This window comes from Xenorhabdus thuongxuanensis (assembly GCF_001908095.1).
GTDB classification, from domain to species: domain Bacteria; phylum Pseudomonadota; class Gammaproteobacteria; order Enterobacterales; family Enterobacteriaceae; genus Xenorhabdus; species Xenorhabdus thuongxuanensis.
Genome location: NZ_MKGR01000022.1, coordinates 1 through 57,671, shown reverse-complemented (window position 1 = coordinate 57,671; position 57,671 = coordinate 1). Strand labels below are relative to the sequence as shown.

At 42.3% G+C, this 57,671-nt stretch carries 49 protein-coding genes (1 of these 49 running past the window's edge); 34 read left to right on the top strand and 15 right to left on the bottom strand.

Annotation, left to right across the window (positions count from 1 at the left end; genetic code table 11):
* Positions 1–1,611 carry the 5' portion of a glycerol-3-phosphate 1-O-acyltransferase PlsB gene (plsB, locus tag Xentx_RS13840; protein ID WP_074020814.1) on the bottom strand. Its footprint begins 858 nt before the window's first position, so only the first 1,611 of its 2,469 coding nucleotides appear in the window; the start codon lies at positions 1,609–1,611; its stop codon lies off the left edge, out of view.
* Between the two features lie 137 nt (positions 1,612–1,748).
* On the opposite strand from plsB, the gene Xentx_RS13835 reads away from it, so the two are divergent.
* Together Xentx_RS13835 and lexA are read left to right on the top strand one after the other, a co-directional pair.
* Complete coding sequence (locus Xentx_RS13835; protein WP_074020813.1) at positions 1,749–2,120, top strand: diacylglycerol kinase; 372 nt, start codon at positions 1,749–1,751, stop codon at positions 2,118–2,120.
* A 118-nt stretch (positions 2,121–2,238) separates the two neighbouring features.
* Entirely contained in the window at positions 2,239–2,856 is a 618-nt protein-coding gene (gene lexA / locus Xentx_RS13830) for a transcriptional repressor LexA (protein ID WP_074020812.1), read from the top strand.
* A gap of 148 nt (positions 2,857–3,004) precedes the next feature.
* Here lexA and zur read toward each other — a convergent pair whose 3' ends face one another.
* Together zur and Xentx_RS13820 are read right to left on the bottom strand one after the other, a co-directional pair.
* On the bottom strand, positions 3,005–3,517 hold the full coding sequence (gene zur / locus Xentx_RS13825) for a zinc uptake transcriptional repressor Zur (protein ID WP_074020811.1): 513 nt from the start codon (positions 3,515–3,517) through the stop codon (positions 3,005–3,007).
* A 567-nt stretch (positions 3,518–4,084) separates the two neighbouring features.
* Entirely contained in the window at positions 4,085–5,284 is a 1,200-nt protein-coding gene (locus Xentx_RS13820; RefSeq protein ID WP_415843328.1) for an MFS transporter, read from the bottom strand.
* Positions 5,285–5,601: 317 nt separating this feature from the next.
* Between Xentx_RS13820 and dusA the strand changes: the two genes are divergently transcribed.
* The gene (gene dusA, locus Xentx_RS13815) at positions 5,602–6,630 is read left to right on the top strand and encodes a tRNA dihydrouridine(20/20a) synthase DusA (protein WP_074020809.1); all 1,029 of its coding nucleotides are present in this window, start codon (positions 5,602–5,604) and stop codon (positions 6,628–6,630) included.
* Positions 6,631–6,654: 24 nt separating this feature from the next.
* Here the strand turns inward: dusA and Xentx_RS13810 are convergent, their stop codons facing one another.
* Complete coding sequence (locus Xentx_RS13810) at positions 6,655–7,638, bottom strand: quinone oxidoreductase (protein WP_074020808.1); 984 nt, start codon at positions 7,636–7,638, stop codon at positions 6,655–6,657.
* Positions 7,639–7,821: 183 nt separating this feature from the next.
* Here Xentx_RS13810 and dnaB point away from each other — a divergent pair, with 183 nt between their 5' ends.
* From dnaB to Xentx_RS13795, 3 genes are all read left to right on the top strand, one after another.
* Positions 7,822–9,231 carry a replicative DNA helicase gene (gene dnaB / locus Xentx_RS13805; RefSeq protein WP_074020807.1) on the top strand — a complete coding sequence of 470 codons (1,410 nt, stop codon included), beginning with the start codon at positions 7,822–7,824 and terminating at the stop codon, positions 9,229–9,231.
* A 102-nt stretch (positions 9,232–9,333) separates the two neighbouring features.
* Complete coding sequence (alr, locus tag Xentx_RS13800; protein ID WP_074020806.1) at positions 9,334–10,413, top strand: alanine racemase; 1,080 nt, start codon at positions 9,334–9,336, stop codon at positions 10,411–10,413.
* Between the two features lie 53 nt (positions 10,414–10,466).
* A complete protein-coding gene (locus Xentx_RS13795; RefSeq protein WP_074020805.1) occupies positions 10,467–11,663 on the top strand; it encodes an amino acid aminotransferase in 1,197 nt (398 codons plus the stop codon).
* Between the two features lie 435 nt (positions 11,664–12,098).
* Here Xentx_RS13795 and Xentx_RS13790 read toward each other — a convergent pair whose 3' ends face one another.
* From Xentx_RS13790 to uvrA, 3 genes are all read right to left on the bottom strand, one after another.
* Positions 12,099–12,665, bottom strand: coding sequence for a disulfide bond formation protein B (locus Xentx_RS13790; RefSeq protein ID WP_074020804.1), 567 nt, complete (start codon positions 12,663–12,665; stop codon positions 12,099–12,101).
* Positions 12,666–12,677: 12 nt separating this feature from the next.
* A complete protein-coding gene (locus Xentx_RS19195; RefSeq protein ID WP_167366756.1) occupies positions 12,678–12,836 on the bottom strand; it encodes a DUF5993 family protein in 159 nt (52 codons plus the stop codon).
* A gap of 256 nt (positions 12,837–13,092) precedes the next feature.
* Entirely contained in the window at positions 13,093–15,924 is a 2,832-nt protein-coding gene (gene uvrA / locus Xentx_RS13785) for an excinuclease ABC subunit UvrA (protein WP_074020803.1), read from the bottom strand.
* A gap of 250 nt (positions 15,925–16,174) precedes the next feature.
* Between uvrA and Xentx_RS13780 the strand changes: the two genes are divergently transcribed.
* Positions 16,175–16,690 carry a single-stranded DNA-binding protein gene (locus tag Xentx_RS13780; protein ID WP_074020802.1) on the top strand — a complete coding sequence of 172 codons (516 nt, stop codon included), beginning with the start codon at positions 16,175–16,177 and terminating at the stop codon, positions 16,688–16,690.
* Between the two features lie 111 nt (positions 16,691–16,801).
* Here the strand turns inward: Xentx_RS13780 and Xentx_RS13775 are convergent, their stop codons facing one another.
* The 4 genes from Xentx_RS13775 to Xentx_RS13760 form a co-directional block, all read right to left on the bottom strand.
* Positions 16,802–17,584 (bottom strand): aminoglycoside adenylyltransferase family protein, encoded by a 783-nt coding sequence (locus Xentx_RS13775; protein WP_075968102.1) that lies wholly within the window; start codon positions 17,582–17,584, stop codon positions 16,802–16,804.
* Positions 17,585–17,779: 195 nt separating this feature from the next.
* Positions 17,780–18,748 (bottom strand): glucokinase, encoded by a 969-nt coding sequence (glk, locus tag Xentx_RS13770; protein ID WP_074020800.1) that lies wholly within the window; start codon positions 18,746–18,748, stop codon positions 17,780–17,782.
* A gap of 119 nt (positions 18,749–18,867) precedes the next feature.
* Positions 18,868–19,503, bottom strand: coding sequence for an RES family NAD+ phosphorylase (locus Xentx_RS13765; RefSeq protein ID WP_074020799.1), 636 nt, complete (start codon positions 19,501–19,503; stop codon positions 18,868–18,870).
* Positions 19,496–20,251, bottom strand: a complete 756-nt coding sequence (locus Xentx_RS13760; RefSeq protein ID WP_244149867.1) for a hypothetical protein — start codon at positions 20,249–20,251, stop codon at positions 19,496–19,498. Before Xentx_RS13760 ends, Xentx_RS13765 begins: the two co-directional genes overlap by 8 nt.
* A gap of 623 nt (positions 20,252–20,874) precedes the next feature.
* On the opposite strand from Xentx_RS13760, the gene Xentx_RS13755 reads away from it, so the two are divergent.
* The 3 genes from Xentx_RS13755 (at position 20,875) to Xentx_RS13745 (ending at position 25,086) form a co-directional block, all read left to right on the top strand.
* Positions 20,875–22,221, top strand: a complete 1,347-nt coding sequence (locus tag Xentx_RS13755; protein WP_074020797.1) for an NCS2 family permease — start codon at positions 20,875–20,877, stop codon at positions 22,219–22,221.
* 294 nt (positions 22,222–22,515) lie between these two features.
* Positions 22,516–24,165: a Na+/H+ antiporter gene (locus Xentx_RS13750; protein WP_074020796.1), complete on the top strand. Its 1,650-nt coding sequence runs from the start codon at positions 22,516–22,518 to the stop codon at positions 24,163–24,165.
* A 21-nt stretch (positions 24,166–24,186) separates the two neighbouring features.
* Positions 24,187–25,086, top strand: coding sequence for a carboxylate/amino acid/amine transporter (locus Xentx_RS13745; RefSeq protein WP_074020795.1), 900 nt, complete (start codon positions 24,187–24,189; stop codon positions 25,084–25,086).
* Here Xentx_RS13745 and metR read toward each other — a convergent pair.
* On the bottom strand, positions 24,971–25,927 hold the full coding sequence (gene metR, locus Xentx_RS13740) for an HTH-type transcriptional regulator MetR (RefSeq protein ID WP_074020794.1): 957 nt from the start codon (positions 25,925–25,927) through the stop codon (positions 24,971–24,973). The genes Xentx_RS13745 and metR overlap by 116 nt on opposite strands.
* Before the next feature lie 108 nt (positions 25,928–26,035).
* Between metR and metE the strand changes: the two genes are divergently transcribed.
* From metE to hemB, 18 genes are all read left to right on the top strand, one after another.
* The gene (metE, locus tag Xentx_RS13735; protein WP_074020793.1) at positions 26,036–28,315 is read left to right on the top strand and encodes a 5-methyltetrahydropteroyltriglutamate--homocysteine S-methyltransferase; all 2,280 of its coding nucleotides are present in this window, start codon (positions 26,036–26,038) and stop codon (positions 28,313–28,315) included.
* A gap of 845 nt (positions 28,316–29,160) precedes the next feature.
* A complete protein-coding gene (gene otnK, locus Xentx_RS13730) occupies positions 29,161–30,435 on the top strand; it encodes a 3-oxo-tetronate kinase (RefSeq protein ID WP_074020825.1) in 1,275 nt (424 codons plus the stop codon).
* A gap of 587 nt (positions 30,436–31,022) precedes the next feature.
* Positions 31,023–31,802: a 2-oxo-tetronate isomerase gene (gene otnI / locus Xentx_RS13725; RefSeq protein ID WP_074020792.1), complete on the top strand. Its 780-nt coding sequence runs from the start codon at positions 31,023–31,025 to the stop codon at positions 31,800–31,802.
* 27 nt (positions 31,803–31,829) lie between these two features.
* Positions 31,830–32,597 (top strand): DeoR/GlpR family DNA-binding transcription regulator, encoded by a 768-nt coding sequence (locus tag Xentx_RS13720; protein WP_074020791.1) that lies wholly within the window; start codon positions 31,830–31,832, stop codon positions 32,595–32,597.
* Between the two features lie 65 nt (positions 32,598–32,662).
* On the top strand, positions 32,663–33,616 hold the full coding sequence (gene denD / locus Xentx_RS13715; protein WP_074020790.1) for a D-erythronate dehydrogenase: 954 nt from the start codon (positions 32,663–32,665) through the stop codon (positions 33,614–33,616).
* Between the two features lie 14 nt (positions 33,617–33,630).
* Positions 33,631–35,010 (top strand): GntP family permease, encoded by a 1,380-nt coding sequence (locus tag Xentx_RS13710; RefSeq protein WP_074020789.1) that lies wholly within the window; start codon positions 33,631–33,633, stop codon positions 35,008–35,010.
* Positions 35,011–35,282: 272 nt separating this feature from the next.
* Complete coding sequence (locus tag Xentx_RS13705) at positions 35,283–36,680, top strand: GntP family permease (RefSeq protein ID WP_074020788.1); 1,398 nt, start codon at positions 35,283–35,285, stop codon at positions 36,678–36,680.
* A gap of 187 nt (positions 36,681–36,867) precedes the next feature.
* Positions 36,868–37,623, top strand: a complete 756-nt coding sequence (gene udp / locus Xentx_RS13700) for a uridine phosphorylase (RefSeq protein ID WP_074020787.1) — start codon at positions 36,868–36,870, stop codon at positions 37,621–37,623.
* 148 nt (positions 37,624–37,771) lie between these two features.
* Entirely contained in the window at positions 37,772–38,554 is a 783-nt protein-coding gene (locus Xentx_RS13695) for a tyrosine-protein phosphatase (protein WP_074020786.1), read from the top strand.
* Positions 38,555–38,630: 76 nt separating this feature from the next.
* Entirely contained in the window at positions 38,631–39,161 is a 531-nt protein-coding gene (locus tag Xentx_RS13690) for a DedA family protein (protein ID WP_074020785.1), read from the top strand.
* A 205-nt stretch (positions 39,162–39,366) separates the two neighbouring features.
* On the top strand, positions 39,367–40,722 hold the full coding sequence (rmuC, locus tag Xentx_RS13685; protein WP_074020784.1) for a DNA recombination protein RmuC: 1,356 nt from the start codon (positions 39,367–39,369) through the stop codon (positions 40,720–40,722).
* A gap of 75 nt (positions 40,723–40,797) precedes the next feature.
* Positions 40,798–41,553 (top strand): bifunctional demethylmenaquinone methyltransferase/2-methoxy-6-polyprenyl-1,4-benzoquinol methylase UbiE, encoded by a 756-nt coding sequence (gene ubiE / locus Xentx_RS13680; RefSeq protein WP_074020783.1) that lies wholly within the window; start codon positions 40,798–40,800, stop codon positions 41,551–41,553.
* Position 41,554: 1 nt separating this feature from the next.
* Complete coding sequence (locus Xentx_RS13675; RefSeq protein ID WP_074020782.1) at positions 41,555–42,223, top strand: ubiquinone biosynthesis accessory factor UbiJ; 669 nt, start codon at positions 41,555–41,557, stop codon at positions 42,221–42,223.
* Positions 42,210–43,847 (top strand): ubiquinone biosynthesis regulatory protein kinase UbiB, encoded by a 1,638-nt coding sequence (ubiB, locus tag Xentx_RS13670; RefSeq protein WP_074020781.1) that lies wholly within the window; start codon positions 42,210–42,212, stop codon positions 43,845–43,847. The genes Xentx_RS13675 and ubiB overlap by 14 nt, the downstream gene beginning before the upstream one ends.
* A 132-nt stretch (positions 43,848–43,979) precedes the next feature.
* Complete coding sequence (gene tatA, locus Xentx_RS13665; RefSeq protein WP_074020780.1) at positions 43,980–44,246, top strand: Sec-independent protein translocase subunit TatA; 267 nt, start codon at positions 43,980–43,982, stop codon at positions 44,244–44,246.
* Positions 44,247–44,249: 3 nt separating this feature from the next.
* Positions 44,250–44,732 carry a Sec-independent protein translocase protein TatB gene (gene tatB / locus Xentx_RS13660; protein ID WP_074020779.1) on the top strand — a complete coding sequence of 161 codons (483 nt, stop codon included), beginning with the start codon at positions 44,250–44,252 and terminating at the stop codon, positions 44,730–44,732.
* Between the two features lie 3 nt (positions 44,733–44,735).
* On the top strand, positions 44,736–45,524 hold the full coding sequence (gene tatC, locus Xentx_RS13655; RefSeq protein WP_074020778.1) for a Sec-independent protein translocase subunit TatC: 789 nt from the start codon (positions 44,736–44,738) through the stop codon (positions 45,522–45,524).
* 117 nt (positions 45,525–45,641) lie between these two features.
* Complete coding sequence (gene hemB / locus Xentx_RS13650; RefSeq protein ID WP_074020777.1) at positions 45,642–46,658, top strand: porphobilinogen synthase; 1,017 nt, start codon at positions 45,642–45,644, stop codon at positions 46,656–46,658.
* A gap of 52 nt (positions 46,659–46,710) precedes the next feature.
* On the opposite strand, the gene rfaH is transcribed toward hemB, so the two are convergent.
* The gene (gene rfaH, locus Xentx_RS13645; RefSeq protein ID WP_074020776.1) at positions 46,711–47,199 is read right to left on the bottom strand and encodes a transcription/translation regulatory transformer protein RfaH; all 489 of its coding nucleotides are present in this window, start codon (positions 47,197–47,199) and stop codon (positions 46,711–46,713) included.
* Between the two features lie 255 nt (positions 47,200–47,454).
* Here rfaH and ubiD point away from each other — a divergent pair, with 255 nt between their 5' ends.
* Both ubiD and fre read left to right on the top strand, forming a co-directional pair.
* Positions 47,455–48,927, top strand: coding sequence for a 4-hydroxy-3-polyprenylbenzoate decarboxylase (gene ubiD / locus Xentx_RS13640; protein ID WP_074020775.1), 1,473 nt, complete (start codon positions 47,455–47,457; stop codon positions 48,925–48,927).
* A 10-nt stretch (positions 48,928–48,937) separates the two neighbouring features.
* Entirely contained in the window at positions 48,938–49,639 is a 702-nt protein-coding gene (gene fre, locus Xentx_RS13635) for an NAD(P)H-flavin reductase (RefSeq protein ID WP_074020774.1), read from the top strand.
* A gap of 180 nt (positions 49,640–49,819) precedes the next feature.
* Here the strand turns inward: fre and fadA are convergent, their stop codons facing one another.
* Together fadA and fadB are read right to left on the bottom strand one after the other, a co-directional pair.
* Positions 49,820–50,983: an acetyl-CoA C-acyltransferase FadA gene (gene fadA / locus Xentx_RS13630; protein ID WP_074020824.1), complete on the bottom strand. Its 1,164-nt coding sequence runs from the start codon at positions 50,981–50,983 to the stop codon at positions 49,820–49,822.
* Positions 50,984–50,994: 11 nt separating this feature from the next.
* Positions 50,995–53,181 carry a fatty acid oxidation complex subunit alpha FadB gene (fadB, locus tag Xentx_RS13625; protein ID WP_074020773.1) on the bottom strand — a complete coding sequence of 729 codons (2,187 nt, stop codon included), beginning with the start codon at positions 53,179–53,181 and terminating at the stop codon, positions 50,995–50,997.
* A gap of 273 nt (positions 53,182–53,454) precedes the next feature.
* Here fadB and pepQ point away from each other — a divergent pair, with 273 nt between their 5' ends.
* The 4 genes from pepQ to hemG are packed head-to-tail and all read left to right on the top strand — an operon-like array spanning position 53,455 to position 57,484.
* Positions 53,455–54,789: a Xaa-Pro dipeptidase gene (gene pepQ / locus Xentx_RS13620; protein ID WP_074020772.1), complete on the top strand. Its 1,335-nt coding sequence runs from the start codon at positions 53,455–53,457 to the stop codon at positions 54,787–54,789.
* Entirely contained in the window at positions 54,789–55,400 is a 612-nt protein-coding gene (locus Xentx_RS13615; RefSeq protein ID WP_074020771.1) for an IMPACT family protein, read from the top strand. The genes pepQ and Xentx_RS13615 overlap by 1 nt, the downstream gene beginning before the upstream one ends.
* A 51-nt stretch (positions 55,401–55,451) precedes the next feature.
* Positions 55,452–56,903: a Trk system potassium transporter TrkH gene (trkH, locus tag Xentx_RS13610; protein ID WP_074020770.1), complete on the top strand. Its 1,452-nt coding sequence runs from the start codon at positions 55,452–55,454 to the stop codon at positions 56,901–56,903.
* Positions 56,904–56,941: 38 nt separating this feature from the next.
* Entirely contained in the window at positions 56,942–57,484 is a 543-nt protein-coding gene (gene hemG / locus Xentx_RS13605; protein ID WP_074020769.1) for a menaquinone-dependent protoporphyrinogen IX dehydrogenase, read from the top strand.
* The last annotated feature ends 187 nt before the right edge of the window (positions 57,485–57,671 follow it).

Sequence of the window (57,671 nt, the reverse complement as noted above, 5' to 3'; positions counted from 1 at the left end):
TGATGACAACAATGCCGTAGTGCATAAATTGATAGCATTGGCTGCGGCAGCATTATTGATATTGACCATAATATTGTCAGCCAGTTTACTGACTGTTGGAGTCAGCCATGTTGGACGCTGAAATTCTATTGGGTCAATGGAGTCACGCCACTCTGGTACATGCTGGTTCAGGTATTGTATCAACGGGATCGGTTCACCAAAATTCACGTAACCTTGTCCCAGATTTCGTAATTTGCGCAACCCGCGTACCATCTGGAAAAAGCCTTCTTTTTCCTTGGTTGCACCGCGCAGCTCTTTGGCATAAGTTGCCACTTCCATCACATGTTCATAACCAATATAGATAGGCACAATCGTGATTGGACGAGATTCCCCCCTCAGCATGGCTTGCAAGGTCATGGAGAGAGTACCCGTTTTGGGATCAAGCAAACGACCGGTACGGGAACGTCCTCCTTCGACAAAATATTCAACCGAATAACCACGGGTAAACAATTCACCAAGATATTCACGAAAGAGTGTTGAATAGAGCTTATTGCCTTTAAACGTACGGCGGATAAAGAACGCACCAAGACGACGGAATATCGGGCCGGCAGGCCAGAAATTCAGGTTAATGCCCGCAGCAATGTGTGGTGGAACCAGCCCTTGATGATAGAGCACATAAGAGAGCAGAAGATAGTCCATATGGCTGCGATGGCATGGAACATAAACCAGTTCATGGCCGTCTTGTGCCAACTGGCGAACTCGTTCAGCGTTATGAACATTGATGCCTTGATACAAACGGTTCCAGGTCCAACTTAAAACTCGATCGGTCAAGCGTACGGTTTCATAGGAGAAATCCGCAGCAATCTCTTCCAGCATATTGATGGCGTTTTGCTTGGCCTTTTCGGGAGAGATTTTCTTGCTACGAGCTTCATCAGCAATCGCTTTTTCTATTGCTTTTGATGCCAGTAACTTGTTAAACAGATCCTGTCTGGCAGGCAAACGAGGCCCGACAGCCGCAAGACGCTGGCGGGAATAGTGCATCCGAGCCACACGGGCGAGCTTATTAGCGATGATATTATCTGTACCGTGCTCGTCGGCCATACGGCGTAAAGACACCGGTGTGGAGAAACGAACAAAACTATCCCGTCCAAGCCATAAGGTCGCAAAAAACTTTTGTACGCCATTTAGTAAGCGTAATTGTGGGGTGGTATGCCCTTCTTGCCCTTCGCGTCCTGGGGAACGCCCAAACATGACGGAAACTGGCACCATCTGGATATCCAGAGCGGGATTATTATGATGCAAGTCTAGATAGGAGTGGAAAATTCTCACAGATTCATGTTTTGGTGCATAACAACGGAACACACGTGGACCGTTATCGATAAATACACAACTGGGAAGCTGTGTGTCACCAATTTCCAAAGGATTCAACGGATCAGGCAAATCTTGCGCCAGACATTGTTGACGTAGAGTCAATAAGTCTGTTTTTGAGTGATACGGCAATATATATAAAATAGGCCGAGTTGTATCAAGACGCAGCTCCGCAATAGGATCCGTAGGGATTAGTTTACTTTTTACTAATAATTTTAGTGGTAAATTCAATAACTTATAATATATTTTACGCCAACCTGACATAACTGCTTTAAGCCTCTTGTTAGCAATGCATCGCAAGGATACCAGAAACAGGTTTTGAGATCTGTGTAAATAAGACAATAATAAGAGCTAAAAGTTATATATCCATATAATCATGAAGGTCATTAAAGAAAATTTTTATGGCAAATCAATCAACAGGTTTGAGCCGTATCATTAAAGCGGCTGGATATTCGGCGAAAGGAATCAAAGCCGCATGGCAAAATGAAGCGGCATTTCGGCAGGAAGCAATTGCTGCCATACTTGCGATCATCATTGCATTTTCTTTAGATTTTCGCTTACTTGAGAGACTCCTCTTGATTGGCTCTGTTATGCTGGTGGTCATTGTTGAAATCCTCAATAGTGCCATAGAAGCAGTCGTGGATCGCATCGGTAGTGAATATCATGAATTATCAGGTCGAGCGAAAGATATGGGGTCTGCGGCTGTATTGCTCACCATACTCTTGGCGCTGTTCACTTGGGGAATGATCTTTTGGTCGTATTTTATGCTCTGAGGTAGTGCATTTTTTTCATCAATACGTTATTTAGCTGCTTTTACATGCTGACAGGTTCCCAATTCGGCTTTACCTGTATATACTCACAGTCTGACTGTATAAACAAACAGGGGGCGAAATGAAAGCATTAACTGCCAGGCAGCAGCAAGTCTATGACTTGGTGCGTGACCATATTTCGCAAACGGGTATGCCACCAACACGTGCTGAAATTGCGGCGCGTCTTGGTTTTCGTTCACCTAACGCAGCAGAAGAGCATTTAAAGGCACTTGCGCGTAAAGGGGTGATAGAGATTATCTCTGGTGCATCCAGAGGTATCCGTTTGCTGCTTGAAGAGCAAGATGAAGGGGCAGGATTGCCGCTGATCGGTCGTGTTGCTGCTGGGGAACCACTGCTGGCTCAGGAACACATCGAAAGTCACTATAAGGTTGATCCTGAATTATTCAAACCAAGCGCTGATTTTCTTTTACGTGTCAGTGGGATGTCCATGAAAGACATTGGGATTATGGACGGAGATTTACTGGCTGTGCATAAAACCCAGGATGTTCATAATGGGCAAGTCATTGTGGCACGGATTGAAGATGAAGTCACAGTAAAACGCTTCAAACAAACAGGAAACAAAATTGAACTGATTGCTGAGAATCCGGAATTTAAACCCATTGTTGTTGATTTGAGCGAACAGAATTTCACTATTGAAGGATTGGCCGTCGGCGTTATTCGTAGCGGAGACTGGTTCTGATTGTAAAGGCGGATAATTGCAGCTTGCCATTCTGGGGCGGTCATTTTTCCCAGAACCCGTTAAACTTAAGTTTAGCGGGAACTTGAAAATATATGATTATATCAGTTATGACCGCCTCATTACTCAATTTGGCCTTAAGCGTTTTTTCTTATTTCTTTTTATTTTCTTCAACCGAATGATTGTGCTGGCATGTATTACGCTGTGTGCAGGATTCAATCTCATGGCAGGAAGAACACATACCATGAACTTCTATCACACTATTTCGTAAGTGAAATCCCGTACCCTGAGCTAACTGTTGAATAGCTGATTCAATATCCTTTGCATCTTTTTCGGTTACTGAACCACAAAATTCACAGATAAACATTGCCGAAGTATGACAGGGCTCTTCAAAATGATGACACAGAACATAGCTGTTTGTGGATTCAATTTTGTGAATAAAACCTTGTTCCAGCAAAAACTCCAATCCACGATAAACCGTTGGAGGCTTGGCTTGTGGCTCGACTTCACGCAATAAATCCAGCAAATCATAAGCGCTTATCGCGCTAGGCTGTTCAGTGATTAAACGAAGAATTTCAAGGCGTTGAGGTGTCAAACGAACCCCTCTTGACAGGCAGATTGCTTCAGCCTGTGCCAATAAATTTTTTTGATTGATAGTTTTCATTACACCTCTCACACCTACACGATGCTAACAACTTTAATATTATCATGTTTTTTAACTTGAGAGTGGGATCGATATGATGTTCAGTTCTCTTCTGATATGTAATATACCTGTGAAGAAGAATAGTTATCGTTTCATGATGAAATACTTGAAAATAGAGTTAATCCGTGGATAAGAACAATAAAATGGGCTAAAAAACGGAGAAAATAAAGTTGAAAATATTGGATAATCTCTGCGAGATCAATCTAATTTATCTGAATAATTATGTTAGAGATTGAAATTATATGTTGTTTAAATATGGTTTTATTCATAACTAACGATGGGAATGGTAGTTTACATTGATAATATTAGAGATGGTTTATAATGATTAATAAGTAAAGCTATTTATTTTAGTGGTTATATTTAGTAAGCATGATCTATTTGACGATGAGGTAATGGATGAAGATAGTAGTTATACTGAAATTTGCGTTTTATATTAATCGCGTTTTGTACTAATAGCTGGCAGAGATAGATTATTATTATATAACCTAGTAGCTCTTTAAAAAGAGCTACTATACTATCAATTTCTCTCTATTTTGAATGAAATTCTTTGGTTTCATGTTTATGCATATAAAACCATATTGCCAAATTCATTATGCAAATAATTAAGCCGGAAATAACAATACCAAGCCATCCATGATATTTATAAGTATAGATAGCAATAACAGAGCCTATTGCTGTACCTGAACAACAACTTGTCATATAAGCTGATGTTAGTCGGTTTCGCGCTTCTGGCAGTATTTTATAGATTGTGCTTTGGTTAATAACATTCAAACCTTGAACTGCGAGATCTAATAAAATAATTCCGACAATTAATCCATAGATAGAGTATTGTACAAATACCATAGGTAACCAAGAAAGTAATAAGAAAGCTAAACCGATTTTTGTTACTGATTTTGCCTGACCTTTATCAACATAATGGCCGACGTTGGTTGCTATTAGAGCACCGACAATCCCTGCTAGCCCAAATAAACCAATCACACCTTCGGAATAGTTAAAGGGAGACGCTGATAGCAAAAAAGTGACGGAAGTCCAGAATAATCCGAAATTAGTAAATGTCAGCATACCCAGTAAAGCACGGAGGCGAAGTATTGGTTCAGATTTTATCAATTGAAATACAGACAGGATAGTTTTTAAATAAGATAATTTATTTTCAGGATAAGAGATAGGTAATGCTTTTAGTAGAACAGATGCCAGTATTAGTAATAAGATCCCTGCAAACCAGAAAATAGTACGCCAGCCATTGAATTCTGCCAATAATCCGGCAACAGTTCTTGCAGATAAAATGCCTAACAGCAATCCACCAATCATAATACCAACTGTTTTACCTTTTTGGTGGTGAGGAGCTATGGCAGCCGCAAAAGGGATCAATAATTGGGCCACAATGGAGAATAGCCCTGTTAATAGTGTTCCAATTAATATCTGCCAAAAACTTTGTGAAAAAGCAGTGATAAACAGTCCAAAAGCAGTTAACAAAGTCATGACAATAATAAGGCGGCGGCGTTCAAACATATCTCCTAAGGGAACTAAAAATAATAATCCAATACCGTATCCAATTTGGGCAATAGTTACGATAAAACCTGCACTTGTGTGAGATAGAGAAAAGGAAGTAGCTATAGCTTCTAATAATGGTTGCGAATAATAGTTACTAGCTATAACTATGCCAGTGGCAAGAGCCATCAAGCCGATTAATTTATAATTGATGTTTTGTTGATGAGTCATAGGGAAAATCTTTTTTATAATTAAATCAATGACCGATTGAGATAGGATATGAAAAATATATTATGTCTTTATAGATAGTCATATCAATAGAAAACTGGCTTTTTTATAGTTTATTTTGCAGTTGTTTTTATTATCTATAATCATTGTTAGTAGTGAATATATGTTATTTCATTATCTTAAATATGTTATTACAGCAAGTTGTTTTCTAAACAGTATTGATCGTGTGCCTGAACTGTCTGCTATGGTATACTGCGCAACTCCATATAACTCCTGGTATTCCGAAACATCTTCTATCTGGTGTACTGAAAAAGCAAATACAAACCCAAATGCACGAAAATAAAGAAGTTAAAAATATCTCTGAGAACAGCGGGAAAGCTCATACATTCAAACCTTCCCGCTTTTCCGTTGCGCCCATGCTCGATTGGACCGACCGTCATTGCCGTTACTTTCATCGCTTATTAAGCAAGGAAGCGCTGCTTTACACGGAAATGGTTACAACAGGCGCGATTATTCATGGCAAAGGGGATTATCTGGCCTATAACGAGCAAGAACATCCATTGGCACTGCAATTGGGGGGCAGTGATCCTCAGGCATTGGCGCAATGTGCCAAGAACGCGCAGGAAAGAGGTTACGATGAGATCAACCTGAATGTTGGTTGTCCTTCTGATCGTGTGCAGAATGGCCGTTTTGGTGCTTGTCTGATGGGAGAAGCGGCGCTGGTAGCTGATTGTGTTAAGGCAATGCAGGATATAGTGGATATCCCTGTTACTGTTAAAACCCGCATCGGAATTGATGAACAGGATAGCTACGAGTTTCTGTGTGATTTCATTGATACTGTCGTAAAAAACAGCAATTGCGATAATTTTATTATCCATGCGCGTAAAGCGTGGCTGTCTGGTTTAAGCCCGAAAGAAAACCGCGAAATACCCCCCTTGGATTACCCGCGCGTCTATCAATTGAAACGAGATTTTCCACAACTGACGCTGTCAATTAATGGCGGTATTAAATCGTTGGAAGAAGCAAAACAGCATTTGCAGTATATGGATGGTGTGATGATTGGGCGAGAAGCCTACCAAAATCCGTCCATTCTGGCACATGTGGATCGTGAATTGTTTGATCAAACAATTCCAGTGACCAATACGGTTGATGCGGTTAAGGCGCTTTATCCTTATATTGAACAAGAATTATCAAAAGGCACTTATTTAGGGCATATCACTCGCCATATTTTAGGGATTTTCCAGGGTATTCCTGGGGCACGTCAGTGGCGTCGTCATTTAAGTGAAAACGCCCATAAGCCGGGCGCTGATATTATGATTGTTGAGAAAGCGTTGGAAATGGTAACAGAGCGGATGTAATCCGCTCAGGTGTTTTGTCTGAAATTATGGGATTAATAAGCTGGAACCTTGGGTTGCACGGTTTTCCAGTGTCTGGTGGGCTTTTACCGCTTCGCTCAGTGGAAATTTCTGGTTTTCTGGGACATCCACATTGATTTTGCCGCTGGAGATTAAACCAAACAGTGTCTTGCTGGCTTCTGCCAACTCTTCGCGGGTGGTAATATAGCCATTAAGAGAAGGGCGGGTGAGAAACAGTGAACCTTTTTGATTGAGGATACCCAAATTTACCCCAATTACCGGCCCTGAAGCGTTACCAAAACTGACCATCAAACCTTGTCGTTTCAGACAATCCAGTGAATCCAGCCATGTCTCTTTGCCGACAGAATCGTATACGACACTAACTTTTTCCCCGTCAGTCATAGCCAGAACACGTTCTACAATATTCTCGCGACGATAGTTGATGGTTTGCCATGCTCCTGCTGCTTGGGCGAGCGTTGCTTTTTCGTCTGAACCTACTGTTCCAATCAACTTTGCACCCAGTGCTTTTGCCCACTGGCAAGCAATCAAGCCAACACCACCAGCAGCAGCATGAAACAGAATTGTTTCTCCTGCCTGGAGCTTATGTGTTAAATTGAACAGATAATAAACAGTAAGGCCTTTTAAAAATGACGCAGCAGCTTGTTCGAACGAGATCTCATCCGGCAACAGCGCTAATTTACTTTCAGAAACGTTGTGTATTTCACTGTAAGCACCTAAGGCTGACTGGGCATAAACCACACGATCACCGACTTTAATTGTTGTCACATTGGAGCCAACTTTAGTGACAATGCCTGCGGCTTCTGTTCCCAAGCCACAGGGCAAGCAGGCTGGTGGATATAAGCCACTGCGTATGTAGGTATCGATATAATTAATGCCGATGGCTTTGTTTGCGACTTGTACTTCATCGGGAGCAAGGTCAGCAGGTGTAAATTCACAATATCGGAGTACTTCTGGGCCGCCAATAGCGGATAATTCGATGTGTTTTGCCATGGTAACTCTCTCATTATGTTAGAAATATTGGGAACAGCCTCGCACGTTTGCAATGAAATAGCTGCAAATAGCGTTAATGTATCCGAAATCATTACAGACTATATATAATTACTCAAGGCTGTTTTCATGGCGTATACTGGTGTCCTATTTCGTTTTTTTATTTAGTGGATTGATGCGGTATACATGGCTGGAAAAAAACCAACTAACAACAGTATGGCTGAACCAAAAGATCGCCAAGTGGAAGGGCTGAAACTTCCACCACACTCTTTGGAAGCAGAACAATCCGTGTTAGGCGGTTTGATGCTGGATAATGAACGCTGGGATAGTGTATCCGAACGGGTTACTAGCAATGACTTTTTCAGCCGACCACACCGACGTATTTTTGCTGAAATGCAGCGTTTGCTCGAAACGCGTAAGCCTATCGACCTGATTACGTTATCGGAATCTCTTGAACAGAATGGCGAACTCGATAATGTTGGAGGGTTCGCTTATCTTGCCGAATTATCGAAAAATACCCCAAGTGCTGCGAATATCAATGCGTATGCCGATATTGTCCGTGAACGTGCGGTAGTACGCGATATGATCGCGGTAGCCAATGAAATTGCCGATGCGGGATACGATCCACAAGGGAGAACCAGCGAAGAGCTGTTGGATTTGGCTGAATCACGCGTATTCCAGATTGCAGAAAATCGGGCAAGTAAGGATGAAGGCCCGAAAGGCATTGAACAGATTCTAGAAGAAACCGTTGAACGAATTGAGCAACTTTATCAGCGCCCACATGATGGTGTGACCGGGGTTTCTACCGGCTATCAAGATTTGGATAAGAAGACCGCAGGTTTACAAAAATCAGATTTAGTTATCGTGGCGGCGCGTCCTTCAATGGGTAAAACGACCTTTGCAATGAACCTGTGTGAAAATGCGGCTATGATGCAGGATAAACCGGTTCTGATTTTCAGCCTTGAGATGCCCGGCAATCAGATTATGATGCGTATGCTGGCATCCCTGTCCCGCGTAGACCAAACACGTATTCGTACTGGTCAGCTTGATGATGAGGATTGGGCGCGAATTTCCAGTACGATGGGAATTTTGCTGGAAAAACGCAATATGTATATCGATGACTCATCCGGTTTGACGCCAACAGAAATACGTTCCCGTGCGCGACGAGTTTTCCGTGAACACGGCGGGCTCAGTATGATCATGATCGATTATCTGCAATTGATGCGAGTACCTTCTTTATCTGACAACCGAACACTAGAAATTGCGGAAATATCCCGCTCACTGAAAGCACTGGCAAAAGAGCTTCAGGTGCCGGTTGTTGCACTCTCCCAGCTTAACCGTAGCCTGGAACAGCGAGCCGATAAGCGTCCGGTTAACTCTGATCTGCGTGAATCAGGTTCTATCGAACAGGATGCTGACTTGATCATGTTTATCTATCGTGACGAGGTTTATCACGATAACAGTGAACTGAAAGGCGTGGCAGAAATCATCATTGGTAAACAGCGTAACGGCCCTATCGGCACAGTAAGGCTAACGTTTAATGGTCAATGGTCACGATTCGATAATTATGCTGGACCAAGTTACAGTGACGAATAAATTCAAGTGCCTATTGTCCATGTTCAAATAACTTTAATAATCAACATCGAAGATAGGCGTTATTTATCAAACCTGACTGAAAAATTATAAAAAGGGGATGGAATGAAAGCGGCAACTGCTGTTATCGACCGCCGCGCTCTGCGACACAATTTGCAACAGGTGAGAGTACAAGCTCCTGACAGTAAAATAATTGCAGTTGTGAAAGCAAACGCCTATGGACATGGTTTATTAGAAACTGCACACACAATGGAAGATGCTGATTGCTTCGGTGTAGCTCGCATTGGAGAAGCGCTTGCCCTGCGCAGTGGAGGGATCGTCAAGCCAATCTTGCTATTAGAAGGTTTTTTTGAAGCGGCTGATCTACCCATTTTAGTCGTCAATCATATTGAAACTGTGGTGCATAGCATTGAGCAGCTTGAAGCATTGGAACAGGTAGATTTATCCCATCCGATTAAAGTGTGGATGAAAATCGATACAGGTATGCATCGTCTGGGTGTCAGGATAGATGAAGCAGACGCATTTTATCAACGCCTTAACCGTTGTCGTAACGTTGAGCAACCCGTTAATATCATCAGCCATTTTAGCCGTGCCGATGAGCCTACAGTTGAAACGACTCAACAACAAATTGAGTGCTTTATGGCATTTATTGCGGATAAAGCTGGGGGAAAATCCATCTCTGCATCAGGAGGAATTTTATTATGGCCAAAGGCGCATTTAGACTGGGTTCGTCCCGGTATCATGATGTATGGTGCCTCGCCTATGGCAGATAAAACTGCTGCTGACTTTAACTTACTTCCTGCCATGACACTCAAATCCAGCCTAATCGCCGTACGTAAGCACAAAGCGGGTGAAACTGTGGGATATGGTGGTACGTGGAGCAGCGAACGTGACACATGTCTTGGTGTTGTGGCAATGGGATATGGTGATGGTTATCCCCGTAGTGCACCTGTCGGTACACCAGTATTTATCAATGGTCGGGAAGTATCGCTTGTTGGCCGTGTATCTATGGATATGATTACTGTGGATCTAGGGCCAATATGCCAGGATAAAGTAGGGGATGAAGTGATCCTTTGGGGAAATGCTCTAGCAGTTGAAAAAATTGCGGAATATTCAGGGATCAGTGCTTATGAGCTGATTACGAAACTGACTTCACGTGTTGCAATGGAATATCTAGACGAATAATCAGGGTAAGTTATATTGTCTTTTATATCATTCGTAGCAGGGAGTATAACGTCATGTTTCAAAATGTTGATGCGTACGCGGGCGATCCTATCCTGTCGTTAATGGAAAAATTTAAAAACGATCTCCGCGCAGAAAAAATTAATTTGAGCATCGGGCTGTATTACGATGAACAGGGTGTAACCCCAAAATTGCAGGTTGTTGCAACTGCTGAAGAACAAATGAAGGCCTTGTCACAGTCTGCTTCTCTTTACCTCCCTATGGAGGGATTGCTTGCCTATCGCACAGCAGTTCAGGAATTGCTGTTTGGCAAAGATCACCCACTGTTAAATCAGCAACGTATTGCCACCATTCAAACATTGGGTGGCTCCGGCGCATTAAAAGTAGGGGCTGATTTTTTACACCGTTATTTCCCTGATTCTGAAGTATGGTGCAGTGATCCGACGTGGGAAAATCATGCCGCTATTTTTGCCGGAGCAGGCATCAAGGTGAATTATTACCCTTATTTTGATGATAAAACCAAAGGGGTGAAATTTGACGAAATGCTGGCAACATTCAAGCAATTGCCGCCAAAAAGTATTATCTTAATGCACCCTTGCTGCCATAACCCAACAGGTTCAGATCTCACCAATGAGCAATGGGAGCAGGTGGTTCAGATTGCCAAAGAGCGGGAGTTGCTTCCTTTCCTTGATATCGCTTATCAGGGGTTTGCCGATGGTATGGAAGAAGATGCTTACGCAATCCGTGCAATGGCAAATGCGGGGCTGCCTTGTTTGGTCAGCAACTCATTCTCGAAAATTTTCTCACTGTATGGTGAGCGCGTTGGCGGTTTATCGGTTATCTGTGACGATGCAAAAGTAACTGAACGTGTCTTAGGACAATTGAAGGCGGCGGTGCGCCGTATTTACTCCAGTCCTCCAAATTTTGGGGCGCAGATTGTTGCCAGAGTATTGAGTAACCCTGAATTAAAAAACCAATGGTTGGATGAAGTTGAACGGATGCGCTTGCGTATTCTGGAAATGCGGACAGTATTGGTAAATGCCCTGCAACAAGTACTGCCAGAGAAAAACTTTGATCATTTACTGAAACAGCGTGGAATGTTCAGTTATACCGGATTTAGTCAGACACAAGTTGATAGATTACGTGAAGAATTTGGCGTCTATCTGGTCGGCTCTGGTCGCGTTTGTATGGCTGGCGTGAATCATCACAACGTGCAACGCATTGCAGAAGCGTTTGCTGCGGTGAGTCAGTAATTTTTATTGCCTGCACGCAAAGAAAATTAGAAAAACAATTGATAATTACAATTGTTAACTATTCTAAGCCGTTCAGTGAGCGGCTTTATAGAATAATAGCTGGAGATTTGATATCTTAATAAGGCATATCATAATAAAAGAGTATGATTTTGCATTAGTTGCAATCTATCTATCCAGAAAAAAATTGACCCGAAGATTGCTGAAAATAAATTATCTCAATTGTTTGAATTATCGAATGAAATTTATGGCGATTGAAGTAAATAACTCTGGAATATTGATGAGATTCGCTTATTGAGAGTGGGGTTTGTTAATGAACAATATCTTTTTAGTGATTTGTTAGTGAAAAGAACCTGATTGAAAACATTCCGTTGAAAAAAGTAGAAGGCTGCTGGAATTATGCGGCCTTCTGTCTTAATGGTTCAATATAAATAAAGATTATTTTTTCAATAACTGATAGAATGTTGGGTTGTCATCACATTGCCCGCCACCACACTCCAATATGGTGGAAACCAGATTAGCTGCAATTAAAAATGCGAACAAGCCCATGGCAATTTTGCCCAATGTTGGTGGAGTGTATCTTGCCGAATCAACATTACTTGCTTTCAGGGGCATGATAGCTGCGATGGCAATAATAGTCAGGATAGATAAGACAGCAGCCCAGGTATAAAAATGCAGGCCGAAGAAAGTTGAACCATATCCCATATCTCCCGGCATGATATGGAGAGAAACCTGACGCATGGCAATGAAACCAGTCACAATACAGCCAAGAAGTGAAAGGCTATAATGGGCATTTTTTATGCCGAAATAGATATTAAACAAAAAGCCAAAACCAATTATGATAATACCTGCTCGCTGCAATAAACATAATGGGCAGGGAAGTTCAAAACGCGCTAGTTGATAATAAAACGCGACTATCAAAACCACACTAATACCGAACAATCCTAGAATATTCAGAGTCATTGCGAGGTTAATATTACGTGGTGCTGACATTGTATTATTCATTACGGCCTCCGATTAGAAAGAAAGGTTCAATGCATCAGTTGCATGATATTTAAACCAAAATACCGTGATGATGAATAAAGCAAACCAAAGAGTATACGTCAGCTTTTTCTTTCCGGTAATGACAGTGACGATGATAACTAGCGCAATTAAGAACGGTAAAAACATATACATGTTTAATCTCCATTATAAGTTTAAAGCATATGTTATGCCATTATGGCATTAATGCTTTGGTAATGTGAGCATTAATAATATTAGATCAACAATATAATACTAATTCACGAAAGATTGTGTCACCTGAATTGACTGTGAGAAAAGGCTTTACTGTCCGTAGTAAATTGAAATTAATTAATAATTGATTAGAAAATAAATAAAAAACTCCCCACGGAGTGAGGAGAGTTATAGATAGTTTAGTTTTAAAATTAATGAATTAATCTCGTTCAAGTATTGGTTTCAAAAAACGAGCAGTGTGAGATTTATCACATTGAATGACTTCTTCTGGTGTTCCTGATACCAATATTTCACCGCCACCGCTGCCGCCTTCAGGACCAAGATCAACAATCCAGTCAGCAGTTTTGATCACATCCAGATTATGTTCGATGACGACAATAGTATTTCCTTGATCCCGCAATTGATGCAAAACGGACAGTAGTTGCTGAATATCCGCAAAATGCAGGCCGGTTGTTGGCTCATCAAGGATATACAGTGTCTGGCCTGTACCCCGTTTAGATAATTCCCGTGCCAGTTTTACCCGTTGTGCTTCCCCGCCAGAAAGTGTCGTTGCAGATTGCCCCAGACGAATATAGGAAAGACCGACATCGATCAAAGTTTGCAACTTACGGGAAAGAGCAGGAACGGCATCAAAAAACTCACGAGCCTCTTCGATGGTCATATTCAGCACTTCATTAATATTCTTGCCCTTATATTTGATTTCCAGCGTTTCGCGATTGTAACGCTTGCCCTTACATTGATCGCAAGGCACATAAACATCGGGCAAGAAATGCATCTCAACTTTAATGACCCCATCGCCCTGACAGGCTTCGCAACGTCCGCCCTTGACGTTGAAACTGAAACGCCCTGGTGTATAACCACGGGCACGGGATTCAGGAACGCCTGAGAATAGCTCCCTGACCGGCGTGAACACACCAGTATAAGTGGCAGGGTTTGAGCGCGGGGTTCTGCCGATCGGACTTTGGTCGATATCGATCACTTTGTCAAAATGCTCAAGACCTTGAATATCGATATAAGGGGCGGGATTAATATTTGTTGCTCCGTTCAACTGACGCTGTGCAATAGGGAATAACGTATCATTGATCAACGTTGATTTACCGGAACCAGAAACCCCTGTGATGCAAGTAAGCAGGCCAACAGGTAGATTTAATGTCACCTTTTTCAGATTATTGCCTTTTGCACCAATTAATTTCAGCATATTATCTGGATTAGCAGGCACGCGCTGCTCTGGAATAGCAATTTTACGTTCACCACTGAGGAATTTTCCTGTGAGCGATTTTGGACTTTCCATGATAGCGGTAATCGTTCCTTCGGCAACAATCTCGCCACCATGTACGCCCGCGCCTGGCCCGATATCAATAATATGGTCAGCCGCACGGATTGCATCTTCGTCATGTTCGACAACGATAACCGTGTTGCCCAAATTGCGCAGGTGCAGCAATGTTTCCAGCAAACGCTCATTATCCCTTTGATGCAGGCCAATAGAAGGCTCATCCAGCACATACATCACACCCACAAGACCTGCACCAATCTGGCTCGCCAAACGGATACGCTGGGCTTCCCCACCTGAAAGAGTTTCTGCTGAACGGGAGAGCGTCAGGTAATTTAATCCAACATTAACTAAGAATTTCAGGCGATCACGGATCTCTTTCAGGACTTTTTCGGCAATTTGGGCGCGTTGTCCACTCAGTTTGATATTTTGAAAAAACTCCATCGCATGACCAATGCTGAAATCCGAAATTTGTGGCAGCGTAGTATTTTCGATAAAAACATAACGTGCTTCCTTACGCAGTCGCGTTCCATCGCAGGAAATGCAAGATCGATTGCTGATATATTTTGCCAACTCTTCCCGTACTGCGGTGGATTCCGTCTCTTTATAACGGCGTTCCATATTATGCAGCACACCTTCGAACGGATGGTGACGAACCGTCACATCACCACGATCATTGGTGTATTTAAATTCGATGGATTCTTTACCTGAACCGTATAAAACTACTTTCTGAATGGTTGGGCTTAACTGATTAAACGGTGTTTCGATATCGAATTTGTAGTGCTCTGCCAAAGACCTCAACATCTGGAAGTAATAGAAGTTACGGCGATCCCAACCACGGATAGCACCTCCGGCAAGGGAGATACCTTCATTCTGGATAACTCGTTCAGGGTCAAAAAATTGCTGAACCCCTAATCCATCACAAGTAGGGCAAGCACCAGCGGGATTGTTGAAGGAAAATAAACGAGGTTCCAACTCGCTCATACTATAGCCACAGATTGGACAGGCAAAATTGGCGGAGAAGACCAATTCTTCGGCCTGCGTATCATCCATATTGGCAATAACGGCAGTACCACCGGAAAGCTCCAATGCGGTTTCGAATGATTCCGCCAATCGCTGGGTGAGGTCAGCACGCACTTTAAAGCGGTCAATGACGACTTCGATAGTGTGTTTTTTCTGTAATTCGAGTTTTGGTGGATCGGAAAGGTCACACACTTCACCATCAATACGGGCTCGGATATAGCCTTGTGCAGCGAGATTATCCAGCAGCTTGCTATGTTCGCCTTTACGCTCTTTGACGACAGGAGCCAGTAACATCAGGCGTTGGCCTTCTGGCAATGTCAAGACGTTATCTACCATCTGGCTTATCGTTTGCGCCGCCAGCGTGATATTGTGCTCAGGACAACGTGGTTCACCTACTCGTGCAAATAGCAGACGGAGATAATCGTGAATTTCGGTTATCGTTCCCACCGTAGAGCGTGGGTTATGGGAAGTAGATTTTTGCTCAATGGAAATGGCTGGGGATAGCCCCTCAATATGGTCGACATCTGGTTTTTCCATCAGTGACAAAAACTGGCGAGCATAGGCAGAGAGAGATTCAACATAGCGACGTTGCCCTTCCGCATACAGGGTATCGAAAGCCAAAGATGACTTACCGGAACCAGATAGCCCAGTAATGACTATCAGCTTGTCACGGGGAATTATTAAATTGATATTCTTAAGATTATGGGTGCGGGCGCCCCGAACTTCGATGTTATCCATATACCATTTCCCAGATTATTGATAGTGCAAAACTCATAAACGCGTTATTATTGCACAAACATTGCTGAATGGATATACAGTGTTTAACGGACAATCGTGCTGTAACCATGACAATGTAAAGTACGATGCGCTTCGCAAAGTATAATATAACGGCTCTCTGTTTAAACTTATCCCTCGCATGGTAAACTACTTTGCTTATAATTAGAGAAATCCGTTTTTAGCAAAATTCATTTCATCAGGAGTATTCCCAATGGCCAGCAGAGGCATAAACAAAGTTATTTTAGTGGGTAATTTGGGACAGGACCCAGAAGTTCGCTATATGCCGAATGGCGGTGCAGTTACCAACATTACTCTGGCAACGTCTGAGAGCTGGCGTGATAAGCAAACCGGTGAGATGAGAGAGAAAACCGAATGGCATCGTGTCGTGTTTTTCGGCAAATTGGCAGAAGTCGCTGGTGAATATCTGCGCAAAGGTTCTCAGGTTTATATCGAAGGTTCTTTGCAGACTCGCAAATGGCAGGATCAGAACGGTCAGGATCGTTACACCACGGAAGTTGTGGTCAATCCTATAGGCGGTGTCATGCAGATGCTGGGCAGCCGTAATGGCGCAGCACAGGATGCACCAGCACAAGGTGGTTGGGGGCAACCACAGCAACCACAGGCAGCTCAACAATTCAGTGGCGGTGCTCCATCTCGTCCAGCGCAGTCTCCTATGCCACAGAGCAATGAGCCGCCGATGGATTTCGATGATGATATTCCGTTCTGAGTGGACTGAAAGAGCGGCTTGATATCTGGTCAGAACCAGTCGCAATTTTACAATCTGTAGTCGTTTAAATTTGATCTGGCAATTGTTCCTTTTGTTTTGATGATTGCCAGATCAAGTCTGAGCCAATACACATAGATTTGTTAGCACACAATCGTGCAGTGAGCTTACCGTGAGCTGAAGTTCTTGCTGGCGATTTCGCCAATCTTCTTCACGTCCTCTCAAATAGTCCTCCCGCGCATCGGTTAAAACTGCGGCCTGTATGGCTGGAAGGCGAGCAGCCGCCCAATTGGCAGCAACATCCTTAGAGACAAACTCTCCAGTAACTAAAGTTCGCCACATACGAGCTAGTGTTAGCAGAACATTGCGTTCATCTCCCTGTAGTGTCTCAATTAAAGCCGGCAGGACATCTTTAATAGCACGGTAAATATCTGATCTTGGAATAGCGGGTAGAAGGCTGCTTGCGTTCGGGCCGACCAGAGGAATCGCTTCCTGTCGTGATTGAGCCAATACCAGGGTAAGTTCTGGATCACAAACCGGCTTGGGAATTTCTCCTACCTCATATTTGTGACGCAGCCACTCGCCGTAAATAAATTCGCTTCGGGCAGGATAAAGTGATGTGGAGAGGTCGGCGCACAAGAAAACAATCAGTTCAACGGGGCGACGCCCATCAGGATCAGAAGGATATCGCCCCGATATCATCATTAAATCGGCAGCCAGACATTTCCGAACCTCAGACGTCATCGGCTGGTCAATCACCACGAGCAAATCTACATCGCTGCGGGGGCGAAGACCACCAACCACAGCCGAACCATGAAGGTAAACAGCTACCAGCGATTTCGCTAATCGCTTCTGGACGATCAACAACGCCTTATTTGCTTCAGAAGGAATAGTCATTAAACAGCTCACTTATCTTGGATATAGCCAGGATAATGTTTCTGAGGATATTATCTCTTCATGCTGTTCCGTCAACCAGATTTTCCGAATACCCGAAAAATCTTACTCATAAAATACTCATGCAAAATATTGCTCAAAATTATTACCAGAAAATCAAACAAATAGCATGAGTAAATATAAATATCTCGGTTCTATTTAACTAATCGCTTTACCTAGTGATTGGCGAATATAAGATCCCGCACCCAATAACCCTGGTTTATCATGGGTAATCAGATACACAGGAATATCTTTTAAATAGTCCGTAAATCTGCCTTTGTTTTCAAACCCTTGCCGGAAACCTGATTTTTGGAAGAAATCAAGGAAACGCGGGACGATCCCACCCGCAATATAAACACCGCCAAATGCGCCAAGATTCAGAGCCAAATTCCCACCAAAACGCCCTAATGCGGTACAGAAGAGTTCTAACGCTTGTTTGCAGATAGGGCAATTTTCATTCAGCGCGCGGTCAGAAATATCGCGAGGGGTAATATCTTCGGCGACTTGACCGTTAAGTTTCATCAGAGAACGGTAAATATTCACTAAACCAGGCCCAGAAAGGACACGTTCAGCGGAGACATGACCATATTCTTCACGCAGTACGTTCAACATATGATCTTCTTCCGTACTATCTGGCGCAAAATCCACATGACCACCTTCACCAGGTAAGCTCATCCATTGGGTTCCTGTGTGAATAAGATGTGCGACACCTAACCCAGTTCCTGCACCATAAACCGCAATGGGGCGTTTAGCATAAGGTTGCTTTCCACCAATCTGAATTACATCATCTGCTCTCAGAACTGGAATAGCGAGTGAAACGGCAGTAAAATCGTTAATCACCTCAAAACGTTCCCATCCCAGTGATGTTTTCATTTGGCTAACAGAAAAACGCCAACTGTGGTTGGTCATACTGATCACATCGTCCGTCACCGGACAGGCAATAGCGATACTGCCATATTTGACTTCACAGTTCTGCTGTTTCAAATATTGGCGGATAACAATTTCAAGCGATGCATAATGTGCACAGGGATAGAATTCGACTGCGCTCAGTTGCCCAGTATCTACATCACATAATGCCAGACGTGCATTTGTACCGCCAATATCACCTACCAGGGCATAAGTTGTCATGGTTTATCTCCTTAATTCTTACAAAAATCCTAATGAATCAATCAAAAGTCGAATTGAGGGGATTTTACACAAGGTCAGGCTTAAAGGCCGCATAAAAATGTGTCGATATGGTGCAGTGATTAGATAATATCTTGATTATTATAGGTTATAAGGCCCATTTCATCTGCCAGCAAATCTATGGCTTTGATAACTGAGTTAGAAGACCAGAGTGATTTTGATTCAATAGATACTCTCAGTTGATTTTCTTTAAGCCGATCACCGAATAGCATTATCGCCTTATCACCATGTTGTTTTGATGCCCACGTTATCGCCTGAGCAGATGGATTATCGCGGTAAATTTGGCTTGCGAGTTCTTGGGTATGGGGATAACTTTCGGCTTCGGAAAGCAAAACATCTTTGGGTTCATAGCCCCACTTGCGTAATACTCGCATATTGATATCTACCGTGATGAGATCGATGTTAGGGATCAGCTGACTGTAGACAAGCGGATCTAGTTTACTCAGATCGAAGGGCAGATTATTGCTTCCTGTTGGCACGTCATGATAAATGGTTTCCATTACTGCAACGGAAATGTTCTCACCACCATAAATTGTGGGGATAGGTTCACCTTGCTCATTTTTGCAGGGGCTGAATCTGGTGTTCCCTTTTCCCGGATTAAACTCAGTGCCTTTGTATGCTTGGTGATGAATACGTTCAATTGGGTTTTGGGCTTTCCAGATCCCCATTTTGACAGATTTGCCAAAGGAATTATCCATGCCACGGCCCTTCAGCTTCCTGCCTTGCTGCATTTAATACATCATTTGGGCGGTTTATCAAAACGTCCTTCGGTTTTTCTTTTCCTAACCATGAGTTAGGTGTATTAAACCAAATTGCTATTCCCCAGGAGGTTTTTTTTCCATCAAAAACTTCAATGATATTTTTGAGGATGGGGATAGGTAATCCTCCTTCATCCAGTGCATACTGCGGGTATAAGTCTTTTCCCTTGACTGAAACAGCGAAGATTTTTTTAGCTTTTTTCCAGCGATTGGGCGTTGCACTGGGATTAAGCAACGAAAAACCCGCAGACTGGCTGAGTTCACACGCAAGGAGCCATTTTGATTCTTCAAGTATTGAATTTTTCAACGCTTCAATCCGATCTTTTCGGTTTGATGTTCTCCAGGAGTCTTTTGGGTTTTCTTCACGCAGATCATCTGAATGGACATAAAGTTCTGGATTGCTCATCTTAGGCGCAGATTTACCGGATGAAGAGCTACGTTTTATGGAGGTAGCTGTATTTAGTGCACTTAGCAGGGCAATACGGAGATCTCTGACATCAAGATCTCTGGCTGTTTCTTCAGGTAATTCAACCAATAAGAAACGATCTGCTTCGTTGGGCGGAATTTCAGTGACATGAATATGCTCAATATGTTCTTGTTGATGCGAAAGAACATCAAGAAGGGAAACGTAACCTAAGCTGAGTGTTGTTTCTTTTACTCTGCTTTTTCTTGCTACTTTAGTATTCACTCTGGACCCCTTATCTATATTTGCATAGGACGTATACCCGTTAGCTTTCGAGTTACTGTTTTATTGGTTATGTGCTTTCACCCTGTCAATGATGCGATATGACTGGGATTTGTTTCTTTGACATTGAGCTGTAACTTGGAAGCTTTGGGTATAGATATAGTTGATATGGTTTATATCAATTATATCGCAGGTTCGCACAAAATATAGACGATTGCAATATTTCCTACGGCAAAATATTCTTTTCCTCAATCAGTAGTACCACCAGAAAGTTGTGCAAAAACTGTTTAAGACACTTTATACATATCCTCTTCATTATTGAGTAAATATGCATCAATGTTAACCAGTTACCCTGTAAATATACAGAATACAGCGCAGGAATTTTATCATCTTCGATGTGATTATTGCTTGATTCTTATCCCTGATTCACTGGATAATCGTCCGCCTCAAATTTTCTCACAGTTTCTTTACTCAAAAAGCCAAACGATTGCGCAAGCGAATGGTTGAACTAATGAATGCAGCGCTGATTTTTATTATCTTGTGACGTAATCGTTTTCGTTTGAAGATGTGAAGAAATAGAACGAGCGCTTTTAAAGCGATATATTTAACAGAAGCAGGGGAAAAACATGTCTGGTATGCAGGCACCAACTCAATGCAAACTCGATAGGTATTTTAAGATTACTGAACGTGGATCGACGGTACGTCAGGAAATTCTTGCTGGATTAACGACATTTTTGGCGATGGTCTATTCCGTTATTGTGGTACCAGGGATGCTTGGGCAAGCCGGATTTCCTCATACCGCCGTGTTTATTTCTGTTTGTCTGGTGACCGGTATCGGTTCGTTATTGATGGGGTTGTGGGTTAATTTGCCAATGGCGATTGGTTGTGCGATTTCGTTGACTGCATTTACCGCATTTAGCCTGGTATTAGGGCAACAGGTAAGTATTCCCGTGGTTCTCGGTGCGGTTTTTCTGATGGGATGTTTGTTTACGTTAATTTCAGTAACGGGTGTGCGAGCGTGGATTTTGCGTAATATGCCAATGGGCATTGCACATGGAACAGGTATTGGCATCGGGTTGTTTTTATTGTTGATTGCAGCCAATGGCGTTGGTTTGGTGGTTAAGAACCCAAACGCTGGCTTGCCTGTGTCCTTTGGTTCATTGACGTCATTTCCCGTGGTAATGACATTATTGGGGCTGGCCGGAGTTATCGGTCTGGAACGGAAGAAGGTGCCGGGCGGTATCTTGCTGATGATTATCGCAATTTCTATTATCGGCTTGATTTTTGATCCAGCCGTCAAATATCAAGGATTCTTTAAGTTTCCGACATTGGGGGAAGATGGCCTGTCCTTGATGTTCAGTATGGATATTATGGGAGCTTTACAGCCTATTGTATTACCCAGTGTTTTGGCGCTGGTAATGACAGCGATATTTGATGCGACGGGGACGATCCGGGCTGTGGCGGGGCAAGCAAATTTATTGGATAAGAGAGGCCAGATTATCAATGGCGGCAAGGCACTGACAGCAGATTCTGTCAGTAGTATTTTTGCTGGGGTTATCGGTTCTTCTCCCGCAGCGGTTTATATTGAGTCTGCCGCAGGAACCGCTGCTGGTGGTAAAACGGGTTTAACAGCTTCCGTTGTCGGTATTTTATTCCTGTTGATTTTATTCCTGTCTCCTCTGTCGTATTTAGTTCCTGGCTATGCTACGGCTCCTGCCTTGATGTATGTTGGATTACTGATGCTGAGCAATGTGCGAAAGCTGAACTTTGATGATTTTGTTGATGCAATGTCAGGTTTACTGTGTGCTGTATTTATTGTGCTGACTTGTAATATCGTCACAGGTATTATGCTAGGTTTCAGTGCACTGGTTGTTGGGCGTATTTTTTCGGGTGAATGGCGTAAACTGAATATTGGTACAGTTATACTTGCCATTGTATTAGTGGTATTTTATGCCGGCAATTGGGCCATCTAATTAAAATAGGATGTGCAAACAATTGGAGTTTGCGCATCCCTTCTACATCCTTCTATGCCAATGTTAGTCATACTGTGACTGCTAGGCACATTCTAAAATGTGCTAATTTTTCAACACGCTCAAGCCGATAAGCATAAAATATAAAAATGAATCAATGCTTATTGATTCACAATGTGATTGCTTTTTGATTTTCTTTAGTAACTGTAATATTTATGGTTATTAGCGCTATTATTAACAGTAAAAAACAGTCACAATCTTTCCACTGACGGATTTTTGGCAATTTGTAAGGGTAACATGGAAATATTCTTTACTATCTTGATCTTGATTTTGGTGGTGTCAGTTTCTGGTGTTCTTACTAAAATGATTCCGTTCCGTATTCCCTTGCCGATAGTGCAAATAGCAATGGGAGCGTTGCTGGCCTGGCCTCATTTTGGTTTACACGTTACTTTCGATCCTGAACTCTTCCTCGTATTACTTATCCCTCCTTTGTTATTTGTTGATGGTTGGAAAACACCGACTAGAGAGTTTTTCCAGCATGGGCGTGAAATCGTCATTTTAGTTTTAGTATTGGTATTGGTGACGGTTATTGGCATTGGTTATCTGATTTATTGGTTATTGCCGAGTATCCCACTTATTGCTGCTTTTGCACTGGCGGCAGTATTATCTCCAACAGATGCGGTGGCATTGTCATCAATTGTTGGAAAAGGACGTATTCCTAAAAATATGATGAGCGTACTGGAAGGGGAGGCATTAATGAATGATGCTTCGGGTCTGGTGGCTCTGAAATTTGCTGTGGCAATTGCCATGGGCACGATGGTCTTTACTGTCACTGGCGCAACGATGGAGTTTTTTAAGGTTGCGATTGGTGGTTTGTTGTCGGGTATCGCTATCACATGGTTATACAGTAAATCACTGAGATTGATGAGTCGCTGGAGTGGGGATGATCCTGCAACTCAAATCATGTTTATGATGCTGTTACCGTTTGCTTCTTACATGATTGCTGAACATATCGGTGTATCAGGGATTCTGGCTGCGGTTGCCGCAGGTATGACTATCAGCAAGGCAGGAGTGATCCGCAATGCACCACTGGATATGCGTCTGCGTGCCGATAATGTATGGGGAATGCTGGCCTTTGTCTTTAATGGCCTGGTGTTTATCATGCTAGGGCTGCAATTGCCGGGCATATGGGAAACATCGGTAGCTCAAGCTGAGCTTGACCCAAATGTTGAAACCTGGATGCTGTTCGCTGCCGTTGGCGTCATTTACGTTGCGCTGGTATTACTGCGATTCAGTTGGTTATGGCTGATGAAGAATACCAGCAAAATGCTGATAAAGAAAAAACCGCTTCAGTTTGCCTCTTATACGACCCGTGAGTTGTGGTTGGCTTCATTTGCGGGTGTTCGTGGGGCAATTACGCTGGCAGGTGCTTTGTCTGTGCCATTGTTCTTGCCGGATGGTGACCCGTTCCCGGCACGTTATCAGTTAATTTTCATTGCTGCGGGTGTGATTCTGTGCTCCCTCTTTGTCGGGGTTATCGGTTTACCTTTGCTGCTACGTGGCATGAAAGTCGGAGATAAGTTGGCAGATCTCAATGAAATCAGAATGGCAAAAGCGGCAATGGCTGAAGTTGCTATTGTCAGTATGAATAAGATGGAAGAGCGTCTGTCGGCCAGCACTGAAGAAAAACTGGATGCAGAAGTTATTAGTGAAATTGCTTCTCGCGTTACTGGTTATTTACGGCGTCGTACTGCGGGAACGGATGAAATCGAGCATAACCTGATGGTTGAAGATTTAGAGCGTCGCTTCCGTTTGACGGCATTAAGGGCTGAACGAGGAGAGTTATATCACCTGCGTGCAACCCGTAAGATTAGTAATGAAACACTACAAACGTTGCTGCATGATCTTGATTTGCTAGAAGCGCTTTTAGTGGAAAAAGATCAATAAAAGGTAAAAGACCTATAAATTATGTGGCTGTTAACGATCACAACATTTTTGTGGGCCGCTTCATTTAGCCTGATTGGCGCTTATCTCGCTGGTCAGGTTGATAGCTGGTTTTCAGTTCTTGTCAGGGTAATGTTGGCAGCAATGGTTTTTTTACCATTTTTGCGCTGGCGTGGGTTATCTCTGAAAGTTATTTCACTGTATATGGCCGTCGGTGCTTGTCAGCTTGGTGTGATGTATTTGTTTGTATTTCATGCCTATCATTACCTGACTGTGGCAGAATTTTTGCTGTTTACCATTATGACGCCGCTCTATGTCACATTAGTTTATGATCTGATGGGGCGCCAGCGATTGCGCTGGGGTTATGCCTTGAGTTCTTTATTGGCAGTGGCTGGTGCAGCGATTATTCGTTATGACCGATTGAGTGAATCTTTCTGGATTGGCTTGCTGTTAGTGCAATTGGCAAATATTTTCTTTGCGATTGGTCAGGTTGGTTATAAGCGCTTGATGGAGATTTATCCGATCCCACAACGAGTGGCATTTTCATGGTTCTACTTGGGCGCTTGTGTTGTTGCAATCATTGGCTGGCTAATGTTTGGTGATCCGCAAAAATTACCAACAACTCAGCTACAGTGGGGTGTTTTGATTTGGCTGGGTGTTGGTGCGTCGGGTATTGGCTATTTTATGTGGAACTATGGTGCCACCCAAGTAGATGCCGGAACACTGGCAATTATGAATAATATGTTGGTTCCGGCGGGGTTATTGGTCAATTTCGCAATTTGGCAGCAGCACCCTAACTGGCTGAGTTTTACCATTGGAGGCAGCCTGATTGTTGCGTCACTTTGGGTACATCACCGTTGGATACTGAAACCCGTTTCACAAACGGCAAATTGTCCACCGCGTGCTGGCGCGCAGAACGAATAAAGGTATCAATAGCGGGTTGGCGCTGCTCCCCTTCTCGGTTGGCAGCGTACAATCTGCTCCATAATCCCTCTCCCAATGTTTGGGTTACAATTAACCCTTGTCTTTCGAATGTTTCCACCGCCCAGTGTGGTAATGCGGCAATACCCAATCGGGCGGCAACCATCTGAATCAGCAATAGCGTATTGTCGACAGTTTTTAATGTTGGAGTAATATCCGCAGGTTGGAGAAAACGTCGCCAGATATCCATCCGTTGGCGTTGGACCGGATAAATCAGCAAAGTTTCAGCGGCGAGATCTTGTGGACGAATATCGCGTTTATTTGCCAGTGGATGATCTGGTGCGATCACCAACTTCACTTCATAATCAAATAGTGGCGTATAGTGCAGGTTACTGTCTGCAATAATATCAGATGTCAGAACGATATCCAGCTCGCGTTTTTGCAGTGCAGGTTGAGGATCAAATGTCACACCAGATTTAAAGTCCACGTTAACCTGTGGCCAACTTTCACGAAAACGCTTAAGTGCTGGTGTCAGCCATTGAATGCAGCTATGACACTCAATGGCAATGCGTAAGTTTGTCTCTTCCGGCTCATGGCATTGACGTAAGGAAGCTGTCACCAAGGGTAAGACTTGCTCTGCCAACTTTAATAACACTTCTCCTTGAGCCGTTAGCTTCAAGGGTTGGCTTTTACGAATAAATAACTTAAATCCCAGCCGGTGTTCTAATTCACTGAACTGGTGAGAAAGAGCAGATTGCGTTTGATGCAAATAATTTGCCGCTGCTGCGAGTGAGCCACAATGGTTCAGTGCATGTAGTGTTTTTAAGTGTTTTAATTCGATCATGAAAAACCTTCAAGATGATAATGAATAATTTGCGCTTGTGGTTTATACATTACCTGTTGATTATAGAAGTGTAAACATCTAGACGGCTAAAATTTTACGGGTGACGACATGACAGTTTTGAATCATACATTAGGTTTTCCACGTATTGGATTGAAAAGAGAACTAAAAAAGGCGCAAGAAAACTATTGGGCGGGCAAAATTTCTCAACAGGAATTGCTGGAGACAGGCCGTGAATTGCGTGCACATCACTGGCAACAACAAAAAGAAGCGGGCGTTGATTTAGTCCCCGTTGGTGATTTTGCCTGGTATGACCAAGTATTGACCACAAGCCTGTTATTGGGCAATGTTCCACCGCGTCATCAAAATGAAGATGGCAAGATTGATCTGGATACACTGTTCCGTATCGCTCGTGGCCGAGCACCAACAGGTACACCTGCGGCGGCTGCGGAAATGACGAAATGGTTCAACACAAATTATCACTATATCGTGCCTGAATTTCAGGAAGGGCAGGAATTTAAGCTGGGTTGGACTCAATTATTGGACGAAGTTGATGAAGCTTTGGCACAGGGGCACAACGTAAAACCTGTTCTTTTGGGACCTGTGACCTATTTATGGCTCGGTAAGGTGAAAGGCAAAGTTTTTGATCGCTTGTCTTTATTAAAAGATATCCTGCCGGTCTACCAGCAAGTGCTGGCGGAACTGGCAAAACGTGGCATTGAATGGGTACAGATTGATGAACCGGCTCTGGTACTGGAATTACCAGAAGAGTGGCTGGCGGCATTCTCAACGGCTTATCAAACACTTGAGGGACAAGTGAAATTGTTGCTAACGACCTATTTCGATAGCATCGGCCACAATCTGGAGACAATAAAATCGCTGCCAGTGCAAGGATTGCATGTTGATTTGGTTGCAGGAAGGGATTCCCTTGAGGATTTGGATAAATCTCTGCCGGAAGATTGGTTGCTTTCATTGGGGGTAATTAACGGCCGCAATGTTTGGCGAGCCGATTTGAGTGAAAAATATCAGCTTGTTGCACCATTGGTTGGTAAGAGAAATGTGTGGATTGGCACTTCCTGTTCATTGCTTCATAGCCCCATTGACCTGAATGATGAAACTGGGTTGGATGAAGAAGTGAAAAGCTGGTTTGCCTTTGCATTGCAAAAATGTGCGGAACTTTCTTTGTTATCACAAGCATTGAATGCGCCAGAAGGCAATAAACAGGCTGAGCTGGATGCTTATAGTGCCCCAATTCGCGCCCGTCGCAGTTCCACAAGGGTGAATAATCCAGCGGTCGCTGGACGTATTGCAGCAATTAAGCCAGAGGATAGTGAACGTAATCAGGTATATCCTGAACGTGCTAAACTTCAGCGTCAACGTTATAACTTACCACTGTGGCCAACAACAACTATAGGTTCATTCCCGCAAACAACAGAAATTCGTAGCCTGCGTCTCGATTTCAAAAAGGGTCGGGTGGATAGTACGAACTACCGAGCCAATATCAGTGAGCATATCAAACAAGCGATCCAAGAGCAGGAGCGTTTGGGATTGGATGTGTTGGTACATGGTGAAGCTGAACGTAACGACATGGTGGAATATTTCGGTGAACACTTTGACGGTTATGTCTTTACCCAAAATGGTTGGGTGCAGAGTTACGGCTCCCGTTGCGTGAAACCACCGGTAATCATTGGCGATATTAGCCGTCCAGAGGCGATAACAGTAAATTGGGCGACATATGCACAATCCTTGACTGATAAGCCAGTCAAAGGCATGTTGACAGGGCCTGTGACCATTCTCTGTTGGTCATTCCCAAGGGAAGATATCAGCCGTGAAACCATCGCTAAACAGATCGCACTGGCTTTGCGTGATGAAGTTGATGATTTGCAGAAGGCAGGCATTGGCATTATCCAGATTGATGAACCTGCATTGCGTGAAGGCTTGCCATTGCGCAGAGAAGAGTGGCAGGAATATCTGGAATGGGCGGTGGATGCTTTCAAACTGAGCGCAGCAATTGCGAAAGATGATACCCAAATCCACACTCATATGTGTTATTGCGAGTTCAATGACATCATGCCGTCCATTGCAGCGCTGGATGCGGATGTGATCACCATTGAAACCTCGCGCTCGGATATGGAATTGCTGGATTCGTTCGAAGATTTCTCTTATCCGAATGAGATAGGGCCTGGTGTATATGACATTCACTCACCAAACGTCCCCAGCGTTGAATGGATTGAGGCATTGCTACGCAAAGCGGCTGATCGTATTCCGGTCGAGCGTTTGTGGGTGAACCCTGACTGTGGCTTGAAAACTCGTGGTTGGACAGAAACCAGACAAGCGTTGGCAAACATGGTTGAAGCGGCAAAACGCTTGCGCTCTTCATTAAACAGTTAAAAACAGTTAACTTAGAGTTTATTTTTTCAATTTAAACTTAATAAACTATGGAAGTACCCGCCACAGTCAATATCCTGTGGCGGATGAAAAAGTTCATATTTTTCTAGCAGTTTAAATATGCTGGAACTGCTGATTTTTTCCCACCACTCAGTAAATTGATTATTTGATCAAAAAATCCCATCGTAACTCCCTTTCATCTGTTGATGGTTTTATCTGTTTGACCAGATAAAACACTTAGATGATGGGGTGATTTTAGATTTGAGAAGTTTTTCTTATATTAATAACAATGATATGTGAAAATTATTTTTCTGGTGTTTAGTGATAAATCAATTAAATTCAAATCGTTATATTAAATTTCTTAGGTGAGAGATAAACCTTGAATGTGATATTCATCGTTTTTTTGTGAAATCAACTATGTGAAGATTAGAAAGGTAACAAATTGCCATACAACACCAGGGAATTACATAATAAGTTAATAAAACATAGATCATAGGGACTGGAAGCGATGGTAATAGAAATTGCGCAGTCCTTCTTATATCAGTAGGTATTCTAACGCAATCCTATTTGGTATAGCATCACTCTTGAATTGTTAAAACAGCTAAAGCTGGTTTTTGGTATGACATAAAGAGCCTGAAATCCTCAAAGATACTATTCTACATTCACCGAATGTCATGTATAGCATCATGACTTATAGGATAAAAAATTTATGGATATTTTCAAGAAAACGAAAAAAGTGAAATTTACTTCATAAAGGAGTATTAGATATTTTTAACGACTAGCAATCCAAGAGCAAGGTATTGGATGATTACGATGTTCAAAATAGCAAATTTACCAAAGAGGCAGCTATGACTATCAAACTTGGCGTGATTGCTGATGATTTTACTGGAGCAACTGATATAGCTAGTTTTATAGTACAAAGTGGTTGGCAGGTTACTCAGTTATTAGGGGTACCAGATGAGAATACACCTGTTCCATATGATGTAGATGCTATTGTTATTAGCCTGAAAAGTCGTTCTTGCTCTGTTAATGAGGCTGTTGAACAATCTTTGAAATCTTGTCAATGGTTACGGTTTAAGGCAGGTTGCCGACAGATATTTTTCAAGTATTGTTCTACTTTTGATTCAACTTCAGAAGGAAATATCGGACCAGTTATGGATGCCTTGATGGCTGACCTTCAAACTGATATTAGCCTGATTTGTCCAGCACTTCCTGTTAATGGACGGACAGTATTGAACGGAAATTTATTTGTTTACGGACAATTATTGAACGAAAGTGGAATGCAGTATCATCCTGTCACTCCGATGAAAGACTCTAATTTACTGCGATTGATAGAACAGCAAGCAGAAGGGATAGCGGGACTAATCGATCTTAATTGTGTGCGTCAGGGAAAAGAGGCTATCTATTATCAATTGAAATTATTACGAAAACAAGGTATTCGTTATGCGGTGGTAGATGCTGTGACTATGGAGGATTTATTGCCTATAGCCCAAGCAGTATCGGAAATGATTCTGGTGACAGGTGGCTCAGGTTTAGGGGCTGCGCTTACTTGTTACCATACAGGGCAAATATGGTCAGCATCAGCAATTGGGAATATTCCACCTACCAGAGGCAGAAAAACAATAATTCTTTCTGGAAGCTGCTCAGTTATGACGAATAAGCAAGTTATTGAATATAAAAAAATTGCGCCTGCTATATCATTGAATATAGGTGAATGTATCAATAACCCAGAATATGCCAACAAATTGATAGAGTGGATCATTCAGCAACCAGTGAATGGTCTTGCACCGATCTTATATGCGACACAACCCCCTGAGTTATTGGAAATGATTCAACAACAGTATGGTGTTATAGAGGCAAGTAATGCCGTTGAACGTTTCTTTGCTGAAATTGTGAGAAAACTGAGATATCAGGGAGTTAATACTTTCATTGTTGCAGGTGGCGAAACATCAGCTCAAGTTGTCCAGAGTTTAGGAATTAACCAATTCAGTATTGGTGCATCTATTACTCCCGGTGTTCCCTGGGTATATGATTCACATACTGATTGCTGGTTTGCACTGAAATCAGGTAATTTTGGTGAGATTGATTTCTTTCAGTATGCACAGAAGATGTACCATATATGAAAGGGTGCTATCTGGATTAGGTAGCATAGGTTTGTTCAATGTTTGGTTTATGATATCAGAGGAGAATATATGGGTAATATGGTTTATTTGCTGTTACACCAACGCATGACATCAAATTAATAGAATAAAAATTTCACATGTAAGTATTGTATATCTAGTGACAGACCTATAAAAGAAACTTCTATACATTTAACAAAATACCAAGTAAACGGGATGTTATTGTATGTTTATATTCCCGCATTTGACAATCACCTTATATATTTCTTCTGAAGATTATCTTCTTCCTATCACACTATGTTACTCCATGAGAGTGGAATATGTCTTTTCTAAGGATAGAGTCATTCTTACTTTAGAATAATAGGGTTGTTTAATAAATTGAGAGGGAGGCCACAAAATACAACTCTATTTTGTTTGAAAATCATGATCTAATTGTCAGAAGTAAAAGATTACAGCACGCTTTTTCCAACATAAATGATTGGAAGGTTTAACTAGACCTCATCTGCATTACAGAATAGTTTTACTATTCTGTAAGTAAAGAGCATACGGAGGAATTGGAGGTGTGTTATTCCAGATAATAAGGATAGTCCATGGCTAAATTTGCAGCAAATTTGAGTGTGATGTTTAACGAAGTTCCGTTTACTGAACGTTTTGAGCGGGCAGCAAAAGCTGGCTTTAAAGGTGTTGAATATCTGTTTCCTTATGAAGAATCACAGGAAGAGCTTTCCAGTTTGTTGAAAAAAAACCAATTGATACAGGTATTGTTCAATATGCCTGCTGGAGATTGGGATTCTGGTGATAGAGGAATTGCGTGTTTTCCTGGACAAGAGAAAGCTTTTGCTGATGGAGTGCATAAAGCTTTGGAATATGCACTAGCATTGGGTTGTAAACAGGTTCATGTAATGGCTGGAAAATGGGATAAACAATTTACGCAGGAACAACAACGCGAATGTTATATCACAAATCTTCAGTACGCTGCGGATGTGATGTATGAACATGGCATCAATGTATTAATTGAACCGATTAATACTCGTGATATGCCAGGCTATTTTTTGACAACACAAAATCAAGCAGAGGAGTTGTTGAAATGTATCGAGCGTCAAAATGTTTTTATCCAGCTAGATCTTTATCATTGTCAAATTATGGAAGGAGATTTGTTGAAAACAATAGAACGGTTATGGGGAAAGTTTAGTCATATTCAGATTGCCTCAGTGCCCGGACGTAATGAACCAGATAGAGGTGAAGTCAATTATTTCTGGTTGCTTAGAAAATTAGATGAGATGGGATATCAAGGTTGGTTTGGGTGTGAGTATTATCCAGAAGGTAGTACGGAAGAAGGACTTGGATGGCTAGCAAGAATCCAATCATGATTGCACGGTAATGTATCAGGAGAGATCATGACCCCCCCAGAGCGGAGAGATTTTATTTATCGTCATTTGCATGAGCATCGAACAATTTTTATTAATACATTAGTTAAATTGATGAATGTTTCGCATATGACAGTGAGGCGAGACATTCGTATTTTGGAAGAAGAGGGGAAAGCTATTAGTATCACCGGAGGTGTCCAGCTAAATGATGCTTTACGGCAAGAATTACCATGGAATGAAAAAGCACTTATTCATCATCGCCATAAACGGGCTATAGGTAAATATGCAGCCTCATTGGTGGAAGACGGACAGGTGGTCTATTTGGATGCAGGAACTACGACATTTGAAATGGCTCAGATATTGGCAGAGCGTTTTAATTTGACAATTATCACAAATGATTTTTCGATTATTCAGTATTTGATGAATAAGCCACAGCTGAATCTGTTTCATACAGGGGGGCAGGTGGATAAACGTAATTATTCTTGTGTTGGAAAGAGTGCGGCTATGGTATTGCGTACTTTGAATGTGGATATTGCATTTATTAGTACCAGTTCATGGGATCTTGAGCATGGAATTTCCACACCCCATGAAGAAAAAGTGTTAGTGAAACAGGCATTGTTAGAAATAGCCCGTAGAAAAATATTGATTTCTGATAGCAGTAAATATGGAAAATACGGCATGTTTCGTATTTGTCCTCTTTCATATTTGAGTGACATTGTGTGTGATGGACAATTACCTATATCAATACAACAACAATTACAGGAGTTAGATATGAAGCTACACGTTGTCAATATATAAGGGTAATAAAAAATATAATCTCACCTATAAAAATAGTCTTAAGAGACTATAAAGGAGTATTCTATATGAAAATAATTATTACTGGTGGTGCAGGTTTTTTGGGCCAGCAGTTAGCTTTTGCGTTGCTTAAAAATAAGTTGGACTTTAATTTTGAACAATTGGTTCTAACTGATATTCAGTGTCCTGTTTCCCCTATCAATGATTCAAGAGTGCAGTGTTTAGCGTTGGATTTGACACAAGCAAATTCGGTTGAAAAACTGATTGATGCAGAGTGTGATATTTTATTTCATTTAGCTGCTATTGTCAGTAGCCATGCAGAACAAGATTTTGATTTAGGTATGAGAGTTAATTTTGATGCAACACGAAATTTATTGGAATCTATTCGCACCAATAATCCATCACTGAAATTTATATTCACTAGTTCATTGGCTGTATTTGGAGGTGTTTTGCCAGAAACAGTAACAGATCACTATGCTGTTAATCCTCAATCCTCATACGGTACACAAAAGGCGATGTGTGAATTGATGATAAATGACTATTCTCGCAGAGGATATGTTGATGGCCGTGTTCTTAGGCTACCAACTATTAGTATCCGTCCGGGTAGACCTAATAAGGCTGCTTCTTCATTTGCCAGTGGAATTATTCGTGAGCCATTGCACGGGGAGAGTTGCATTTGCCCTGTTTCTCGTGAGCTTATATTGTGGCTTTCCAGCCCTGAAACAGTAATTCGTAATCTTATTCATGCAGCCAATATTCCAGCAGAAGAATTTTATTTTTCACGCATTGTAAATTTACCAGGAATTAGTATTACAGTGCAAGGAATGCTTGATGCACTGAAAGACTTAGCTGGACAGAAGGCCATAGAGCTTGTCCATTTTGAGCTAGATGAAAACATCAACCGAATTGTAAAAAGTTGGCCTGGAAATTTTGATATTAGTCGAAGCCTTGCCTTGGGATTTAGCACTGACAATTCATTCAGCGATGCCATTCGTACATTTATCACTAATGATACATATTGAGATGGAGCTTGATTATGACACTTTATATCCCACTAATTGGATTGGTTGTAGCTGTTTTTACTTTGATTTTTCTAGTTTTACGTACCCGAGTTCATGCAACGCTTGCTATGCTGATTTCAGCCATAATCGCTGGAATCACAGGTGGTTTGACAATTACTAACACTGTTGAAGTGATTACTAAAGGATTTGGATCAACATTAGGCAGTATCGGTATTGTGATTGGTTTGGGGATCATGATGGGGCGGATACTGGAATTTTCTGGTGCTGCTGAAAAAATTGCTTACAGTTTAATTAAGTGGTTAGGTAATAAGCGTGAGGAATGGGCGCTAGCAATTACTGGTTATATTGTCAGTGTTCCTATCTTTGTTGATACGGCTTTTGTGCTACTTTACCCTTTGGTTAAAGCATTGGTGAAGAAAGGAAAACGAAATATATTGACATTGGGGGTTGCATTGGCAGGGGGACTGGTAGTAACTCACCATGTTGTTCCACCAACTCCTGGACCACTTGGTGTAGCAGGGATCTTTGGCGTGGATATCGGCGCAATGATGTTGGTAGGTATTATACTGGCTATTCCATGTGTTATTTGTATCACTTTTTATGCAAAATGGCTGGCATTTAAATATCCAGAATATCAGTGTGTTGAGGAAAATCCTGAAGATCTGAAACAGATTCATCAACGTTACATGGAAGAAAAAATTAATAAACCGCTACCGAATTTGTTTCTTTCTCTCTTACCTATTGTTGTTCCGATTGTCCTGATCTTGATTAAAGCGATTAATAATGTGTTATTGCAACTTGACATATTTATTGAGAAAGAAAAACACTTGTATTTTCAATTTTTTGATTTTCTTGGTTCACCGATTATTGCTTTAGCAATAAGCGTATTACTGGCAACTTATACTCTAATGCCAAAAGTTAGCAAACATGAAGTTATTGAGCAACTAGAAACTGGATTACAAACAGTCGGGATTATTCTGTTGGTTACTGGTGCTGGTGGAGCATTAGGGGCAGTATTGCGCGAAAGTGGGGTAGGAACTTTTATAGCACAACAGATTGCTAGCCTACCAATAACCCCGATTTTAATCCCATTCATAATTGCTACATTAGTGAGATTGATTCAAGGTTCTGGTACAGTAGCAATGATAACAGCAGCTTCTATTTCAGCACCCGTAATCAGCCAAATACCCGGTATCAATATGCTACTAGCTGCCCAAGCTGCAACTATAGGGGCATTTTTTTTCAGTTATTTCAATGATAGTTTGTTTTGGGTTGTCAACCGGATGATGGGCGTTAAAAACGCAAAACAACAAATGATCGTCTGGTCAATACCGACAACAATTGCGTGGGGGATTGGATTATGTGGGGTGCTAGTTCTTAACTTTGTCATGTAAGTTATCATAATTCAGCCTTGTTCTGACAATTACCCATTTTACTCAGGTAATTGTCAGGCGATTTTCACTTTTCATCTCAACTATCCTCTCATTGTTACCGCCCTGATTCATAACAAATACACACTTTTCTTCTGACGCCATGCATTTTTGTGGATTGTTTTATAAAACAGATGCTATCTAAAATTTTCCTTGGAAAAATATCGAGTTCTGGTAGCGAAAAGCATAACAAATATGGCATGTTCCAATTTATCCATTTTTAATGAGGTTTTGTGATGGAGTTTTATATTCCAATTATTGGGTTGGGAGTGGCGGTATTTACGCTGGTTTTTCTGGTCTTGCGGACTCGCGTTCATGTCCTTATTGCTATGCTAATTGCGGCAATAATCGCTGGAATATCAGGCGGTTTGTCTATGAATAATATCGTTGAAGTGATCGCTAAAGGATTTGGTTCGACATTAGGCAACATCGGTATCGTGATTGGATTGGGATGCATGATGGGGAGGATATTAGAAATCTCGGGAGCAACAGAACAGATCGCTTATAGCTTGATTAAATGGTTGGGTAAAAGGCGCGAAGAGTGGGCTTTGGCGATTACCGGTTATATTGTCAGTATCCCCATATTTGTGAATTCGGCTTTTGTGATCCTCTATCCGCTGGTGAAAGCATTGGCGAAGAAGGGTAAACGCAATGTATTGTCCCTTGGGGTTGCTTTGGCGGGAGGGTTAGTGGTAACTCACCATATCGTTCCCCCAACACCAGGGCCGCTTGGTGTCGCCGGAATATTCGGGGTGAGTATCGGCCAAATGATGCTGGCTGGTATGATACTGGCGGTGCCCTGTGTCATTGGGATTACCTGCTATGCAAAGTGGTTGGAGATTAAATATCCTGAATATCAGCTTGATGATACAGAAGAAAATGCAGAAAATTTGCAACAAGCACATCAGCGTTATATGGATGAAAAAGAGCAAAAATCACTTCCAAGCCTATTTCTTTCTCTTTTACCTATCGTTGTGCCAATTGTCCTGATTTTTATTGGTGTAATTAATGGAATGATACTGAGAACTGATGAGTTTGCTGGTAAGGAGAACGCTTTCTATTTTCAGATTTTTGATTTTCTAGGATCACCCATTATTGCGTTAGCAATCAGTGTATTACTGGCGGTTTATACCTTAATGCCAAACGTCAGTAAGCATGAAGTGATTGAACATCTGGAAACAGGGTTAAAAACGGTAGGCATTATTTTGTTGGTGTCAGGAACGGGAGGAGCATTAGGCGCAGTGTTGAACGAAGGCTCAACAGGGACGATATTAGCGCATTATATTGCCAGCCTGCCTATAACACCTGTTCTGATTCCATTTATCATTGCAACGCTTATACGCATAATTCAAGGCTCTGGTACAGTGGCAATGATAACTGCGGCTTCTATTTCTGCGCCGGTTATAAAACAGATACCGGATGTTAATATGTTGGTAGCGGCTCAAGCTGCGATGATGGGTACACTGTTTTTCAGTTACTTCAATGATTGTTTTTTCTGGGTGGTTAACCGGATGATGGGCATTAAAAGTGCGAGGCAGCAGGTTATCGTCTGGTCGATTCCCACCACAATTGCATGGGGGATCGGATTGTGTGGTGTACTGCTTCTTAATCTTGTCATGTCACTTTTTATGTGATGGCTTATGTGAATAGTGATAGCGCTCTGTAGAGGGCGCCACCTTTTAAATGTGATAATTATCACAAATATATGTATGTGTTTCTTATTTAGATCAATTAAAGATGATTTAAATCACGAAAAAATGTCAGAGTAGTGACTAAATTTAGGTATTCATATTTTGAATCATGTCCGCTGAGGAGTCTGATATGTCTGATGTGTTTCACTTAGGTATCACCAAAAGCGACCTGCAAGGCGCAACTCTGGCGATTGTACCCGGCGATCCTAACCGTGTTGAGAAAATTGCGCGCCTGATGGATAACCCAGTACATTTGGCTTCCCACCGTGAATTTACAACCTGGCGTGCAGAAATCGACGGAAAGTCCGTGGTTGTCTGCTCTACAGGCATTGGCGGTCCTTCAACGTCGATTGCTGTAGAGGAATTGGCACAGTTGGGAGTACGTACTTTCCTGCGCATTGGAACAACTGGGGCAATTCAGGCACATATCAATGTAGGGGATGTATTAGTTACGACTGCCGCGGTTCGTCTGGATGGTGCCAGCTTGCACTTTGCCCCAATGGAGTTCCCTGCGGTTGCTGATTTTGAGTGCACAAATGCCTTGTATGAAGCAGCAAAAGCATCGGGTTCTGTTACCCATGTTGGCATTACTGCATCTTCCGATACCTTCTATCCAGGACAGGAACGTTACGATACTTATTCTGGCCGTGTCGTTCGTCGTTTCCAGGGTTCGATGAAAGAGTGGCAAGAAATGGGCGTAATGAACTTTGAAATGGAATCAGCAACATTGCTGACCATGTGTGCAAGTCAGGGGCTGCGTGCTGGTATGGTAGCGGGTGTGATTGTTAACCGTACCCAACAGGAAATCCCAGATGCTGAATTACTGAAGAAAACGGAAAGCAATGCGCTGGGGATAGTTGTGGAGGCTGCCCGTCGCCTGCTGTAATGCCTTTCATCGAGGGTCAGAACATTCTGACCCTATCGTTTGTGCGATCTTTTCTTCCCTTCATTTTAAAATTTGCTAATGTCATAGCATTTTGTACTAATAGATAGTTTGTTCTATTAACTATTTTTTAATCGCAACAAGAGTGACTATGACCACAACATTTCTATCTCATCCTTCACTACTTCCTTTGCATGGTGGCATTAATTTTCGTGATTTGGGTAATAAAACACTGAACAACGGCACCAGGATTAAACCTGGATTGTTATTTCGTTCTGGTTCACTGGACAGACTGACAGAAAACGATCAGGCTTTTTTAGTGGATCAAAACCTTTTGCAGATCATTGATTATCGTGATAACAGCGAAATTATGGATAAACCCGATCGAATATGGCATGGGGCGCATTATTACCATGCTCCTGCCAATCCTCTTTCCAAAGAAGTCGATGCTAATCTGGATAAGCTAGACAAGGAAATACTGGAGCAATTCGACGCGAAAACATTTATGTCTCGCTTATATGAATTGTTACCCATTAACAATCCAGCGTATAAGACGTTAGCGACATTATTGCTGCAACCAAAGAAAGGCGGCATTGTGCAACATTGCGCGGTTGGTAAAGACAGGACAGGAGTGGGCTCTGCACTGGTTTTATTCGCATTGGGTGCGGATCTGGATACGGTAATGGAAGATTATTTGTTGACCAATGTCACGTTAGCCCCATACCGAGACTATTTATTGGGTGAACACGCAAAAATGATGAATGAAAGTATGGTCGAAAAATTTGCCTATGTTTATTCAGTGAGGGAAGAGTTTTTACTGACCACACTCGATAGCATTAACCAGCATTATGGCAGTGTAGATATTTGGCTGGAAAAAGATATCGGACTCAATATCGCTGCGCGCGAAAAACTACAAGCTTATTTTCTTGAATAAAAATATCAGGTTAGCATTGGGTGGATTGTTCAGGGCTAACCTATAATATCCCATTGATAACACAGGAAAGATTAATGTGAGCCTGCATGAAATTATCGAACTGGTCATAAACTTCGTAAAAACCCATGAAATTTGGGCTATTCCCATCATTTTCTTATTGGCATTTGGTGAATCGTTGGCATTTATTTCCCTATTGTTACCAGCAACGATTATTTTGTTGGGATTAGGCGCATTGATTGGTGAAAGTGGGTTAACCTTCTGGCCAATATGGATAGCCGCAGCCGCCGGCGCTTTCTTTGGTGATTGGGTTTCTTACTGGTTTGGTTTCCATTACAAAGAAGATGTCGGCAAGATGTGGCCGCTTTCTCGCCATCCTCAAACTTTGGTTCGCGGACATCGTTTCTTTGACCGATGGGGAGTATGGGGCATTTTCATTGGGCGTTTTTTTGGTCCGTTGAGAGCTGTTGTACCTCTGGTGGCCGGAATTTGTGCCATGCCAAAACGTCATTTTCAGCTCGCTAACTTAGCTTCTGCATTGATTTGGGCATTCGGTATCTTAGCACCAGGAGCATTTGGCCTGCGTTGGTTGGCTGAATGGATGGGGTAAAGAGTGGATGGGGTAATTGCGAGCTGCTTTGCAAACTGAAAGAAAGCAATTAAATACTCTGGACATCTATACAGCATCTATTTAACTTACATTGAGGCGAGTGACTCAGAAAAGTTAACTGAAATTTATCGGTAATAGAGCCAATGAAGAATAGGGTTAACAAAGAATAGCGTTAGCAAAAAATAGTGTTAGCGAGGGTGTATAGGTGGATATCCAGTGGTTATACATGCTGATCGGTGGTTTAGGTGGATTGCTGGGCGGAGGGGTCTTCGTCTGGCTTTCTGTTCAGCAGAGAATCCAGCAAAAAGGGCAGGAACTGCGTGAATTATATAGCCAATTGGCTGTCAGCCATGAAAAGTTGGAACAATCCCACTATTGGCGTATTGAATGCGATCAACTAAACCAAAAGTTACTGGCTCAACGAGAAATTAATAGCGTGCAGGAAGCCGAGTTGCGAGAATTGAGCACGCGTCTTGAAGAAACCAGACTAGCTGCGGAGGAAAAGCAGCGTTTATTGATCAACAGTGAGCAGCGATTAAGTATCCAATTTGAAAATCTTGCCAATCGTATCTTTGAGCAGAATCAACGCCGTACCGATGAATATCATCGCCAAAATCTCAATAATCTTCTGATACCATTTCGTGAACAACTTGAGGGATTCCGCCGTCAGGTACAAGACAGTTTTGGGCAAGAAGCTCGTGAGCGCCATACCTTGGCTCATGAAATTCGTAATCTTCAGCAACTTAATGCACAAATGGCAAAAGAAGCCATCAATCTCACAAAGGCCCTGAAAGGAGACAATAAAATACAGGGAAATTGGGGAGAGATGGTATTGGCTCGGGTTTTGGAAGCTTCTGGCTTGCGTGAGGGATATGAATTCGATACACAAGTCAATATTAAGACTGAAAACAGCGAGCGTTTTCAACCTGATGTGATCGTACATCTGCCGCAGGGAAAAGATGTCATTATTGATGCAAAAATGTCTCTGGTTGCTTATGAACGTTATTTCAACAGTGATAGTGAAGAACAGCAGGTGCAAGCATTACAGGAACATATCAATTCCATCAGAGGACATATTCGCGGCTTGAGCAGAAAAGATTATCAACAATTACCCGGATTGCGATCACTGGATTATGTTTTGATGTTTATTCCTGTAGAACCTGCTTATTTGGTGGCACTCAATCAGGCACCAGAATTACTTGATGAAGCGTTGAAACATAATATTATGCTGGTTAGCCCATCAACTTTGCTGGTTGCTGTTCGTACTATCAATAACTTGTGGCGTTATGAATATCAAAGCCAAAATGCACGTCTGATTGCTGATAAAGCCGCCAGAATGTATGACAAAATGCGGTTGTTTGTGGATGATATGCAAGGATTGGGGCAAAGCCTTAATAAAGCACAGGCGAGTTACCATTTCGCAATGAAAAAGCTTGTTGAGGGCAGAGGCAACTTAATTAGTCAGGCCGAAGGATTTCGCGATTTAGGCGTGGATGTGAAGCGTCCTATTGATTCACAGTTGATTGATAAATCTTTCCAATCGTTGCAGGTGAATGAGTGAAGTCTGAATAGGGTTTTGTTGGAAAGGCTGGTACACTGGCTATAAATTTTTTTGAATAAAAAGCGGACAAATAACATGGCAGATCAATCAAAAGAAACCACTGATTTTGGTTTCCGCACCGTAGCCAAAGAACAAAAAAAAGAGATGGTGGCAGAGGTATTTCACTCTGTGGCCTCGAAATATGACTTAATGAATGATTTAATGTCATTTGGCATTCACCGTATCTGGAAACGTTTCACTATTGAGTCAAGTGGTGTTCGCCGTGGTCATAAGGTGCTTGATCTCGCTGGTGGGACAGGCGATCTAACCGCAAAATTCTCCCGAATGGTGGGGGAAAAAGGTCAGGTTGTTTTGGCGGATATCAATGACTCAATGTTGAAAGTTGGACGCGAAAAATTACGCGATATCGGTATCGTAGGCAATGTCAATTATGTTCAAGCCAATGCTGAAGAACTGCCTTTCCCAGATAACCATTTTGACTGTATTACCATTTCCTTTGGCTTGCGTAATGTTACGGATAAAGAAAAAGCGCTACGCTCCATGTATCGGGTACTTAAGCCAGGTGGACGTTTGTTGGTGCTGGAGTTTTCCAAACCTGTACTGGCACCATTAAGTAAGGTTTATGATGTTTATTCATTCCATATTCTGCCCCGAATTGGTCAGATGGTTGTGAAAGATGCGGACAGTTACCGTTATCTGACAGAATCCATCCGTATGCATCCTGATCAGGAAACCTTAAAAGGTATGATGGAAGATGCAGGCTTTGACCAGGTTTATTATACCAACATGACTGGTGGGATCGTTGCATTGCACAAAGGGTTCAAATTCTGAGATGGAAACATCCTTATCAAGCCATAGTATGAGTTCTGCGGTATCAAAGGATAAGGTGTTATTTCCGGTATTGACGGCCTTTCTGGAAACAACCCTGAATCACCTGTTATATCGTGAAGCTGTATTAAAACCTGTCCGCTTGAGACTGGCAGGTAAAATACTGTCCATTAAACTGAAAGAAATCGAAACACCCTTGATACTGATATTCAGTGAGAAACGAGTGGATGTTTTGAGCCAATGGTCAGAACCTGTGGATTGCTCGATGAAAGCAACGTTCCCTGCATTACTTAAGCTACAGGATCGTCAGTGCCTTTCAAGCTTGATTAACAGCGGTGAAATTATCATTGAAGGGGATATGCAGGTGATTCAACAATGGTCAGCTTTGCTGGATATGTCAGAGTGGGACCCTGCACATTACCTTTCCCCTTATGTTGGTGATATTGTCGCGGAAGGTATTACCCGGATGATGAAGAAAAGTTTTGAATTTGCCAGCAATACCATTGCAAGGAAGAAAACATATTTCACCGAATCATTGACGGAAGAATGGGAAATGGTTCCCAGTGCGTTGGAAGTGGCTTATTTCAGTGAAGAAGTTAATGCCGTTGCCAATCAGATGAACCAACTCGAAAAACGGTTGGCGGCACTGGAGGAAAAACATGACACCCAGTGAAATTAGACGACTTTACTTTATCATCCGAGTTTTTCTTTCTTACGGGTTGGATGAGCTTATCCCCAATATTCGCTTGACATGGCCGTTGCGTTTTGGGCGTTATTTCCTGTTTTGGATACCTAACAAGCATAAGGATAAACCTCTCGGCGAACGTTTGCGTTTAGCATTACAAGAACTCGGCCCCGTGTGGATCAAATTTGGCCAGATGCTCTCCACGCGTCGTGACCTATTCCCGCCTGCGATTGCAGATCAACTTTCGATGTTACAAGATCGGGTGGTTTCCTTTGATGGCACAGTGGCACGAAAATCGATTGAAACGGCTTTAGAGGGCTCGCTGGAAACATGGTTTGAGGATTTTGATCCACAACCACTGGCTTCCGCTTCTATCGCTCAGGTACATACTGCTCGGTTGAAAGAGAATGGTAGAGAAGTTGTCCTGAAGGTGATCCGCCCAGATATTCTGCCGGTAATTAAAGCTGACGTACGGTTAATGTATCGTTTGGCAAATTTGGTTCCCCTTTTACCAGAGGGTCGTCGTCTTCGTCCCCGTGAAGTTGTAAGAGAATATGAGAAAACCCTGCTTGATGAACTAAATTTATTGCGTGAAACTGCAAACGCAATTCAATTGCGGCGTAATTTTGAAGATAGTCCAATGCTCTATGTGCCGGAAGTCTATCCCGACTATTGCCGGGAAAATGTTTTGGTGATGGAGCGAATTTATGGCATTCCCGTGTCAGATGTTGCTGCTTTAAAGGCGCAGAACACCAATATGGAAGTATTGGCTGAACGTGGAGTTCAGGTATTCTTCACCCAAGTATTTCGCGACAGCTTTTTCCATGCGGATATGCATCCCGGTAATATTTTCGTCAGTTATGACAAACCGGAAGATCCTACTTATATCGGTATCGATTACGGTATTGTTGGCTCTTTGAATAAAGATGATAAACGCTATCTGGCTGAGAATTTCATTGCTTTCTTCAATCGTGATTATCGTCGGGTCGCTGAACTGCATGTTGATTCTGGCTGGGTGCCGGCAGATACCAATGTGGAAGATTTCGAATTTGCCATCCGTACCGTTTGTGAACCGATTTTTGAAAAACCACTGGCTGAAATCTCATTTGGGCATGTTCTGCTAAATCTTTTCAATACCGCTCGTCGTTTTAACATGACAGTGCAACCCCAGTTGGTTCTGCTGCAAAAAACGCTGTTGTATGTTGAAGGTTTGGGGCGCCAACTTTATCCTCAGCTTGATCTGTGGAAAACAGCAAAACCTTTTCTGGAAGATTGGCTACATGATCAGGTTGGGCTTCCCGCTATTGTGCGTGCCTTTAAAGAAAAGGCACCTTATTGGGCGGAAAAGTTACCAGAGCTTCCAGAGCTGGTATATGGCACTCTCCAGCAGCATCGACGTTTGCAGAGCAGCATTGATCAGATATCGCAACAATTCAGGGATCAACAACTCAGGCAGCGCAAATCTCTTTATTTATTGGGGATAGGTGCAACTCTCTTTATCTGTGGTAGTTTGTTTCTCATCATAGATCAGAAACATCTGGCGTGGGGGATGATAGGTATCGGAATTGCATCATGGGGATTAGGCTGGCGTCATTTAAGCAAGCATCAATAATTCAGTAATGATGGAGATTAAATCAAGGTAATTTTACCACGATCCTTGTATGATTGCGTTATTTTTGAACATCGGGTTCGTCGTTTATAATTAAATCACTAGTAATATTCTGATGAATAGAGGTAGGTCAGTATGGGTGGTATAAGTATTTGGCAATTGCTCATCATAGCTGTCATTGTTGTACTGATATTTGGTACTAATAAGCTTCGTACATTGGGTTCAGACTTGGGTGAATCAATAAAGGGCTTTAAAAAGGCAATGAATGATGATGAAAAACCACAGCAGCCGGAAAAAATGAGCCAGGATGCTGAGTTCGAAACAAGAAATCTCACTGAAAAGTCCATGGCTGCACAATCTGAACATTCAGAGAATAAAAGTAAAGACAAAGAGCAGGTATAAACCGTGTTTGACATTGGTTTTAGTGAACTACTGTTAGTGATGATCATTGGCTTGGTTGTTCTGGGGCCGGAACGTCTGCCTGTTGCAGTAAAAACAGTGGCTGGCTGGATTCGGACATTGCGCTCTCTGGCGGCTAATGTCCAGAATGAGCTTGCCCAGGAACTGAAATTGCAAGAGCTTCAGGATACTCTGAAGAAAATGGAAGAAAAAGCCGATCTGCAATCACTTTCGCCAGAATTGAAAGCATCAATGGAGGAGCTAAAGCAAGCGGCTGAATCATTGAAAAATACCTATCAGTTGAAACCGGATGAAATGAGAGAGTTAGAGGAAGACGAAACGCATTTTCATTCTTCTGAGTCCCAATCGGTTGCAAGGCACTCGAATTCAGAACAGGTCAGTGCAGAACCAGTCATTGCAGAGCAACCGAGCACAAGACCAGAGCAGCAGAAAAAAAAATCTCTTGAACAAGCAAATGGCGAACACTGAAACATGTCTGTGGATAATACCCAACCTCTTATCAGTCACTTGATTGAACTACGTAAGCGGATTTTAAATAGCCTAATTACTGTGCTGATAGTGTTTCTGGCATTAGTTTATTTTTCCAATGATATTTATCGGCTTATTGCAGCGCCCTTAATGGAACAATTACCTAAAGGCGCTAATATGATTGCAACAGATGTTGCGTCACCTTTTTTTACACCAATTAAACTGACCATTATGGTGTCTATCTTTGTTTCGGCACCGATGATCCTTTATCAAGTATGGGCATTTATTGCACCGGCACTGTATAAGCACGAACGCCGTTTGATTATGCCCCTGCTGTTTTCCAGTAGCATATTGTTTTATCTGGGAATGGCATTCGCATATTTTGTTGTTTTTCCCATTGCGTTTGGTTTCTTTATCAATACCGTGCCCACAGGGGTTGTTATCTCGACGGATATCAGTAACTACCTAAGCTTTGTCATGGCGCTGTTTATGGCTTTTGGCGTTTCATTTGAAATACCTATTGCCATTATTTTGTTGTGTTGGAGTGGAGTAGTGACGCCAGAATCACTAAAAAGAAAACGTCCTTATATTTTAGTTGGGGCGTTTGTGGTTGGTATGTTGTTAACACCACCTGATGTTTTCTCACAGACTCTGTTAGCGGTTCCCATGTATTTATTATTTGAACTGGGAATTTTGCTTTCGCAGTTCTATGTTGGCAAATGGGGACGCCGTAATTTAATCAATCCAGAAGATAAATCAGACAGTGATATTGGCGACAATTTTAAAAAATAATCTGACGCCGAGCATTCATAATTATCGCGAACTAATTGATGGTGTTAACATCATTATTATGAAGTGATGACTATTAACCCAGCGCTTTGTCGCTGGGTTTTACATTAGGAGAACAATATGAGCTATGTATTTCCGGGGGCATTTCCCGGTCGTCGTATGCGCCGTATGCGCCGTCATGATTTTTCCCGCCGCTTATTTGCTGAAAATCAACTTACTGTTAATGATCTGATTTATCCTGTATTTGTTATGGAAGGAACGAATCAGCGTCAGGAAGTGTCTTCAATGCCAGGAGTGTATCGTCTGACAATCGATCTTTTGCTGAAAGAAGCAGAAGAGATTGCCCGACTGGGTATTCCTGTTTTGTCTCTGTTTCCAGCCATTGAAGCAGACAAGAAATCGTTGGATGCGAAAGAAGCCTATAATCCAAACGGCTTGATTCAGCGTTCTGTTCGCGCCCTGAAAGATGCTGTGCCTGAACTGGGCCTTTTGACGGATGTGGCACTCGATCCATTTACTACTCACGGGCAGGATGGTGTTATTGATCAGGATGGTTATGTTATCAATGACATTACCAGAGATATTTTGGTTAAGCAGGCATTGTCCCATGCAGAGGCTGGTGCTGAGATTGTCGCGCCAAGCGATATGATGGATGGCCGTATTGGTGCTATTCGCAAGCAGCTTGAAATGGATAATTATATCAATACCCAAATTATGGCTTATTCTGCCAAATATGCCTCTTGTTACTATGGGCCATTTAGGGATGCGATTGGTTCCAGCGGTAACTTGAAAGGTGGTAATAAGATGACTTATCAAATGGATCCGGCAAACAGTGATGAAGCGTTGCAGGAAATTGCACAGGACTTGCAAGAAGGTGCTGATAGCGTCATGGTTAAACCGGGTATGCCGTATTTGGACGTGATCCGCCGGGTGAAAGATACTTTCGGTGTGCCGACATTTGCTTATCAAGTTTCTGGTGAATATGCTATGCATGTGGCGGCTATTCAAAATGGTTGGTTAAAAGAGCAGCCAGCAATTATGGAATCACTATTGTGCTTCAAAAGGGCGGGAGCAGATGGTGTTTTGACCTATTTTGCCAAGCGTGTAGCGCAGTGGCTGCATGAACAAAAATCCTGATTACTGTAATCGCTTGAATATATAAAGACGGGCAACTTTGCCCGTTTTCTGATTAAACTTTGATGAAATGTTTATTATCTAAAACTTTAGAAACTTCTTTATTGAGAATATTCAGCAAGAGAATGGAACGGGTTTCCCCATTTGGCTCGTTATAAATTGCTTGAATGCCTTCGAAAATTCCCTCAGTGATCAAGACAGTATCACCAGTAATTGGGGTTTCAGGTGCAATATATTCTTGCTCGGTAACAGACATTAATTCATCAATTAACGTCTGTGGAACAATGGTAGGATAAGTGCTGAACCGAACGAAATGATTTACACCACGTGTTGAGTTAATAGTAGTGGTATGAATAAGTTCAGGATCAAAGTGAACAAACAGGTAATTGGGAAACAGTGGTTCAGTAACCGTGGTTCGTTTACCTCGAATGATTTTTTCAATTTTGGCTGTAGGTGTTAAGCAAATTACGTCCTGTCGCTCTAAGTTCTCTATTGCCCGAGATATTTGCCCACGTTTACAGTAAAGAAGATACCAATTTCCCATAATATTTCGACTCCATTGCGTAGAATGTCTAGCATAACAAAACCAGTGCTAAAGGGTCATCAGTAAAAATAGACGTTATTTAAAGTGTAAGTCGTATTTTTTTATATTCTACCGTACTTATTTTCAGTAAAAGTCCATATATTAGTTATTGCACTAAATCCATTGTTTTTTAGCAGGTTATGAGTTTTCCTTGTAACCCTCATGGGAGGGATTATAATGGCTTTCCCTCCTTGAAAATCGGCACGAATGAACAATATGAAATATCGCGATCTAAGAGACTTTCTTTCCTTGTTGGAACAATCGGGTGAATTAAAACGAATTCGTATGGAAGTTGACCCATACCTGGAAATGACTGAAATCGCAGATCGTACTCTTCGTGCCGGTGGCCCTGCTCTATTATTTGAAAATCCTAAGGGATATTCGATGCCTGTGTTGTGCAATTTGTTTGGGACACCTAAGCGCGTTGCCATGGGAATGGGGCAGCATGATGTTAAGGCACTGCATGATGTTGGGAAGCTATTGGCTTTCCTTAAAGAGCCTGAGCCACCAAAAGGCTTCCGTGATTTGGTCGATAAGTTGCCTAAATTCAAACAAGTTTTGAATATGCCAACCAAACGCCTTAGCTCTGCGCCTTGTCAGGAACAGATTTGGGCAGGAGATGAGGTGGATCTGACCCGTATTCCAGTCATGCATTGTTGGCCGGAAGATGCCGCTCCCCTGATTACCTGGGGATTGACGGTGACTAAGGGGCCTAATAAAGAGCGCCAAAACTTAGGTATCTACCGTCAACAGGTATTGGGAAAAAACAAACTGATTATGCGTTGGTTATCACATCGTGGTGGTGCGCTTGATTTTCAGGAATGGTGTCAGTCTCATCCGGGGGAACGTTTCCCTGTATCCGTTGCGTTGGGTGCCGATCCTGCCACGATATTGGGGGCGGTCACCCCAATTCCTGATACCTTGTCTGAATATGCGTTTGCGGGATTATTGCGTGGGTATAAAACGGAAGTCGTCAAATGTATATCCAATGATCTGGAAGTGCCTGCCAGCGCTGAAATTATCCTTGAAGGCTATATTGATCCTGACGAAATGGCACCAGAAGGGCCATATGGTGATCATACCGGCTATTACAATGAAGTAGATATGTTTCCAGTATTTACGATTACCCATATTACCCAACGTCGTGATGCTATCTATCATTCTACTTACACTGGGCGTCCGCCGGATGAACCTGCGGTGCTAGGGGTTGCGTTGAATGAAGTCTTGGTGCCAATATTACAAAAACAATTTCCTGAAATTGTGGATTTTTACTTGCCGCCAGAGGGCTGCTCTTATCGACTCGCGGTCGTTACAATGAAAAAACAGTATGCAGGCCATGCCAAGCGAGTAATGATGGGAGTTTGGTCATATCTGAGACAATTTATGTACACAAAATTTGTTATCGTTTGTGATGATGATATCAATGCGCGAGATTGGAATGATGTTATCTGGGCGATAACAACGCGAATGGACCCGCAGAGAGATACTGTTTTAATGGAAAATACACCCATTGACTATCTCGATTTTGCATCGCCTGTTTCTGGGTTAGGCTCAAAAATGGGATTAGATGCAACGAATAAATGGCCAGGAGAGACACAAAGGGAATGGGGGCGCCCGATAGTGATGAGCGATGAGATTCGGGCTCGTGTCGATGAAATTTGGGATCAATTAGATATTTTGAAGCGATAAGAGGGAACGCATGACAATATTAAGCTGTAAAGTAACATCGGTTGACTCCATTACAGATACAGTTTATCGGGTTCGTTTATTACCTGATTCGCCTTTTTCTTTCCGTGCAGGACAATATTTAATGGTGATTATGGATGAAAGGGATAAGCGTCCTTTCTCCATGGCATCGCCGCCATCAGAAAAACAGATAATTGAGTTGCATATTGGTGCTTCTGAGCTAAATCTCTATGCGATGGCAGTAATGGATAGGATTCTGGACCAGAAAGTTATTGATATTGATATTCCGTATGGTCAGGCATGGTTTCGTGAAGACAGCGAAAACCCGATGTTATTGATTGCCGGTGGAACGGGATTCTCATATACGCGTTCTATCTTACTGGCTGCATTGGAAAAAAATCCTAATCGTGAAATTTCCATCTATTGGGGAGGACGAGAATTGCAACACCTTTATGATTTGGGGGCGCTGCAATCATTGAGTGAGTACTATCCTAATTTGACTGTTGTTCCTGTGGTTGAACAAGTTGATGAGTACTGGCTCGGAAGAACGGGCACAGTTCTGAGTGCGGTTTTGGAAGATTTCGGCAGTCTGGCAAACCATGATATCTACATTGCTGGTCGCTTTGAGATGGCTAAAATTGCTCGTGAGCGGTTCTGTAGTGAACGTGATGCATCCATAGAGCACATGTATGGGGATGCATTTGAGTTTATTTGAGCCATTTGCCGATAAAAAATAAGACGACAAAAATAAAAAAACCCGCCCCTGACAGGCGGGGAAACTACGGCAACAACGTACTAGAGTGATGCAATAGATAAGACAGACAAGGGAAAACGTTAATTTTTAAAAGCCATAAATTTCAATCATCAGCTATGTTTTATAGCCAAGTTTTCATGGCTATACTCTTTCAATAATCGTGGCTATACCTTGGCCTAACCCGATGCACATGGTTGATAACCCGAACTGAACGTCTTTACGTTCCATCAAGTTAAGCAGGGTAGTCGTAATGCGAGTACCAGAGCATCCCAATGGATGACCGAGAGCAATAGCGCCACCATTCAGATTTATTCTGTCATCCATACTATCCAGCAGATTCAACCCTTTTATGCAAGCCAAGGATTGTGCAGCGAATGCTTCGTTTAGTTCCATGACGCCAATATCCGCAAGACTTAATCCAGCTTTTTTCAAAGCCATTTGTGTTGCAGGCACAGGCCCATAACCCATGATAGAAGGATCACAACCAACAACTGCCGTTGAACGGATACGAGCACGAGGTTTTAATCCTAACTCTTTAGCTTTGCTTTCGCTCATGATCAGCATGGCAGAGGCGCCATCGGAAAGTGCTGATGAGTTACCCGCTGTCACACTGCCAGTGACTGGATCAAAAACAGGACGCAGGGCAGCCAAATCTTTTAGGTTAGTTTCTGGACGGATTACTTCATCAAAATCGACGAGTTTCATACTCCCATTAGCATCATGCCCATATATGGGGACAATTTCACTGGTAAAGGCCTTGGATTCAGTCGCTTCCGCTGCACGTCGATGAGAACGTAGGGCAAACTCATCTTGCATTGAGCGACTAATATTGTGCATTTTAGCCAGCATTTCTGCTGTTAATCCCATAATACCCGCTGCCTTGGCAACGTTACGGCTTAATTTGGAATGAAAATCGACACCGTGTGTCATGGGAACATGCCCCATATGTTCAACACCGCCGACCATAACAATATTGGCATCACCAGTCATAATCATGCGGGCACCATCGTGCAGGGATTGCATTGAAGAACCGCAGAGGCGGTTAACGGTTACCGCGGGGACTGAATGAGGAATACCTGCCAGTAAGGCAGAGTTACGGGCAATATTGAACCCTTGTTCCAGCGTTTGTTGCACGCATCCCCAAGAGATATCATCAATATCTTCAGGCTTAACGGCAGGATTGCGCTTGAGTATTGACTTCATCAGATGTGCGGAGAGATCTTCGGCACGGACCTGACGGAATACACCACCTTTTGAGCGCCCCATTGGGGTACGGATACCATCAATAATAACTACGTTTTCCATGTTTTCAGACCTCACGCTTTTTCACCTGGATTAACAGCAATTTCTGCTGGTGCAGGGTAGTAACTTTCATTGCCTTCGGATTTTACTTTCAGGCCAGCAGGGATGTGATAGAGTGCGCCCAAGTGAGCATAGCTTTCTGCCATTTTCACGTAGGCTGTGGTTCCCATGGTATCCAGGTAACGGAAAACACCACCGTGGAATGGAGGGAAACCCAGGCCATATACCAGTGCCATATCTGCTTCTGCTGGGCTGGCAATGACACCTTCTTCTAAGCAGCGAACAACTTCGTTAATCATTGGGATCATGGTCCTGGCAATGATCTCTTCGCCTGAGAAAGTATGTTTCGGTTTGCTAATGTTTGCCAGTAACTGATCGGTAGTATCATCCAGCTCTTTTTTCGGTTTGCCTTTTTTATCTTGGGTATATTTATAGAAACCAACGCCATTTTTCTGACCATAACGTTGATTTTCAAATAGCACATCAATGGCATCCCGATAATCGCGGCTCATGCGGTCAGGAAAACCCTGAGCCATGACAGCTTGTGCATGGTGAGCGGTGTCAATACCGACAACATCAATGAGATAAGCAGGGCCCATTGGCCAACCAAATTCTTTTTCCATGATTTTGTCGATTTGGCGGAAATCACCACCATCACGCAGCAACATGCCAAAACCCGCCAGATAAGGGAACAATACGCGGTTTACAAAGAAACCAGGGCAGTCGTTAACGACAATCGGTGTTTTACCCATTTTACTGGCATAGGCGACAACGCTTGCAATAGTCTTTTCTGACGTTTTTTCGCCGCGAATGATTTCAACTAACGGCATACGATGTACTGGGTTGAAGAAATGCATACCACAGAAGTTTTCCGGGCGTTTTAACGATTTTGCTAATTCAGTGATTGGGATTGTGGAGGTATTAGAAGCCAGAATGCAGTCATTGCTGATATGTGATTCTGTTTCTGCCAGAACCGCAGCTTTAATCTTGGGATTTTCAACTACAGCTTCAACAACAAGTTGGGTTTGCTCAATACCAGCATAATTCAGGGTTGGATGAATGGATGCCAGAATTTTAGCCATCTTCATGGCATCTAAGCGTCCACGTTCAAATTGTTTATTTAGCAATTTGGCTGCTTCATTGATACCTAAATCCAGCGCTTTTTGATTGATATCTTTCATCAAGACAGGAATACCCTTGCGCGCTGATTGATAGGCAATACCTCCACCCATGATCCCAGCACCCAGTACAGCCGCATGTTCAGGGGTTGTGACAGTTTGCAGGTATTTTTTCGCCAGCCCTTTAACATATTGCTCATTCAGGAAGATGCCGACTAAAGCACGGGCGACAGAGGTGTGTGCTAATGATACAAAACTGGTGGATTCTAGTTTTAAGGCTTCATCACGACCTAGTGTAGCCGCTTTTTCAATGGTTTTTACCGCAGTGATTGGTGCCGGATAATGAGGGCCAGCAACCTTCATTACCATACCTTTTGCTACGGTGAAACTCATGGTACGCTCGATCTCATTGAGAGTCAGAGGCATTAGTTTAGGCTGACGGGCGGCTTGCCAATCCAAGTCTCCTCGAATAGCTTGTTCCAGAACTGAAACGGCAGAATCAACCAGTTTTTCGGCAGAAACTACGGCATCAACCAAGCCATTTTTCAGCGCTTCTTCAGCACCAATATCTTTTCCTGCGGAAATAATTTCGAGAGCATTGTCTGTACCAATCAAGCGTGGCAGGCGAACAGAACCACCAAATCCCGGCATAATGCCCAGTTTAGTTTCTGGTAATCCGATACGAAGATCTGGGGATGCGATACGAAAATCTGTTGAAAGTACCAATTCACATCCACCGCCAAGGGCGTAGCCATTGATAACAGAGATAGTCGGAACAGGGAGATCTTCTATGCGGTTAAAGATATTGTTGGCAAGATCCAGCAATTCGTGCAGTTTTTCTGCTGGCGCACTGAATAACGATAAAAATTCTGTAATGTCTGCGCCAACAATAAAGGCTTGCTTTTCAGAGCGTAGCATCAACCCTTTTAAATTAGTCTCTTGCTCAAGGGTGGAAACGGCTTTATCCAGTGAAGTAACCGTTTTTGTATCTAATTTGTTAATTGCAGCCGGTGCATTGAAAATGAGTTCAGCAATGCCATCTTTCAGCCATTTTACTTGAATAGTTTCACTTAGGTAGAGCATGTCATTCTCCTCAATGAGTGCATACCATCTGGTATGACCAGATGAGGTTGATTGTGATTACTGTGTTAATTTAATGCAAACCGATGATTAATTTTTTGTAGGGCGGATCACAGGTAAGATTTATGGCAGGGAGCAATATATTTAGTTAGTGTTTTGAAAAATATAAATATATTAGCTTAATTTTAGAAAGAGGGTTTTTCACGTGATAGCTCCTCCCATAATGAATTGTGATAATATTTAAGCTCCTGCCAAAAAATCAAAAGGCTAATTAAGATGGAAAAGTTGGCATCTCTGTACCAAGAACATATTAAAACCTTACAAAAACGTGCCCGAGAAATCTTAGAACGAACTCAGCTTGACGCCTTGCTTATTCACTCAGGTGAATCATTACGGGTTTTTCTCGATGACAGCCATTATCCGTTTAAGGTCAATGCACACTTTAAGGCTTGGGTACCTGTGACCAAAGTGCCTAATTGCTGGTTGTGGATTGATGGAGTCAATAAACCTAAGCTCTGGTTTTATTCACCTGTAGATTACTGGCATAGCATAGATCCCTTGCCCAATGGCTATTGGACTGACGAAATAGAAATGATTCATTTGGCAACTGCTGAAGATATCAACACAAAACTGAATGGATTAGCAAAACAGAATGCAGCTTATATTGGTGAACAAACTGAATGTGCTAAATCTTTGGGTATTCTTGATCACAATATCAACCCAAAAGCTGTTTTGGATTATTTGAATTATCATCGTTCATACAAAACAGATTACGAATTGATTTGTATGCGTGAAGCCCAGAAAACCGCCGTCAATGGTCATCTGGCAGCCTATGATGCATTTTTGTCTGGTGTGAGCGAATTTGAAATCAATATGTTCTATTTGATGGCAACCGGACACCGTGATACCGATGTTCCTTATGATAATATTGTTGCCTTGAATGAAAATACGGCTGTTTTGCACTATAACAAATTACAGCAGAGGGTTCCTTCGGAAATACGCAGTTTCTTGATTGATGCTGGAGCGGAATATCATGGTTATGCAGCGGATATTACTAGAACCTATGCAGCAAAACCTAATAACGATTTCGCTTCACTGATAAAGGATCTGAATGAAGAACAGCAGGCGATCATCGGCACAATTAAAACGGGAGTTCGGTATACTGATTACCATGTTAATATGCATAAACGCATAGCCAGGATATTGAAAAAACATGATATTGTTCATGGAATCAGTGAAGAAGGTATGGTTGAGACAGGATTGACGACACCATTTTTCCCACACGGACTCGGTCATCCTCTGGGGTTGCAGGTGCATGATGCTGCTGGGTTTATGCAAGATGATAGAGGGGCTCATCTGGCAGCCCCAGAGATGCATCCTTATTTGCGCTGTACCCGTATTCTGGAGCCAAGAATGGTTTTGACCATTGAACCTGGGATCTATTTCATTGAAACTTTATTAGCGCAGTGGCGTGAAAGCGAATATCGCCAACATTTCGATTGGAAAAAAATCGATATGTTGAAAACTTATGGTGGTATTCGTATTGAAGATAACATCGTTATTCACGATGGAAAAATTGAAAATATGACCAGAGAATTACAATTATCGTAATGAAGCCTTATTTAATTCCAGCGGCTTCAGTCAGCTTTACTGAAGAAATAAAAAAGAGTCGTTTCATTACCCTGCTGGAGCACACCAGCGGGGTGGACGAAGCTAAGTTATTTATCCAAAGCATCAAAGAGCAATATCCAGATGCTCGGCATCATTGCTGGGCTTTTGTGGCAGGTGCGCCGGATGATTCCCAAAAGTTAGGATTTTCTGATGATGGCGAGCCTACTGGAACCGCTGGCAAGCCAATGATTGCTCAGTTAATAGGAAGTGGTCTGGGGGAAATTACCGCTGTATCTGTTCGCTATTTTGGTGGCATAAAACTTGGTACGGGTGGTTTAGTAAAAGCCTATGGCAATGGTGTACAGCAAGCTTTGAAGTTGTTGCAAACCGAATACAAAGTACCGCAGAAGTTATACCAGTTACAGTGTGAGTATGCACATATTTCAATGGTAGAACAGTTGTTACATCAATTCTCTGGGCAAGTGATCGCCAGTGATTATGCTGAAAATATTACGTTACAAGTCTCGTTGCCAACTGCGCTTGTTGGTGAGATAGGTGATAAATTACGGGACTTGAGCCGTGGTGCTTTATTTTTAACGCCAAGTTCTTAACACCAAAATCATAATTATTTCTTCATACCGGATTTCTAAGGAACCAGCCGAATGCATTTTCGTGCCATAACCCGTATTGTTGGACTACTTGTCATTCTTTTCTCTGTCACAATGATTATTCCGGGATTGGTAGCATTGATCTATCGAGATGGCGCAGGCAGGGCATTCAGCCAGACATTCATCTTTGCTCTCGTCATTGGTTTAATGTTATGGATACCTAATCGTGAACAAAAATCTGAACTCAAGCCGAAAGAGGGCTTTTTGATTGTTGTCCTATTTTGGACTGTGTTGGGAAGTGTGGGGGCATTGCCATTTATTTTCTCTGAAAAACCCAATCTTTCAGTCACAGATGCCTTTTTTGAATCATTTTCTGGCTTGACGACAACTGGGGCGACGACGCTTGTTGGCCTTGATTCCCTTCCCAAGGCTATTTTGTTCTATCGACAAATGTTGCAATGGTTAGGCGGCATGGGAATTATCGTTCTGGCTGTGGCGATCTTACCTTTGCTTGGTGTTGGGGGAATGCAGCTTTATCGTGCAGAAATGCCGGGGCCGTTGAAAGACAATAAAATGCGTCCTCGTATTGCAGAAACGGCAAAAACGCTTTGGCTGATTTATGTCTTGTTAACAATTGCCTGTGCGCTGGCATTGTGGGCCGCGGGAATGTCGGTATTCGATGCAATTTCTCATAGCTTTTCTACCATCGCTATTGGTGGGTTTTCTACCCATGATGCTAGTATCGGTTTTTTCAATAGCCCGGCCATTAACACGATTATTGCCATTTTCTTATTGATTTCGGGCTGTAATTTTGGTTTGCATTTTGCAGTTCTTTCTGGACGAAGCTTGAAAGTGTACTGGCGTGATCCAGAATTTCGGATGTTCATTACTATTCAGTTGTCACTATTGGCAATCTGTATGTTGATATTATGGCAACATTCCGTTTATGAATCAGAATGGGAATCTTTGAATCATGCTTTTTTTCAAGTTGTCTCTATGGCGACAACGGCGGGGTTTACAACGGATTCTTTTGCCAATTGGCCCCTGTTTTTGCCTTTTTTGCTGTTATGTTCTGCCTTTATAGGGGGATGTGCGGGTTCGACGGGTGGTGGTCTCAAAGTTATCCGTATTTTGTTGCTATTCCTGCAAGGATCTCGTGAATTAAAGCGGTTAGTACACCCGAATGCGGTATATACCATTAAATTGGGACGACGAGCATTACCGGAACGAATTATTGAAGCAGTATGGGGTTTTTTCTCTGCTTACGCATTGGTTTTTGTCGTTAGTATGTTGTTATTGATCGCAACAGGGGTTGATGAATTTTCTGCTTTTTCTGCCATCGCCGCAACATTGAATAACTTGGGGCCAGGATTGGGAGTCGTTGCTGACAACTTTACAACTATGAACCCTGCGGCTAAATGGATATTGGTTGTCACTATGTTATTTGGACGTTTGGAAGTGTTCACATTATTGGTGCTATTTACCCCTACATTTTGGCGTGAATAGTGTTTATATGTGATCCTCTGTTTAATAAGGACGTATTTATGCGTTATTTGTTGCTCTATTCTACCCAAGATGGGCAGACCAAAAAAATTATTACCCGTATTGCAGAGAACCTCCGTCGTGCTGGTATTAAATGTGAGTTAAGAGATCTTTCTACAGTGAAACAAATCAATTTGACGCCTTACCAAAAAGTAATGGTAGGGGCGTCGATACGTTATGGTCGTTTCAATTCTGTATTGCATGATTTTGTCATCCGCCATCAAAAACAATTGAACCAAATGCCAACGGCTTTCTTTGGTGTCAATTTAACGGCGAGGAACCCAGAAAAAAGAACACCAGAAACGAACGCTTATGTACGTAAGTTTTTAATAAAGAGTCCGTGGCAACCTGATTTATGCGGAGTTTTCGCGGGAGCGCTACTTTATCCACGTTATCGTTGGTTGGATCGCATCATGATTCAGTTCATTATGCGAATAACCGGAGGAGAAACAGATACTACAAAAGAAGTTGAATACACTGATTGGGAACAGGTAGATCATTTTTCTGAAAAATTTTTGCAAATATCGTGTGATAAAACGCTTTAAAAACAGTCTTTCTGCTGGTTATTACCTCGTTTTGAGGAAAAAAAACACGAACAGAAAAAAAATTAAAAAAAACTATTGTCAGAACCATAAAACTCCCTATAATGCGCTTCCGTTGTCACGACAAACACACAAACCTGTCGGGATGACAACGTGAAAGGCCCTGAAAAATAAGGCTTGACACAATAAG

Bases quoted from the DNA above. Each gene is read 5' to 3' on its own strand.
- hemB (WP_074020777.1), top strand. From the start codon at position 45,642: ATGAGCTATGTATTTCCGGGGGCATTTCCCGGTCGTCGTATGCGCCGT.
- lexA (WP_074020812.1), top strand. From the start codon at position 2,239: ATGAAAGCATTAACTGCCAGGCAGCAGCAAGTCTATGACTTGGTGCGT.
- Xentx_RS13705 (WP_074020788.1), top strand. From the start codon at position 35,283: ATGGAGTTTTATATTCCAATTATTGGGTTGGGAGTGGCGGTATTTACG.
- metR (WP_074020794.1), bottom strand. From the start codon at position 25,927: ATGATCGAATTAAAACACTTAAAAACACTACATGCACTGAACCATTGT.
- udp (WP_074020787.1), top strand. From the start codon at position 36,868: ATGTCTGATGTGTTTCACTTAGGTATCACCAAAAGCGACCTGCAAGGC.
- Xentx_RS13790 (WP_074020804.1), bottom strand. From the start codon at position 12,665: ATGAATAATACAATGTCAGCACCACGTAATATTAACCTCGCAATGACT.
- Xentx_RS13835 (WP_074020813.1), top strand. From the start codon at position 1,749: ATGGCAAATCAATCAACAGGTTTGAGCCGTATCATTAAAGCGGCTGGA.
- Xentx_RS13675 (WP_074020782.1), top strand. From the start codon at position 41,555: ATGGAAACATCCTTATCAAGCCATAGTATGAGTTCTGCGGTATCAAAG.
- alr (WP_074020806.1), top strand. From the start codon at position 9,334: ATGAAAGCGGCAACTGCTGTTATCGACCGCCGCGCTCTGCGACACAAT.
- Xentx_RS13810 (WP_074020808.1), bottom strand. From the start codon at position 7,638: ATGGCAAAACACATCGAATTATCCGCTATTGGCGGCCCAGAAGTACTC.
- Xentx_RS13615 (WP_074020771.1), top strand. From the start codon at position 54,789: ATGAAGCCTTATTTAATTCCAGCGGCTTCAGTCAGCTTTACTGAAGAA.
- Xentx_RS13765 (WP_074020799.1), bottom strand. From the start codon at position 19,503: ATGGATAATTCCTTTGGCAAATCTGTCAAAATGGGGATCTGGAAAGCC.
- ubiE (WP_074020783.1), top strand. From the start codon at position 40,798: ATGGCAGATCAATCAAAAGAAACCACTGATTTTGGTTTCCGCACCGTA.
- ubiB (WP_074020781.1), top strand. From the start codon at position 42,210: ATGACACCCAGTGAAATTAGACGACTTTACTTTATCATCCGAGTTTTT.
- Xentx_RS13780 (WP_074020802.1), top strand. From the start codon at position 16,175: ATGGCCAGCAGAGGCATAAACAAAGTTATTTTAGTGGGTAATTTGGGA.
- Xentx_RS13795 (WP_074020805.1), top strand. From the start codon at position 10,467: ATGTTTCAAAATGTTGATGCGTACGCGGGCGATCCTATCCTGTCGTTA.
- ubiD (WP_074020775.1), top strand. From the start codon at position 47,455: ATGAAATATCGCGATCTAAGAGACTTTCTTTCCTTGTTGGAACAATCG.
- denD (WP_074020790.1), top strand. From the start codon at position 32,663: ATGAAAATAATTATTACTGGTGGTGCAGGTTTTTTGGGCCAGCAGTTA.
- tatA (WP_074020780.1), top strand. From the start codon at position 43,980: ATGGGTGGTATAAGTATTTGGCAATTGCTCATCATAGCTGTCATTGTT.
- Xentx_RS13755 (WP_074020797.1), top strand. From the start codon at position 20,875: ATGTCTGGTATGCAGGCACCAACTCAATGCAAACTCGATAGGTATTTT.
- hemG (WP_074020769.1), top strand. From the start codon at position 56,942: ATGCGTTATTTGTTGCTCTATTCTACCCAAGATGGGCAGACCAAAAAA.
- Xentx_RS13720 (WP_074020791.1), top strand. From the start codon at position 31,830: ATGACCCCCCCAGAGCGGAGAGATTTTATTTATCGTCATTTGCATGAG.
- glk (WP_074020800.1), bottom strand. From the start codon at position 18,748: ATGACAACTTATGCCCTGGTAGGTGATATTGGCGGTACAAATGCACGT.
- fadB (WP_074020773.1), bottom strand. From the start codon at position 53,181: ATGCTCTACCTAAGTGAAACTATTCAAGTAAAATGGCTGAAAGATGGC.
- Xentx_RS13750 (WP_074020796.1), top strand. From the start codon at position 22,516: ATGGAAATATTCTTTACTATCTTGATCTTGATTTTGGTGGTGTCAGTT.
- Xentx_RS19195 (WP_167366756.1), bottom strand. From the start codon at position 12,836: ATGTATATGTTTTTACCGTTCTTAATTGCGCTAGTTATCATCGTCACT.
- metE (WP_074020793.1), top strand. From the start codon at position 26,036: ATGACAGTTTTGAATCATACATTAGGTTTTCCACGTATTGGATTGAAA.
- uvrA (WP_074020803.1), bottom strand. From the start codon at position 15,924: ATGGATAACATCGAAGTTCGGGGCGCCCGCACCCATAATCTTAAGAAT.
- Xentx_RS13710 (WP_074020789.1), top strand. From the start codon at position 33,631: ATGACACTTTATATCCCACTAATTGGATTGGTTGTAGCTGTTTTTACT.
- dusA (WP_074020809.1), top strand. From the start codon at position 5,602: ATGCACGAAAATAAAGAAGTTAAAAATATCTCTGAGAACAGCGGGAAA.
- fre (WP_074020774.1), top strand. From the start codon at position 48,938: ATGACAATATTAAGCTGTAAAGTAACATCGGTTGACTCCATTACAGAT.
- tatC (WP_074020778.1), top strand. From the start codon at position 44,736: ATGTCTGTGGATAATACCCAACCTCTTATCAGTCACTTGATTGAACTA.
- dnaB (WP_074020807.1), top strand. From the start codon at position 7,822: ATGGCTGGAAAAAAACCAACTAACAACAGTATGGCTGAACCAAAAGAT.
- Xentx_RS13775 (WP_075968102.1), bottom strand. From the start codon at position 17,584: ATGACTATTCCTTCTGAAGCAAATAAGGCGTTGTTGATCGTCCAGAAG.
- Xentx_RS13695 (WP_074020786.1), top strand. From the start codon at position 37,772: ATGACCACAACATTTCTATCTCATCCTTCACTACTTCCTTTGCATGGT.
- pepQ (WP_074020772.1), top strand. From the start codon at position 53,455: ATGGAAAAGTTGGCATCTCTGTACCAAGAACATATTAAAACCTTACAA.
- otnK (WP_074020825.1), top strand. From the start codon at position 29,161: ATGACTATCAAACTTGGCGTGATTGCTGATGATTTTACTGGAGCAACT.
- fadA (WP_074020824.1), bottom strand. From the start codon at position 50,983: ATGGAAAACGTAGTTATTATTGATGGTATCCGTACCCCAATGGGGCGC.
- rfaH (WP_074020776.1), bottom strand. From the start codon at position 47,199: ATGGGAAATTGGTATCTTCTTTACTGTAAACGTGGGCAAATATCTCGG.
- Xentx_RS13745 (WP_074020795.1), top strand. From the start codon at position 24,187: ATGTGGCTGTTAACGATCACAACATTTTTGTGGGCCGCTTCATTTAGC.
- zur (WP_074020811.1), bottom strand. From the start codon at position 3,517: ATGAAAACTATCAATCAAAAAAATTTATTGGCACAGGCTGAAGCAATC.
- trkH (WP_074020770.1), top strand. From the start codon at position 55,452: ATGCATTTTCGTGCCATAACCCGTATTGTTGGACTACTTGTCATTCTT.
- otnI (WP_074020792.1), top strand. From the start codon at position 31,023: ATGGCTAAATTTGCAGCAAATTTGAGTGTGATGTTTAACGAAGTTCCG.